This window comes from Thalassococcus sp. BH17M4-6, from assembly GCF_049323015.1.
Taxonomy (GTDB): domain Bacteria; phylum Pseudomonadota; class Alphaproteobacteria; order Rhodobacterales; family Rhodobacteraceae; genus Puniceibacterium.
In genome coordinates, this window is sequence record NZ_JBMPGU010000010.1 from 1 (window position 1) to 54,719 (window position 54,719).

At 65.2% G+C, this 54,719-nt stretch carries 54 protein-coding genes and 1 tRNA gene (1 of these 55 running past the window's edge); 28 read left to right on the forward strand and 27 right to left on the reverse strand.

What is annotated here, in order from left to right; genetic code table 11:
- Together ACOXXX_RS14515 and ACOXXX_RS14520 are read right to left on the reverse strand one after the other, a co-directional pair.
- Complete coding sequence (locus tag ACOXXX_RS14515) at positions 1 to 1,113, reverse strand: S-(hydroxymethyl)glutathione dehydrogenase/class III alcohol dehydrogenase (protein WP_422826889.1); 1,113 nt, start codon at positions 1,111 to 1,113, stop codon at positions 1 to 3.
- Between the two features lie 123 nt (positions 1,114 to 1,236).
- Positions 1,237 to 1,674: a c-type cytochrome gene (locus ACOXXX_RS14520; protein ID WP_422827320.1), complete on the reverse strand. Its 438-nt coding sequence runs from the start codon at positions 1,672 to 1,674 to the stop codon at positions 1,237 to 1,239.
- Positions 1,675 to 1,774: 100 nt separating this feature from the next.
- Here ACOXXX_RS14520 and ACOXXX_RS14525 point away from each other — a divergent pair, with 100 nt between their 5' ends.
- Positions 1,775 to 2,116, forward strand: a complete 342-nt coding sequence (locus ACOXXX_RS14525; protein WP_422827321.1) for a DUF2794 domain-containing protein — start codon at positions 1,775 to 1,777, stop codon at positions 2,114 to 2,116.
- On the opposite strand, the gene ACOXXX_RS14530 is transcribed toward ACOXXX_RS14525, so the two are convergent.
- From ACOXXX_RS14530 to ACOXXX_RS14540, 3 genes are all read right to left on the reverse strand, one after another.
- Entirely contained in the window at positions 2,117 to 3,007 is an 891-nt protein-coding gene (locus ACOXXX_RS14530) for an NlpC/P60 family protein (RefSeq protein WP_422827322.1), read from the reverse strand. It abuts the gene before it with no gap.
- The gene (locus ACOXXX_RS14535) at positions 3,004 to 4,389 is read right to left on the reverse strand and encodes a leucyl aminopeptidase family protein (protein ID WP_422827323.1); all 1,386 of its coding nucleotides are present in this window, start codon (positions 4,387 to 4,389) and stop codon (positions 3,004 to 3,006) included. The genes ACOXXX_RS14530 and ACOXXX_RS14535 overlap by 4 nt, the downstream gene beginning before the upstream one ends.
- A gap of 65 nt (positions 4,390 to 4,454) precedes the next feature.
- Complete coding sequence (locus ACOXXX_RS14540; protein ID WP_422827324.1) at positions 4,455 to 4,820, reverse strand: hypothetical protein; 366 nt, start codon at positions 4,818 to 4,820, stop codon at positions 4,455 to 4,457.
- 163 nt (positions 4,821 to 4,983) lie between these two features.
- Here ACOXXX_RS14540 and ACOXXX_RS14545 point away from each other — a divergent pair, with 163 nt between their 5' ends.
- On the forward strand, positions 4,984 to 5,634 hold the full coding sequence (locus ACOXXX_RS14545) for a carbonic anhydrase (protein WP_422827325.1): 651 nt from the start codon (positions 4,984 to 4,986) through the stop codon (positions 5,632 to 5,634).
- 24 nt (positions 5,635 to 5,658) lie between these two features.
- Here ACOXXX_RS14545 and ACOXXX_RS14550 read toward each other — a convergent pair whose 3' ends face one another.
- On the reverse strand, positions 5,659 to 5,988 hold the full coding sequence (locus ACOXXX_RS14550; protein ID WP_422827326.1) for a hypothetical protein: 330 nt from the start codon (positions 5,986 to 5,988) through the stop codon (positions 5,659 to 5,661).
- Between the two features lie 193 nt (positions 5,989 to 6,181).
- On the opposite strand from ACOXXX_RS14550, the gene ACOXXX_RS14555 reads away from it, so the two are divergent.
- A complete protein-coding gene (locus tag ACOXXX_RS14555; RefSeq protein ID WP_422827327.1) occupies positions 6,182 to 6,694 on the forward strand; it encodes a hypothetical protein in 513 nt (170 codons plus the stop codon).
- Here ACOXXX_RS14555 and ACOXXX_RS14560 read toward each other — a convergent pair.
- Entirely contained in the window at positions 6,670 to 7,692 is a 1,023-nt protein-coding gene (locus tag ACOXXX_RS14560) for an aspartate-semialdehyde dehydrogenase (protein ID WP_422827329.1), read from the reverse strand. The genes ACOXXX_RS14555 and ACOXXX_RS14560 overlap by 25 nt on opposite strands.
- Positions 7,693 to 8,109: 417 nt before the next feature.
- Between ACOXXX_RS14560 and ACOXXX_RS14565 the strand changes: the two genes are divergently transcribed.
- Entirely contained in the window at positions 8,110 to 9,984 is a 1,875-nt protein-coding gene (locus ACOXXX_RS14565) for a polysaccharide biosynthesis protein (protein ID WP_422827330.1), read from the forward strand.
- A 19-nt stretch (positions 9,985 to 10,003) separates the two neighbouring features.
- Here ACOXXX_RS14565 and ACOXXX_RS14570 read toward each other — a convergent pair whose 3' ends face one another.
- Positions 10,004 to 10,846, reverse strand: coding sequence for a TIGR00730 family Rossman fold protein (locus ACOXXX_RS14570; RefSeq protein ID WP_422827331.1), 843 nt, complete (start codon positions 10,844 to 10,846; stop codon positions 10,004 to 10,006).
- A 71-nt stretch (positions 10,847 to 10,917) separates the two neighbouring features.
- Between ACOXXX_RS14570 and ACOXXX_RS14575 the strand changes: the two genes are divergently transcribed.
- Positions 10,918 to 11,838 carry a threonine/serine dehydratase gene (locus tag ACOXXX_RS14575; RefSeq protein WP_422827332.1) on the forward strand — a complete coding sequence of 307 codons (921 nt, stop codon included), beginning with the start codon at positions 10,918 to 10,920 and terminating at the stop codon, positions 11,836 to 11,838.
- Between the two features lie 79 nt (positions 11,839 to 11,917).
- On the forward strand, positions 11,918 to 12,745 hold the full coding sequence (gene dapD / locus ACOXXX_RS14580) for a 2,3,4,5-tetrahydropyridine-2,6-dicarboxylate N-succinyltransferase (RefSeq protein ID WP_422827333.1): 828 nt from the start codon (positions 11,918 to 11,920) through the stop codon (positions 12,743 to 12,745).
- A 121-nt stretch (positions 12,746 to 12,866) separates the two neighbouring features.
- On the opposite strand, the gene ACOXXX_RS14585 is transcribed toward dapD, so the two are convergent.
- The gene (locus ACOXXX_RS14585) at positions 12,867 to 13,088 is read right to left on the reverse strand and encodes an N-(5'-phosphoribosyl)anthranilate isomerase (RefSeq protein WP_422827334.1); all 222 of its coding nucleotides are present in this window, start codon (positions 13,086 to 13,088) and stop codon (positions 12,867 to 12,869) included.
- A 78-nt stretch (positions 13,089 to 13,166) separates the two neighbouring features.
- On the opposite strand from ACOXXX_RS14585, the gene ACOXXX_RS14590 reads away from it, so the two are divergent.
- Positions 13,167 to 14,195, forward strand: coding sequence for a sodium:calcium antiporter (locus ACOXXX_RS14590; protein ID WP_422827335.1), 1,029 nt, complete (start codon positions 13,167 to 13,169; stop codon positions 14,193 to 14,195).
- A gap of 44 nt (positions 14,196 to 14,239) precedes the next feature.
- Positions 14,240 to 14,572, forward strand: a complete 333-nt coding sequence (locus ACOXXX_RS14595) for a hypothetical protein (protein WP_422827336.1) — start codon at positions 14,240 to 14,242, stop codon at positions 14,570 to 14,572.
- A 21-nt stretch (positions 14,573 to 14,593) separates the two neighbouring features.
- On the opposite strand, the gene ACOXXX_RS14600 is transcribed toward ACOXXX_RS14595, so the two are convergent.
- Together ACOXXX_RS14600 and ACOXXX_RS14605 are read right to left on the reverse strand one after the other, a co-directional pair.
- Entirely contained in the window at positions 14,594 to 15,667 is a 1,074-nt protein-coding gene (locus ACOXXX_RS14600; protein WP_422827337.1) for a Hint domain-containing protein, read from the reverse strand.
- Positions 15,664 to 17,235, reverse strand: coding sequence for a Hint domain-containing protein (locus ACOXXX_RS14605; RefSeq protein ID WP_422827338.1), 1,572 nt, complete (start codon positions 17,233 to 17,235; stop codon positions 15,664 to 15,666). Before ACOXXX_RS14605 ends, ACOXXX_RS14600 begins: the two co-directional genes overlap by 4 nt.
- Before the next feature lie 276 nt (positions 17,236 to 17,511).
- Between ACOXXX_RS14605 and dapE the strand changes: the two genes are divergently transcribed.
- From dapE to ACOXXX_RS14625, 4 genes are all read left to right on the forward strand, one after another.
- Complete coding sequence (gene dapE, locus ACOXXX_RS14610; RefSeq protein ID WP_422827339.1) at positions 17,512 to 18,657, forward strand: succinyl-diaminopimelate desuccinylase; 1,146 nt, start codon at positions 17,512 to 17,514, stop codon at positions 18,655 to 18,657.
- A 1-nt stretch (position 18,658) separates the two neighbouring features.
- Entirely contained in the window at positions 18,659 to 19,252 is a 594-nt protein-coding gene (locus ACOXXX_RS14615) for a TIGR04282 family arsenosugar biosynthesis glycosyltransferase (RefSeq protein ID WP_422827340.1), read from the forward strand.
- A gap of 75 nt (positions 19,253 to 19,327) precedes the next feature.
- Positions 19,328 to 21,616 carry a ribonuclease R gene (gene rnr / locus ACOXXX_RS14620; RefSeq protein ID WP_422827341.1) on the forward strand — a complete coding sequence of 763 codons (2,289 nt, stop codon included), beginning with the start codon at positions 19,328 to 19,330 and terminating at the stop codon, positions 21,614 to 21,616.
- Positions 21,617 to 21,726: 110 nt separating this feature from the next.
- Positions 21,727 to 23,067, forward strand: coding sequence for a lytic murein transglycosylase (locus ACOXXX_RS14625; RefSeq protein WP_422827342.1), 1,341 nt, complete (start codon positions 21,727 to 21,729; stop codon positions 23,065 to 23,067).
- 2 nt (positions 23,068 to 23,069) lie between these two features.
- On the opposite strand, the gene ACOXXX_RS14630 is transcribed toward ACOXXX_RS14625, so the two are convergent.
- The 8 genes from ACOXXX_RS14630 to carB form a co-directional block, all read right to left on the reverse strand.
- Positions 23,070 to 23,552 carry a hypothetical protein gene (locus ACOXXX_RS14630; protein WP_422827343.1) on the reverse strand — a complete coding sequence of 161 codons (483 nt, stop codon included), beginning with the start codon at positions 23,550 to 23,552 and terminating at the stop codon, positions 23,070 to 23,072.
- Positions 23,549 to 24,031, reverse strand: a complete 483-nt coding sequence (locus tag ACOXXX_RS14635) for an RNA pyrophosphohydrolase (RefSeq protein ID WP_422827344.1) — start codon at positions 24,029 to 24,031, stop codon at positions 23,549 to 23,551. The genes ACOXXX_RS14630 and ACOXXX_RS14635 overlap by 4 nt, the downstream gene beginning before the upstream one ends.
- A 104-nt stretch (positions 24,032 to 24,135) precedes the next feature.
- Positions 24,136 to 25,473 carry a S41 family peptidase gene (locus ACOXXX_RS14640; protein WP_422827345.1) on the reverse strand — a complete coding sequence of 446 codons (1,338 nt, stop codon included), beginning with the start codon at positions 25,471 to 25,473 and terminating at the stop codon, positions 24,136 to 24,138.
- 7 nt (positions 25,474 to 25,480) lie between these two features.
- The gene (locus tag ACOXXX_RS14645) at positions 25,481 to 26,602 is read right to left on the reverse strand and encodes a murein hydrolase activator EnvC family protein (RefSeq protein ID WP_422827346.1); all 1,122 of its coding nucleotides are present in this window, start codon (positions 26,600 to 26,602) and stop codon (positions 25,481 to 25,483) included.
- Positions 26,602 to 28,131, reverse strand: coding sequence for a 2,3-bisphosphoglycerate-independent phosphoglycerate mutase (gpmI, locus tag ACOXXX_RS14650; protein ID WP_422827347.1), 1,530 nt, complete (start codon positions 28,129 to 28,131; stop codon positions 26,602 to 26,604). Before gpmI ends, ACOXXX_RS14645 begins: the two co-directional genes overlap by 1 nt.
- 67 nt (positions 28,132 to 28,198) lie before the next feature.
- Positions 28,199 to 28,597 carry a hypothetical protein gene (locus tag ACOXXX_RS14655; protein ID WP_422827348.1) on the reverse strand — a complete coding sequence of 133 codons (399 nt, stop codon included), beginning with the start codon at positions 28,595 to 28,597 and terminating at the stop codon, positions 28,199 to 28,201.
- Positions 28,590 to 29,270, reverse strand: coding sequence for a hypothetical protein (locus ACOXXX_RS14660; protein WP_422827349.1), 681 nt, complete (start codon positions 29,268 to 29,270; stop codon positions 28,590 to 28,592). Before ACOXXX_RS14660 ends, ACOXXX_RS14655 begins: the two co-directional genes overlap by 8 nt.
- 171 nt (positions 29,271 to 29,441) lie before the next feature.
- Positions 29,442 to 32,786 (reverse strand): carbamoyl-phosphate synthase large subunit, encoded by a 3,345-nt coding sequence (gene carB, locus ACOXXX_RS14665; protein ID WP_422827350.1) that lies wholly within the window; start codon positions 32,784 to 32,786, stop codon positions 29,442 to 29,444.
- 233 nt (positions 32,787 to 33,019) lie between these two features.
- On the opposite strand from carB, the gene aspS reads away from it, so the two are divergent.
- Positions 33,020 to 34,798: an aspartate--tRNA ligase gene (gene aspS, locus ACOXXX_RS14670; protein ID WP_422827351.1), complete on the forward strand. Its 1,779-nt coding sequence runs from the start codon at positions 33,020 to 33,022 to the stop codon at positions 34,796 to 34,798.
- An 87-nt stretch (positions 34,799 to 34,885) separates the two neighbouring features.
- On the opposite strand, the gene ACOXXX_RS14675 is transcribed toward aspS, so the two are convergent.
- Entirely contained in the window at positions 34,886 to 35,362 is a 477-nt protein-coding gene (locus ACOXXX_RS14675) for a hemerythrin domain-containing protein (RefSeq protein WP_422827352.1), read from the reverse strand.
- Between the two features lie 197 nt (positions 35,363 to 35,559).
- On the opposite strand from ACOXXX_RS14675, the gene ACOXXX_RS14680 reads away from it, so the two are divergent.
- Both ACOXXX_RS14680 and ACOXXX_RS14685 read left to right on the forward strand, forming a co-directional pair.
- Positions 35,560 to 36,945 (forward strand): DUF1800 domain-containing protein, encoded by a 1,386-nt coding sequence (locus tag ACOXXX_RS14680; RefSeq protein WP_422827353.1) that lies wholly within the window; start codon positions 35,560 to 35,562, stop codon positions 36,943 to 36,945.
- Between the two features lies 1 nt (position 36,946).
- Positions 36,947 to 38,182, forward strand: coding sequence for a DUF1501 domain-containing protein (locus ACOXXX_RS14685; protein WP_422827354.1), 1,236 nt, complete (start codon positions 36,947 to 36,949; stop codon positions 38,180 to 38,182).
- Between the two features lie 13 nt (positions 38,183 to 38,195).
- On the opposite strand, the gene ACOXXX_RS14690 is transcribed toward ACOXXX_RS14685, so the two are convergent.
- Positions 38,196 to 38,915 (reverse strand): response regulator, encoded by a 720-nt coding sequence (locus ACOXXX_RS14690; RefSeq protein WP_422827355.1) that lies wholly within the window; start codon positions 38,913 to 38,915, stop codon positions 38,196 to 38,198.
- 152 nt (positions 38,916 to 39,067) lie between these two features.
- Between ACOXXX_RS14690 and mce the strand changes: the two genes are divergently transcribed.
- Together mce and ACOXXX_RS14700 are read left to right on the forward strand one after the other, a co-directional pair.
- Positions 39,068 to 39,472 (forward strand): methylmalonyl-CoA epimerase, encoded by a 405-nt coding sequence (gene mce / locus ACOXXX_RS14695; RefSeq protein WP_422827356.1) that lies wholly within the window; start codon positions 39,068 to 39,070, stop codon positions 39,470 to 39,472.
- Between the two features lie 46 nt (positions 39,473 to 39,518).
- Positions 39,519 to 39,815: a DUF1467 family protein gene (locus ACOXXX_RS14700; protein WP_422827357.1), complete on the forward strand. Its 297-nt coding sequence runs from the start codon at positions 39,519 to 39,521 to the stop codon at positions 39,813 to 39,815.
- On the opposite strand, the gene ACOXXX_RS14705 is transcribed toward ACOXXX_RS14700, so the two are convergent.
- The 4 genes from ACOXXX_RS14705 to ACOXXX_RS14720 all read right to left on the reverse strand — a co-directional run bounded on the left by ACOXXX_RS14705 (position 39,769) and on the right by ACOXXX_RS14720 (position 41,768).
- Entirely contained in the window at positions 39,769 to 40,470 is a 702-nt protein-coding gene (locus tag ACOXXX_RS14705; protein ID WP_422827358.1) for an EI24 domain-containing protein, read from the reverse strand. The two genes, ACOXXX_RS14700 and ACOXXX_RS14705, sit on opposite strands and share 47 nt — an antisense overlap.
- Complete coding sequence (locus ACOXXX_RS14710) at positions 40,467 to 41,045, reverse strand: nitroreductase family protein (RefSeq protein ID WP_422827359.1); 579 nt, start codon at positions 41,043 to 41,045, stop codon at positions 40,467 to 40,469. Before ACOXXX_RS14710 ends, ACOXXX_RS14705 begins: the two co-directional genes overlap by 4 nt.
- Before the next feature lie 78 nt (positions 41,046 to 41,123).
- Positions 41,124 to 41,360 carry a hypothetical protein gene (locus ACOXXX_RS14715; protein WP_422827360.1) on the reverse strand — a complete coding sequence of 79 codons (237 nt, stop codon included), beginning with the start codon at positions 41,358 to 41,360 and terminating at the stop codon, positions 41,124 to 41,126.
- Between the two features lie 9 nt (positions 41,361 to 41,369).
- Positions 41,370 to 41,768 (reverse strand): thiol-disulfide oxidoreductase DCC family protein, encoded by a 399-nt coding sequence (locus ACOXXX_RS14720; RefSeq protein ID WP_422827361.1) that lies wholly within the window; start codon positions 41,766 to 41,768, stop codon positions 41,370 to 41,372.
- Positions 41,769 to 41,868: 100 nt separating this feature from the next.
- On the opposite strand from ACOXXX_RS14720, the gene ACOXXX_RS14725 reads away from it, so the two are divergent.
- The 3 genes from ACOXXX_RS14725 to ACOXXX_RS14735 all read left to right on the forward strand — a co-directional run bounded on the left by ACOXXX_RS14725 (position 41,869) and on the right by ACOXXX_RS14735 (position 43,628).
- Positions 41,869 to 42,600 carry a M48 family metallopeptidase gene (locus ACOXXX_RS14725; RefSeq protein WP_422827362.1) on the forward strand — a complete coding sequence of 244 codons (732 nt, stop codon included), beginning with the start codon at positions 41,869 to 41,871 and terminating at the stop codon, positions 42,598 to 42,600.
- A 70-nt stretch (positions 42,601 to 42,670) separates the two neighbouring features.
- Entirely contained in the window at positions 42,671 to 42,925 is a 255-nt protein-coding gene (locus tag ACOXXX_RS14730; protein WP_422827363.1) for a DUF6455 family protein, read from the forward strand.
- A 58-nt stretch (positions 42,926 to 42,983) separates the two neighbouring features.
- Positions 42,984 to 43,628 (forward strand): phosphotransferase, encoded by a 645-nt coding sequence (locus tag ACOXXX_RS14735; protein WP_422827364.1) that lies wholly within the window; start codon positions 42,984 to 42,986, stop codon positions 43,626 to 43,628.
- Positions 43,629 to 43,686: 58 nt separating this feature from the next.
- On the opposite strand, the gene ACOXXX_RS14740 is transcribed toward ACOXXX_RS14735, so the two are convergent.
- Complete coding sequence (locus ACOXXX_RS14740) at positions 43,687 to 44,670, reverse strand: complex I NDUFA9 subunit family protein (protein WP_422827365.1); 984 nt, start codon at positions 44,668 to 44,670, stop codon at positions 43,687 to 43,689.
- Positions 44,671 to 44,831: 161 nt separating this feature from the next.
- On the opposite strand from ACOXXX_RS14740, the gene ACOXXX_RS14745 reads away from it, so the two are divergent.
- The 3 genes from ACOXXX_RS14745 to ACOXXX_RS14755 all read left to right on the forward strand — a co-directional run bounded on the left by ACOXXX_RS14745 (position 44,832) and on the right by ACOXXX_RS14755 (position 49,770).
- A tRNA-Leu gene (locus ACOXXX_RS14745) sits at positions 44,832 to 44,917 on the forward strand.
- 567 nt (positions 44,918 to 45,484) lie between these two features.
- Entirely contained in the window at positions 45,485 to 46,633 is a 1,149-nt protein-coding gene (locus ACOXXX_RS14750) for an efflux RND transporter periplasmic adaptor subunit (protein ID WP_422827366.1), read from the forward strand.
- Positions 46,634 to 46,644: 11 nt separating this feature from the next.
- On the forward strand, positions 46,645 to 49,770 hold the full coding sequence (locus ACOXXX_RS14755; RefSeq protein ID WP_422827367.1) for an efflux RND transporter permease subunit: 3,126 nt from the start codon (positions 46,645 to 46,647) through the stop codon (positions 49,768 to 49,770).
- 42 nt (positions 49,771 to 49,812) lie between these two features.
- Here the strand turns inward: ACOXXX_RS14755 and ACOXXX_RS14760 are convergent, their stop codons facing one another.
- Positions 49,813 to 51,174 carry a PLP-dependent aminotransferase family protein gene (locus tag ACOXXX_RS14760; RefSeq protein WP_422827368.1) on the reverse strand — a complete coding sequence of 454 codons (1,362 nt, stop codon included), beginning with the start codon at positions 51,172 to 51,174 and terminating at the stop codon, positions 49,813 to 49,815.
- 254 nt (positions 51,175 to 51,428) lie between these two features.
- Between ACOXXX_RS14760 and ACOXXX_RS14765 the strand changes: the two genes are divergently transcribed.
- The 5 genes in view from ACOXXX_RS14765 to ACOXXX_RS14785 are tightly spaced (at most 52 nt apart) and all read left to right on the forward strand, a layout consistent with a single transcriptional unit that may run on beyond the window.
- Complete coding sequence (locus ACOXXX_RS14765; RefSeq protein ID WP_422827369.1) at positions 51,429 to 51,911, forward strand: MSMEG_0572/Sll0783 family nitrogen starvation response protein; 483 nt, start codon at positions 51,429 to 51,431, stop codon at positions 51,909 to 51,911.
- Between the two features lie 52 nt (positions 51,912 to 51,963).
- On the forward strand, positions 51,964 to 52,929 hold the full coding sequence (locus tag ACOXXX_RS14770) for a Nit6803 family nitrilase (protein ID WP_422827370.1): 966 nt from the start codon (positions 51,964 to 51,966) through the stop codon (positions 52,927 to 52,929).
- A gap of 4 nt (positions 52,930 to 52,933) precedes the next feature.
- Positions 52,934 to 54,052 (forward strand): MSMEG_0568 family radical SAM protein, encoded by a 1,119-nt coding sequence (locus tag ACOXXX_RS14775; RefSeq protein WP_422827371.1) that lies wholly within the window; start codon positions 52,934 to 52,936, stop codon positions 54,050 to 54,052.
- Positions 54,049 to 54,594 carry an MSMEG_0567/Sll0786 family nitrogen starvation N-acetyltransferase gene (locus ACOXXX_RS14780; RefSeq protein ID WP_422827372.1) on the forward strand — a complete coding sequence of 182 codons (546 nt, stop codon included), beginning with the start codon at positions 54,049 to 54,051 and terminating at the stop codon, positions 54,592 to 54,594. The genes ACOXXX_RS14775 and ACOXXX_RS14780 overlap by 4 nt, the downstream gene beginning before the upstream one ends.
- Positions 54,591 to 54,719, forward strand: the beginning of a protein-coding gene (locus ACOXXX_RS14785) for a sll0787 family AIR synthase-like protein (RefSeq protein ID WP_422827373.1). The gene runs 849 nt beyond the window's last position; only the first 129 of its 978 coding nucleotides appear in the window; the start codon lies at positions 54,591 to 54,593; its stop codon lies off the right edge, out of view. Before ACOXXX_RS14780 ends, ACOXXX_RS14785 begins: the two co-directional genes overlap by 4 nt.

The following is a 54,719-nucleotide window of genomic DNA, read 5'->3' on the forward strand; positions in this document are numbered from 1 at the left end:
TCAGAACTCCACCACGGCGCGGATGGATTTGCCTTCGTGCATGAGGTCGAAGCCGTGGTTGATCTCGTCGAGGCTCAGCTTGTGGGTGATCATCGGGTCGATCTCGATCTTGCCGTCCATGTACCAGTCGACGATCTTCGGCACATCCGTCCGGCCCTTAGCGCCGCCAAAGGCCGTGCCGCGCCAGTTGCGGCCGGTCACCAGCTGGAACGGCCGGGTCGAGATCTCGGCCCCCGCAGGCGCCACGCCGATGATCACGGAGGTGCCCCAGCCCTTGTGCGCGCATTCCAGCGCCGTGCGCATCACGCCGACGTTGCCCGTCGCGTCAAAGGTGTAATCCGCCCCGCCCTTGGTCAGTTCGACCAGGTGCGCGACCATGTCGCCCTCGACGTTCTTGGGGTTCACGAAATCGGTCATGCCGAAGCGGCGCGCCATCTCTTCCTTGTCGTCGTTGAGGTCGACCCCGACGATCTGGTCGGCGCCCGCCAGCCGCAGCCCCTGGATCACGTTGAGCCCGATGCCGCCCAGCCCGAAGACCACGCCGCGGCAGCCGATCTCGGCCTTGGCGGTGTTGATCACCGCGCCGATGCCGGTGGTCACACCACAGCCGATGTAGCAGATCTTGTCGAAGGGCGCGTCCTCGCGCACCTTGGCCAGCGCGATCTCCGGCACCACGGTGTGGTTGGCGAAGGTCGAGCAGCCCATGTAATGGTGGATCGGCGTGCCATCCAGCATCGAGAACCGCGTGGTGCCGTCGGGCAGCAGGCCCTCGCCTTGCGTGCTGCGGATCGCCTGGCAGAGGTTGGTCTTGCCGCTGAGGCAGTATTCGCATTCGCGGCATTCGGGGGTGTAGAGCGGAATGACGTGATCGCCGGGCTTCAGCGAGGTCACGCCCTCGCCCACCTCCATCACCACGCCCGCGCCCTCGTGGCCCAGGATGGCGGGAAAGATACCCTCGGGGTCGTCGCCCGACCGGGTGAATTCATCGGTGTGGCACAGGCCCGTCGCCTTGATCTCCACCAGAACCTCGCCCGCCTTCGGACCCTCGAGGTTCACCTCCATCACTTCCAACGGTTTCCCGGCCTCTAAGGCCACGGCAGCTCTCGTGCGCATGATTGTCCCTCGTGCTTTTGTTTCGCGGACAAACTGCGCGATCAGACCGCGCGCCGCAAGGGCCGAGACCGCTGCGCGCGCACAGTCAATGGTCTTAACTGGCCGGACCGAAGCGGCGCGCGGTCAGTTTTCGAGGCGGTAATCCTCGTGGCAGGTGGCACAGGCCTTGGCCACCGCGCGCATGCCAAAGCGCAACTCGTCCAGCGTGCCGGTCTGCATCGCGCTGGCCGCGTCTTCCAGCATTGCGGCGTCGGCAACGAAGTCCGGCCAATCGGTCCAGATCTCGGGCTTCGCTTCGGATCTTGGGTCCTGCGCGGGCGTCTCGAACGCGGCGGGGATCGCGGCGGCATGGCGGGCCATGTCGCGGGCCAGCGCCTCTGCCTGATCCGGGTCGAAGGGCACCAGCGTCCTGGTCATCTTGCCAAGTTGCGCGGCGGTGTCCTTGATATCCTTCATCAGTTGCATGCGCTGCATCACGGTGGGATCGGTCACACCGGAATGCGCGAACGCGGCCCCGGCAAGACAGGCAAGAACGACAGCGGTTCGGATCGGACGGGGCATGGCGGTTCCTTTGTCAGCGTGGTGCAGCCACGGCGCGGGCACGGCGAAAGTTTCCCGCCCCCCACTTGATCTTGGGGGCATTTGCGGCAAGTCTCATGGCATGAATTCCCTGACGCCCTTTCCGGCCCGGCAGAACGGCCCCGAGGCGGTGGCTTTTCACCGCACAGAGCTGAACGTCATCCTGTCGCTTTACGGGCGCATGGTCGCCGCGGGGGAATGGCGCGACTACGGCATCTCGTCACTGCCGGATGTGGCGATCTTCTCGATCTTTCGCCGCACCGCCGAGAATCCGCTGTATCGGGTGGAAAAGCGCCCCAAGCTGCGCGGCAGGCAGGGCCAGTACGCGGTGGTCGGGATGGATGGCCAGGTGCTCAAGCGCGGGCAGGATCTGCAGACGGTGCTGCGGGTGCTGGAACGCAAGCTGATCCGCCCGGTCGACTGATCAAAGCCGCGCCTGCCGGGTGACCGGCCCGTCGCCCTGTGCGGCGATCCGGGCGATGGCCTGGGCCATCGGCTCGTAGCAGACGGCCATGGCGTGCGCGTTGGCGTGCAGCAGCGTCGCGGGGTCCGACACCCAGGCCACGTGGCCCTTCCAGAACAGCAGATCGCCGCGCCGGGGCGGGGTGCCTTCGGGCATCGTCGTGCCAAGCGCGGCCTCCTGCAAATCGCTGTCACCGGGACAGTCCACACCGCAAAGTGAAAGAGCCAGCTGGATCAAGCCCGAGCAGTCGATCCCCACGCTTGAATTGCCGCCCCAGAGGTAGGGCGCCCCCAGCAGACGCTCGGCCACTGTGACTGGGTCGGTTTCATGGGCCGCGACCGGGCGGAGATGCGGGGAGGGGATGAAGTAGTCCTCGCTCGGTGCAACCGCCGAGGCATGATCATCCGCGGGTTTCGGCAGGGACACCGTCGCGAACCGCCCGTCGTCCGCGACGACATGCATCCGCGCGCCCAGGGTCACCGGAATGACCCTGCGCGAGGTTTTCATGTCGTTCCAGCGATAAAGATGACTGGCCCGCGCCTGCACCACATGGGTCATCTCCTGCCGCGCGACCTCGTTTACCTCGTGGTGCCGCGCCCAGCCGCAATAGCCGTCCTTTTCGCTCTGCAGAAAGACCAGCCCCCGCACTTGATCCAGTATTGTAACCCGGTCCCCCATACGCAACTGCCGCACCATCCCGCGCGCTTTAAGATCGGGCTCGGACAAGAGGTCCATGGTGTCCCGGACCACGCGTGCCGCATCGCCGCTGGTGAAGCTCTCTGCCTCCACACGCCCACGCAGCGACTCATGCGCAACGCGACCGCTGAACGGGGTCAGCCGCCGGTCGGTCACAGGTTCAAAAGCCCCGGCAGCGCGTCGAAAATCGCGCGCGGCCCCTGCCCCAGCCCGCCCTTGCTGCGCCCCGGCGCGGCGGAGGGTTGCCAGCCGTAGATGTCGAAATGCGCGTAGCGCTGGCTTTGCGTGACGAACCTGCGCAGGAACAGCGCCGCGGTGATCGCCCCGGCGAACCCACCCGAGGGCGAATTGTCCAGATCGGCGATGCCCGGTTCGATCATCGTCTCGTACGGTTCCCAGAACGGCAGGCGCCAGACCGGGTCGGCCATGCGGCGCCCGCCCTGTTCGAGCGCCGCCGACAGATCGTCGTCATCGGTGAAGTAGGGCGCAAGGTCCGGCCCCACCGCAACCCGCGCCGCGCCCGTGAGTGTCGCCATCGAGATCAGCAGATCGGGCGGATCCTCATCCGCGAGCGCCAGCGCGTCGGCCAGCACCAGCCGCCCTTCGGCATCGGTGTTGTTGATCTCGACCGTCAGCCCCTTGCGCGAGGTCAGGATGTCCTGCGGGCGAAAGCTGCTGGCGGAAATGCTGTTCTCGACCGCCGGGATCAGCACCCGCAGGCGCAAGGGCAGGTCCAGCGCCATGATCATCCGGGCGAGGCCCAGAACGTTGGCCGACCCGCCCATGTCCTTTTTCATCAGCCCCATCGACGCGCCGGGCTTGATGTTGAGCCCGCCGGTGTCAAAGCACACGCCCTTGCCCACCAGCGTCAGCGTCGGGCCGTCGCCGCCCCAGCGCATGTCGATCAGCCGCGGCGCATCCACGCTGGCGCGGCCGACGGCATGGATCATCGGGAAGTTGTCGCGCAGCAGGTCATCGCCCGCAGTCACGGCGATTTCTGCGCCGAAGGTCTGCGCCAGGTCGCGCGCCGCCGCCTCAAGCGCGGCGGGGCCCATGTCGGAGGCAGGCGTGTTGATCAGATCGCGGGTCAGCGCCTCGGCCTGCGCCAGCGCCTCGATCCTTTCGGCATCGATACCGTCGGGCGCGACGAGCGACGGCACCTTTGGCGTCTGGTCGCGGTACCGCGAAAATCCGTAGCCCGAGAGCAGCCAGCCCAGGGCTTCGGTCGGTATCCGATCGGCGGGAAGATCCCCGGCCAGCCGGTAAGTGCCGGGCGCAAGGTGAGGCACGGCACCGGCCAGCGGAAACCGCTGGCGCGCCCGCTGCGCCGCCGTGCCATAGCCCGCCAGCGCCATCTGCGGAATACCGTCCAGCCCCGGTATCATCAGCGCGCTGCCCAAGGCCCCCGAAAAGCGGCTGGCCCCGACCCAGGCGCGCACCGCGTCGGTCTGCCCTTCGGTCCAGGTCGGCAGGTCGCGCGGCCCCAACAGGTAAAGCGGAAGAGCCTCGGCATCGGCGGCGGCGAAGGCGAACGACATGACGGGTCCCTTTCGGATCAGCGTGACCGCAGCCTAGCCGCGTGGCCAGCACCCGCAAGGGGGGATCAGATGGAAAGATCCTGCAGATCCCAGATCGCCATCAGCGACCCCTCGCCAGAGCGCGCCAGCCGCGCCAGCGTGGCCGCAAGGGCGGTCGCATCCCCGTCGTCGATGCAGCCGACCACGTCGCGCGCCACCCGGGCCAGACCGGTCATGCCGATCTGTTCGGCGATGCCGATCAGCCCGCGCGTGGTCTTGCGCATCTCTGCGAGGTCGTTGCGGCAATACATGCGGTCGATATGCGCCAGCCGGAACGCCAGTTCCTCCATGGCGCGGCAGACCACGTTTTCGGCGCCTTGCGGCCCCAGCTGGCTGTAAAGCGAATCGAGCCTGTCCGCGTCCAGCCGCGCCCCCTCACTGGGTTGAAGCACCCGTATCTGTTCCAAATGTCCACTCCCGGCAATGCCCCCACGGCCTGTGCACCCTGCCTCGACGCCGGTTCCCAAAAGGTTGAGGCGCAAAAGCCTTTTCGCTCGAATTCCTATAGAATTCGGCCTATAGCTCCGCCTGCGCTCAACAGTTGATGAGGATGTCATGCAGGCTGCCAAACCGCTTCCCGCTTATCTGGTCAAGCGGTATCACGGCTGGAAAGCGACCACCTACGCGGAAAATTCCGCCTGGTATCGCAGGCTGGCCAGCGAAGGCCAGCGGCCGCGCGCAATGGTGATTTCCTGCTGCGACAGCCGCGTGCACGTCACCTCGATCTTCGGCGCGGATCAGGGCGAATTCTTCATCCATCGCAACATCGCCAACCTGGTGCCGCCCTATGAGCCCGACGGCGCGCAGCACGGCACCTCGGCGACGGTGGAATATGCGGTGACGGCGCTCAAGGTGGCGCATCTGATCGTGCTGGGCCATTCCAACTGCGGCGGGGTGCAGGGCTGCATGGCCATGTGTTCCGGCGATGCGCCCGAGCTCGAGGAAACCTCGAGCTTCGTGGGCCGCTGGATGGATATCCTCCGCCCCGGTTACGAGCGGGTCAAGGACGAACCCGATCCTGCGGCGCGGCTCGACCAGCTGGAAAAGCAGGCGGTGCTGGTGTCGCTCGACAACCTAATGACCTTTCCCTTTGTCCGCGAGGCGGTCGAGTCGGGCGCCCTGACGCTGCACGGCCTCTGGACCGAAATCGGCGCGGGCGGGCTGGAATGGTACAACCCGGCCAACGGCAGTTTCGCGCCGGTCTGACGGCGCGGCGTTGGCCCGGGCGTCCTAGCCCAGATCGCCAGAATGTCCGCCCTGATGGACCTTGACGCAAGGCCTGCCCAGCCGTTGCGACAGATGCCGCAGCGGCACACCCATATCGGCGCCGGTGCTGACCGGGTCGTGGCTTTCCGCATTCACGATGACAAGATGGCCTTCGGCAAAAGCCACGCCGTAGCCCTTGGCGGCGAGCCGTTCGGACAGGTCCTCCCAGCTGGTGGCGTTTTCGAGGATCGGGGTCAGAAACCCGCGCAAGAGCGCGGCAGTTTCGCAATCCATCCGTGGGGGCAATTGGCTGGCCTCTGGCCATCCGGCGGAGGTTTCTGTCTGGTAACGCATGGAACTGGTGCCTTTACTGTCTGCCCGTTCATCCTGACGGGTCTTTGAGGCGGAAAAAGGGCCGATGCGGACCCTTTGATTTTTCGAGCGGCCATGTGGCCGGAAAGACACCCTTTTTCTCGTGCGACGCTGAAAAAAGCGACCGGCGGTAACCGGGAGTTAACCCTCCGCGGCGTCGGATGAACGGATGAAGATGCAAGCGATCACCCTTTCCCTGCCCGAACCGACGCTGCAGGCGGCCAAGGCGCTGGCCGATGCGCGGGACATCACCTTGGGGCAGCTGCTGCGCCAGGCCCTGTCGGACGAATTAGGCAAGGCCCAAAGAACCGCGAAGACGCCCAACCGGGCGGATGAGCAGCTCATCGGTCCCTTGCGGGCCCTCCTCGCCGCGGATTTCGGCCAGGCGCGCAGCTGGGACGAGCTGCAGTCACGCCTGCACGGCAAGGGCTTTGCCCTGCGCGAGGCGGGCGGCGGGCTGGCCTTGCATTCGCATCCCGAAGGCCTCCGGCTCTGCAAGGCCTCCGAACTCGGCCACGCCTACGCCAGCCTCATGCGGCGATTCGGCACCCCGTTTCCCGGTCACGCCCACCGGCATCTTGCGGATCGCCTGCTGGGGCGTCCCCAGCAAAAGGGGCCGCCCCAAGGCGACCCCAATGACGATTTCGACGTGATCGAACGCGATCAGCCCTTCTTGAGCACCCGCTGACCCAGCACCTCAGCAATCTGCACCGCGTTCAGCGCCGCGCCCTTGCGCAGGTTGTCGGACACGCACCACAGGTTCAGGCCATTGTCGATGGTCGAATCCTGCCGGATGCGACTGATGAAGGTCGCGAAATCCCCCACGCATTCGACCGGCGTGACGTAGCCGCCGTCCTCGCGCTTGTCGATCACCATGATCCCCGGCGCCTCGCGCAGGATATCGCGCGCCTCGTCCTCGTCCAGATGATCCTCGAATTCGAGGTTGATCGCCTCGGCATGGCCGACAAAGACCGGCACCCGCACGCAGGTCGCGGTGACCTTGATCGACGGATCGACGATCTTCTTGGTTTCGGCGACCATCTTCCATTCTTCCTTGGTCGATCCGTCTTCCATGAACACGTCGATATGCGGGATCACGTTGAACGCGATCTGCTTGGTGAACTTCTTGGCGGGCTTGTCGTCGGTCGGGTTGTAGACCGCCTTGGTCTGGTCCCAAAGCTCGTCCATGCCGTCCTTGCCCGCGCCCGATACCGACTGGTAGGTCGACACCACGACCCGCTTGATCCGCGCGCGGTCGTGCAGCGGCTTGAGCGCCACGACCATCTGCGCGGTCGAACAGTTGGGGTTGGCGATGATGTTCTTCTTGGCATAGCCCATGACCGCGTCGGGGTTCACTTCGGGCACCACCAGCGGCACGTCGGGGTCGTAGCGGTAGAGCGACGAGTTGTCGATCACCACGCAGCCCGCCTTGGCCGCGACCGGCGCGTATTTCTTGGTGGCGTCCGAGCCAATGGCGAACAGCGCGATGTCCCATCCGGTAAAGTCGAAGGCATCCAGATCCTGCGTCTTGAGCGTGCGATCGCCAAAGCTCACCTCGGTGCCCAGCGACCGCCGCGATGCGAGCACCGCGATCTCATCGACCGGGAAGGCCCGCTCTGCCAGAATGTTCAGCATTTCCCGGCCCACATTCCCCGTGGCACCGGCGACGACGACTTTATAGCCCATCGGATCGCTCCTCTTGATCTGCAAGGCCGGTCCGGCCTCAGTTGGCGCGCTGCATATCCCAGCCTTCGGACGGACGAAAGGCCCCGTGTGGACAGCCCTGCGCGTCCCGGACGCGCGCCGCGGCGCGCGACCGCGCGATTCGCACAGGGTCTCGGCAATCCAGGCCCGGGTGGCGCGCATAGATCACACGACTTTCCTTATAGACTGACCGCATAGGTGGATTTCTGCCATTTTCTGCAGTTGCAGCATATGCGCTCTTGTCTAATGTTTGAGCGGATGCCTAAAAGGTGACGTTCGTGACGGGAAGCAAACGGTTTTACAGAGAATGCCACCGGACGCGCTAGCCAAGCGTCAGCGAAGTGGTCAACAAATTGAATACGATATGGCGAGTTGTTCGCCTTCGGGGGACGCCTTTTGATGTTTTACAGGATCGCGACGACTCTGACGCGCGCTCAAAAGCAGTATTTTTTCATGGCCATAGATGCCGCGATGGTGATCGTGGCAATGGCGGCGGCGCTTCTGCTCAACTCTCGTATCGACCTCGATGTCGCGACGCTGGTGGGCCTTGGCCCCCTGCTGGGTCTGATGATGGGGTCGGGGCTCATCTTTTCGGTCTACCTCGGCCTGCCCCGGATCAAGCTCAACGCCTATGAAATGCGAGGCATCCTGCGGACGGCGCTGTTTGCCAGCGCTGTCGCGCTCACCGGTGCGGCCTTCAGCGGGCTGATTGCCCCGCCGGTCCCGTTCGCGGTCTTCGTGATCTTCGCGATGATCTACCTGGTGGCGTGTGCCACTTGGCGGATCGTGCTTCGACAGTTTTTGCTGCAGGTCTATCGCCGTGGGCAGTCGCGGATGCGGGTGCTGATCTACGGTGCCGGGCAGACCGGTCAGCAGCTTGTCGCCGCGCTGCGCACCGATGATGCGGTGGTGCCGGTCGCCTTCATCGACGACAACCCCACGCTGCAAAGCCTGATGGTCGCCGGACTGCCGGTGCACGCACCATCGCAGATTCAGGACCTGATCCATAACAAGGCGATCAACCGGGTGGTGCTGGCGATGCCGTCGATCAGCCAGTCCAAACAGGCCCGCATCGCGCACCGCCTGCGCGGTATCGGCTGCGAGGTGCATGCCCTGCCGTCCTTTGCCGAACTGGTGGGCGAAGGGGAATTGCGCAAACGCGTGTCCCCGGTGTCGCTGGATGATCTTCTGGGCCGGAACCGGCTGGAATCCGAGCTGCCCGGCGTCAGCCATGCCTACAGCGGGCGGCGCATCCTGATCACCGGCGCGGGCGGCTCCATCGGGTCGGAACTCTGCCGCCAGCTGATCGCCTGCAAGCCCGAATGCCTGGTCCTGCTGGATCACTCTGAACTGGCGCTTTACAACATCGACAAGGATCTGCGCGAACTGGCGAGCGAGCTCAAGATCGTGCCGGTACTTGGGTCGGTTCTCGACGAGGCGCTGATGCGCGACCTGCTGGCCAGCCACGGGATCGACGTGGTCCTGCATGCCGCGGCCTACAAGCACCTGCCACTGGTCGAATGCAACACCATCGCCGGCATGCGCAACAACGTGCTGGGCACCAAGGTGATCGCCGATGCCGCCCGTGACGCAGGCGTCGAACGCTTCATCCTCGTGTCGACCGACAAGGCCGTGCGCCCCACCAACGTCATGGGCGCGTCCAAGCGGCTGGCCGAAATGGTGGTGCAGGACCTGGCCACGCGCTCCTCGGGCACACGCTTTTCGATGGTGCGGTTCGGGAATGTCCTGGGCTCGAGCGGGTCGGTCATTCCGCTCTTCGAGGAACAGATTTCCCGCGGCGGTCCGGTCACCCTGACCCATGGCCGCGTGACCCGCTATTTCATGACCATTTCCGAAGCCGCGCGTCTGGTCCTGCTGGCCGGGTCTTTCGCCCGCGGCGGCGATGTCTTCGTGCTCGACATGGGTGACCCGGTGCCGATCGCGAAGCTGGCCCGCCAGATGATCGAAGGCGCGGGCTATTCGGTCAAGGACGATGACAATGTCGACGGTGATATCGAGATCCAGATCACCGGTCTGCGCCCGGGCGAAAAGCTGCATGAAGAGCTGCTGATTTCCCCCGACATGCTGACCACGCCGCACACCAAGATCCTGCGCGCGCAGGAAACCTATCTGTCCGAGCTCGAGATGGCCAACGCGCTCAAGGATCTGCGCCGGGCCATCGGCATGATGGATGAAGAGGCCGCACTGGCCGTGATCCACCGCTGGGTCGAACGCTACGAGGATGACAAGCTGGGCGAAGAGGCGGCGATCTAGTCACCGCCCCGACCAGCCCCTAGCGACCCGGAATATCGCTGCGCGGCGGTTCCGGCTGCCAGTTCTCGATGTGGGCCGCCGCCTCTTCCGCGGTTTCAACAAAGCGGAACAGGTTCAGGTCCTCGGCCGAGATCGTACCCGCCTCTGACAGCGCGTCCCAGTTGATGATCCTTTCCCAGAAGGCCCGCCCGAACAACAGGACCGGCACGCGCTGCATGCGCCCCGTCTGGATCAGGGTCAGCGCCTCGAAAGTCTCATCGAGCGTGCCGAAGCCACCGGGAAAGACACAGATCGCCCGCGCACGCATCAGGAAATGCATCTTCCGGATGGCGAAGTAGTGGAAGTTGAAACACAGCTCCGGCGTCACGTAGGGGTTCGGCGCCTGTTCATGCGGCAGCACGATGTTGAGCCCGATGGACCGCCCGCCTTCGTCTTCTGCGCCGCGATTGCCAGCCTCCATCACCCCCGGACCGCCGCCCGTCACGATCACGAATTCCCGGCCCTCGGTCTCTAGCGACTTGCGGGTCATCAGCCGGGCAAAGCTGCGCGCCTCTTCGTAGAACTGTGAAAGATCCGCCAGGGTCTTGGTGCGCGCGCCGTCCTTGTCGGCAGGTGCGGGAATACGCGCCCCGCCAAAAAGCACGACGGTCGATTCGATGCCCGCCTCGTCCAGCGCCAGTTCGGGCTTGAGAAGCTCGAGCTGCAGCCGGACCGGGCGCAATTCGTCGCGGCAGAGGAAATCCTCGTCCGCGAAGGCGAGTCGGTAGGTGGGCGCGCGGGTCTGCGGCGTGTCGGGTACGTGATCCGCGGTGTCGCGGTCCAGATGGGCATCGCGAAACGGGCTGCGGCGGTCGTCTTTCATGGCGGGGCCTTTCGTGGTTTATCCAATGCGTAGCGCCATTTCACAGGCAGCGCCAGCAACCGGAGCATCGCATGGACTGGACCACAAAAATTGCCGACGCCCGCCAGCGCATCGCGGGCCATGCGCAGATCACCCCGGTGATGACCTCGAACGTGCTGGCCCCGGTTTCGGTGGCGCTGAAGCTTGAGCATCTGCAACACACCGGCAGTTTCAAGGCACGCGGGGCGTTCAATACGCTGCTGTTGCAAGAGGTGCCGCCGGGCGGGGTCGTGGCGGCCTCTGGCGGCAACCACGGTGCCGCCGTGGCCCATGCGGCCCGCGCGCTCGGGCACCGGGCGGCGATCTTCGTACCGGAAATGGCCGGACCCGCAAAAATCGCGCTGATCAAGCGCACCGGCGCCGCCCTGACGGTGGTGCCGGGCGAATATGCCAACGCGCTCGACGCGGCGCGTGCGCACGAGGACGCGACCGGCGCGATGGCCATCCACGCCTATGACGCCGAAGCGACCGTTGCCGGGCAGGGCACCTGCTTTGCGGAATGGGATGCGCAGGGCCTCGATGCCGACACGGTGCTGATCGCCGTCGGCGGCGGCGGGCTGCTGGCGGGCGCGCTGGCCCATTGGCAAGGCCGGCGGCGGGTGGTGGCGGTCGAACCCGCGACCTCCTGCGCGCTTCACGCAGCCCGGGCCAAGGGCGGGCCGGTGGATGTGGAGGTGTCGGGCATCGCCGCCAACGCGCTTGGCGCTCGGCGCATCGGCGGCATCGCCTTCGACCTGGCGCGGGCCCATCTGGACGACGCGCTGCGGGTCGAGGATGCAGCCATCGCCGAGGCGCAGCGCGCGCTTTGGCAGGCGCACCGCATCCTTGTCGAACCGGCCGGGGCCTGCGCGCTGGCGGCGCTGCGGGCGGGGGCCTACGTGCCCGCCCCGGGCGAACGCGTGGCGGTGCTGGTCTGCGGCGGCAACATCGCACCCGACCCGCTGGCGGGCTGACACCGACACTTCTGTGCATTGTCTGATCCCGCCGCGCCCGGTATAGGGCGGCAAACCCCTTGCCGAGGAGACCGTTCAGATGTCCAATGCCCACCTGGAAACCGCCATCGAGGCCGCGTGGGATGCGCGCGACGAGATCACCCCAAGCACCGGCGGTGAAACCCGCGAAGCCATCGAAGAGACGCTGAACGCGCTCGACAGCGGCAAGCTGCGGGTGGCCGAACGGCAGGACAGCGGCGACTGGACGGTGAACCAGTGGGCCAAGAAGGCCGTTCTTCTGGGCTTTCGGATCAAGGACATGGAAATGCAGCCCGGCGGCCCGCAGGGTGCGGGCTGGTGGGACAAGGTCGACAGCAAGTTCCAGGGCTGGGGCGACAACCAGTGGCGCGCCGCCGGTTTTCGCGCGGTGCCGAACTGTATCGTGCGCAAATCGGCCTATATCGCGCCGGGCGTGGTGCTGATGCCGTCCTTTGTGAACCTGGGCGCCTATGTGGACGAAGGCACGATGGTCGATACCTGGGCCACGGTCGGATCCTGCGCGCAGATCGGCAAGAACGTGCATCTCTCGGGCGGTGTCGGCATCGGCGGCGTGCTGGAACCGATGCAGGCGGGCCCCACGATCATCGAGGACAACTGCTTTATCGGGGCACGCTCCGAAGTGGTCGAAGGCTGCATCGTGCGCGAAGGGTCGGTGCTGGGCATGGGCGTGTTTATCGGTCAGTCGACCAAGATCGTCGACCGCGAAACCGGTGAGGTCTTCATGGGCGAGGTGCCGCCCTATTCGGTGGTCGTCGCAGGCTCCATGCCGTCCAAGAACAACGTCAACCTTTACTGTGCGGTGATCGTGAAGCGGGTGGACGAGCGCACCCGGTCCAAGACCGGCATCAACGAGTTGCTGCGGGACTGAGCGCCGTCGGAGTTCTCAAGAACTCCGATCCGCTTTTCTTGAGAAAAGCGCGCCACCCTGCGCATCGGCCGGCCCGGAATTCTCAAGAATTCCGGGCCGTTTTTCTTGAGAAAAACGCCGCTCAGCTCAGCCGCCGCAGCGTTTCGCAATTGCAGAAGATCACAAACTGCCCGGCATTCTCGACCACGGAAAACCCACGGCGGCGCATCTCCTCCAGAAATGGGCCGACGCCATAATATCGCTCGATATCGCGGCGCTTGCGCCGGATCACGCCACCTTGTCGTGCCGACTTTGAGGCGAAGATGTCGATCAGGAAACGGTCGGGAGTCAGATAGTCGGGCATCGTCATACCGTATTGATGGCCGATCACGATTAATCATTGGTTACGGAAACCGCATCCGATCTGGGGCGTTAGCTCCTCATGATCGCCAGCCTGCCTCTTGTCCCGCTGCTGTGTGTCTTCGCGTGCGCGGCGCTATTCGTCGTGCTCGCGTCGATCAAGGCGACACAGCTTGCGGATGTCATCGCCGACCGCACCCGCATGGGCGAGGCCTTGGCTGGCGGCCTGATCCTCGGCGGTGCGACGTCGCTCGCCGGGGTGGTGGTCTCGGTCAATGCGGCCTTGTCGGGTGATGCCAGCTTTGCCTTTTCCAACGCCGTCGGCGGCATCGCGGCGCAGACGCTGTTCCTGGCGATGGCTGATCTGCTGCACAAGCGTGCAAACCTCGAACATGCCGCGGCCGAGCCTGCGAACCTGTTCCAGGCTGTCATGTTGATCATCCTGCTCAGCCTGCCGATCTGCGCGATGGCAGGGCCTGATCTGGCCTATTTCGGCATTCACCCGGTGTCCGTCGTGCTGTTCCTTGCATACCTTGCCGGGGTGCATCTGTCGTCAGTGGTCAGCGAATCGCCGATGTGGCAGCCGGTGCAGACCTCGGAGACGCGCAAGGACGATCCTGACGACGCCGACGATGCCCACAAATCTGCGCGCGGTCCGATCCTTCGGTTCGCCGGTCTGGTGGCGATCATGGCCGTGGGCGGCTGGGTCATCAGCCAGGTGGGCGCCACCTTCATCGACCGGTTTTCCCTGTCTTCGAGCCTTGTAGGCGCGCTCATCACCGCCGTAGTCACGTCTCTGCCGGAGCTTGTCACCACGTTAGTCGCGGTGCGGCGCGGCGCGCTGCAACTGGCCGTGGGCGGGATCATCGGCGGCAACACCTTTGACACGCTGTTCCTCGTCGCATCGGATGTCGCCTACCGCGACGGATCGCTCTATCACGCTGTCGACATCACCGACCTTTACTGGCTGGGCACCGGACTGATGATGACCGCCGTGCTGCTGGCCGGGCTGATCCTGCGGCAACGGCAAGGGCCGGGGCGGATCGGGATCGAAAGCGTGCTGATCATGGCGATCTACAGCACTGCCCTGGTGGTGGAGTTGACGAAGTAGGCCGCGCGCTTGACATTTCCCGCGCCGCCACGGCATCTGCGCCCATGTCGGAAAAACGCCCCAGCAAGCAACAGGTCTACACCCTTCTGGTCGAGGTCGGCCGCAAGGCGGGCGACGGGCTGCCGAAAGACGCGACCGGTGCCGCGCTCATGTGCTATGCCAGCGGTGTGGACGAGGCCGAGGCGGTGCGCGAAACCGTGGCGATCCTCAAGCAGGCCGATCTGGCGCCGCTTGATGTCACCGGCTATGGCACCGCCGACGAACGACGCGCCGAAGGGCACGAGATCGACGAAGACGAGGCCGAGCTGATGGCGCGGGCGCTTGCGGAAAATTCGGTGATCGTGGCGCAGATGACGCCGTTCTTCGACAAGGACTGACCGCGACGCCGCGATCCGCTGTCAGGCGGCGCGCGCCTCTGCCAGGGTGATCGCCTCGAACGGGCGCAGCACCTGGTAACCGGCGCGGTGGTGTTCGGGCAAAAGCGTGTGCGGGCAGGCATTCAGAAGGCTCGACCGCAGCCGGTCGCGGTTGCGGCGCAGCCGACCGACATACAGGCTTTCCATCGCGGCATCGGCGCAGATCAGCGCCTCGTGTCCCGGCAACAGCAGATGGCGATAGCTGACCAGCCGGTGACCGTCTTCGTAGACCGCCGCGAAGCCGTTCACCAGATTGATGGCCGGGATCAGCACCGCCTCACGGCCAAAGATATACTCGACCTCGGACCCGCCGATCACCAGCCGCTGATGCGGGGCGACGACGATATCCCGCCGCAAGCCGAAATAGGGCGCGCGCAGGCGCACCGGCTGGAAAGAGCCGAAGGCCGGAACGGTGCGTTCGACCACGTGCAGCACCGGTACCGCCCCGTTGTCCCGCGACAGAACCGTATCGCCGCAGTTCAGCTCCTTGAGCGGCTTGTACCCCATCGGCGTCGCCACCGGCACGGTGCCGGTCAGCGACGGCATGGGGCCGATGGGTTCGATCCGGTCGGACACCGCAAAGAACACCACGTCGGCGTCCATCTCGCACAGCTGCGGTCGCAGGGTCATGGTGTAGATGTCTTCGAGCATCAGCGGCGGCGGCGCGGGGGTCTTCACCACCTCGATCGTATCGGCCTCGGGCCGTTCGACCGCCAGCCGCCCCCAGCGGCGCGGGCTGTCCCAGCTGAAGGTCAGGCGCAGCACGTCGGTGCGCGCGTCGCGCCCGTGGCTGAGAACCGTGTGAAACACATCCTGCCCCTGGCTCATCACCAGCACGATGCTGCCGCCGGGGATGGCTTGCAGCGACAGCCCGCCTTCCCAGGGATGCCGCCGCTGGTAGGACAGCAGCGTCTGCGGCCGCCCGTCCGGCGACAGCCGCGTCTCGATCACCAGCGACCCGCGTGCCAGCAGCGTGTTGCGTCCGGTCTCGGATTCGTCAAAGGTCTTGGGGCAGACCCAGCCCATATCCTCGCCTGAAATGGCAATCCAGCTCATGCGGCAAGGCCCTGCAGCAGCCGCGCCTCGTAGCCTTTCAGCACCCGGCGCGCGGCGGGGCTGTAGCCCGCACCCGTCACCGGGTCGAGTTCGGGGAAAAGCGCGCAGATCTCTTCCAGCACCTCTTCCTCGAAAAGGTTGCGCACCTCGGCCCCGGGCAGGAAGCTTTCGGATTCCATGCCATTGGCAAAGACGATCTCGTGCTGATCGAAAAGCAGGTGGACATAGTCGACCTCGCCCCCCTCGACCGCGCGGATCGTGGTGCCGTTGACCAGATGCTTGGCGGCGACCAGAACCTCGGGGGCGCCGAACATCACATCGGCCAGCACGTCGCGCACGACCACCCGGTGCAACGGTGACAGCATCAGCGTGTCATGCGCGCCCAGCGCGCGCGCGGCGATACGGATGGGGGCGAACTTGCCCAGGGCGGCAACCCGCCGCTGGCCGCGCCAGCGCAGCGGCTGCAGGCCGTTGTCCTTGGTCACCACCAGATCGCCCGCGCGTAGCGTTTCCACCGCGCGCGGCCCGTCGGCGGTGTCGATCAGGCAGCCCGCCACGAAGCAGGGCACCGAATCCAGCGTCACAAAGCCCACGTCGTTGGTGCCGGTGCTGCTTTCGACCGTGTAGGTGAAATTCACTGTCTCGACGTCGCCGTCGCCGGTCACGTCCAGCGTGCCATCCGCAAGCAGCGTCACCGTCTGCCCGGTGGTCAGCGTCACCGTATCGCCCGCGGTGACGGCGATGCCGTTAATATGGGTGATGGTCAGCGTGCCGCCGGTCGCGTTCACATCATTGGCCAGAACGTCGACATTGGCGGTGCCGTTGGGATAGATTTCGGCAGTATCCTCGATCGCGACCAGCGTGGTCTGTACCGAATTGCCCGCGATCAGCAGGGTCGAGTCGTAGTTGTTGTCGACCACGTCGGCGATGCCGATCCGGATCGAGTTGACCACACCGGGCGTGACCGGAATGGTCAGCGTCATGGTGACGGTAAAGCCGTCCATCTCGGTGTTGTAATCCGACCCGGTGTTGTCGACGAACAGGTTCTGGTTGGAGATCGAGTTAAGGTTGTTGGGGTCTATATCGCCGTCGCCGATGGCCATATCGACCTGCACGCCATTGACCCAGACGCCGACGAAATCCTGATAAAGCGAGGTCTGATATTCCGGGTATTCCTCGGACGAAAAGACAAACTGCATCGTCATCACAGAGCCGGTGGGAATGAAATCCACATCCAGGAACGCCGCGTCATAGGTCCGCGCGCCCGCCGCCGCGTTGAAATCCGACACCCCGTTCGGACCGCTGGAATTGGTGGACTGGTTGTTGTCCTGGTTGGCCGACCCGAAGGTGTTGGTAAAGCCGCGCAGGTCACCGGTCGACAGCATGACACCGGTGTCGCCGGGGGTCACACCCGGGCTGACGCTGTCGCCGTTGCTGTAGATGCCCGAGGAATCGCGATCCCCGGTATAGCTGGCACTGACGACCGTGACGCCGTCGCCAAAGATTTCCTGCGCCATCTCAAAGGCGCTGGCCCCCCGATCAATCGGGATTTCCGATGCTGCGACCATACCTGCCTCGTGCCCTGCCCGAGGTCAGAAACAGCCGAAACCTGTGCCTATCTGGGGGGAGAGGCCCCCAAAATTGCAACATGATGTGTTCAGAACTGCGCGCCCTGCCTCTGGGCTTATTGTTATGTTATTGATAACACGCAGATTCATGACCTGTTAAGCAACTCCTGCGGGTAACGCTACGTAATCGCCGCAATGCTGCGCTATTTTGGCCACATTTGCCGGGCGTCGAAATGCGCGTTACCTGCCCCAAGGATCAGACCGAAAGGCCCCGTCATGTCGCAGACCAATCCCGAAACCCTGACCGCCGATCTGGTGCGTTGCGCCTCGATCACCCCTGAAGAGGGCGGCGCGCTGGTGCTGCTGGAGGACCTGCTTGCGGGGGCCGGGTTCACCTGCACCCGGGTCGATCGCGGCGGCGTCAGCAACCTGTTCGCGCGCTGGGGTGACAAGGGGCACAGCCGCACCTTCGGGTTCAACGGGCACACAGATGTGGTGCCATTGGGCGATCCCGACGACTGGACCATGCCGCCCTTCGGCGCCGAGGTGAAGGACGGGTTCCTCTATGGGCGCGGGGCCACCGACATGAAATCCGGCGTCGCCGCCTTTGCCGCCGCGGCGGTGGATTTCGTGACGCAGACCCCGCCCGACGGCGCGGTGATCCTGGCCATCACCGGGGACGAGGAAGGCGACGCGGTGGATGGCACCGTGGCGCTTCTGAATTGGATGGAAAGCGCCCAGGAGCGGATGCAGGTCTGCCTGGTTGGGGAACCCACAAGCCCCGACCACATGGGCCAGATGCTCAAGATCGGGCGGCGCGGATCGCTCAATGCGCATTTCACCGTGGTGGGGCAGCAAGGCCATGCCGCCTATCCGCACCGCGCGCTGAACCCGATGCCCGCGATGGCGCGGCTGATGGACCGGCTGGCCTCGCACGAGCTGGACAAGGGCACCGATCACTTCGATGCCTCGACATTGGCGGTCGTCACCATAGACACCGGCAACCCAGCGACCAACGTCATTCCGGCGCAGAGCCGCGCGGCGGTCAACATCCGCTTCAACGATCTGCACAGCGGCGCGTCGCTGTCCGAGTGGCTGCAGGAAGAAGCCACGCGCATCGACGCCGAATTCGGGACGAAGACGGATGTGAAGATCAAGATTTCTGGCGAAAGCTTTCTGACCCCGCCGGGCGATCTGTCGGCGCTGGTGTCCCGCGCGGTTGAGGCCGAAACCGGCGTGACACCCGAGCTGTCGACCAGCGGCGGCACGTCGGACGCGCGCTTTGTCAAGGATCACTGCCCGGTCGTGGAATTCGGGCTGGTGGGCAAGACCATGCACCAGGTCGATGAACGGGTCGAAGTGGCACAGATCCATCAGCTCAAGGCGATCTACACCCGCATCCTGCGCGACTATTTTGCCTGAGATGCGCCGACGGCTGATCGTCATGCTGAAAGAGCCGCGCCCGGGCCGGGTGAAGACGCGGCTGGGGCGCGACATCGGCATGACCGCGGCAGCCTGGTGGTTCCGGCATCAGACCTCGGCGCTCTTGCGGCGGCTGGACGATCCGCGCTGGTACCTGGCACTGGCGGTGGCGCCGGATTCAGAGGGTCTGCAAAGCCGGGTCTGGCCCGCGCATCTGCCGCGCTTGCCGCAGGGACCGGGCACTCTGGGCGACCGGATGGCGCGGCTGCTGCGTAACCAGCCGCCCGGCCCGGTCTGCATCATCGGCGGCGATATCCCCGGCATCACACCCGCGCATGTCTGGCGGGCGTTCCGCGCGCTGGGGGATCACGAAGCGGTCTTTGGGCCCGCCCCCGATGGCGGGTACTGGCTGGTCGGGCTGAAGCGCAGCAACCGGGTGCCGCCCGGGCTGCTGCGCGGGGTGGCGTGGTCCACCGATCAGGCGCTGGCACAGTCCGTGGACAGCCTTGGCGGCATGCGTGTCGCCCGGGTCGATACCCTGCAGGACATCGACACCCTGGCCGACCTCCCGCGAGGAAAGTCCGCGAGGACTTGAAGAGCCGCCGCTCCTCCGCCCGGGCCGGGCGTCTTCGCAGGTGACGCCCTGCGCGCCGCGTGATAGGCGAACGTCATGAGCAAGCTGCCGACAAAGGCCGACATCCTCGACTGGATCGCCGCCAACCCGACCCTCACCGCGAAACGCGACATCGCCAAGGCCTTCGGGATCAAGGGTGCCGCGCGCATCGACCTCAAGCGTCTGCTCAAGGAGCTGGAGGCCGACGGCCATCTGGAAAAGCGCAAGAAGACCTATCGCGACCCCGACCGTCTGCCCCCGGTCAGCGTGCTGCAGGTCAAGGCCCCCGATCCGGACGGCGATCTGTATGCCCAACCGCTGGAGTGGCACGGCGAAGGCACTGAGCCGGTCGTGCTGATCGTCCCGCGCGCCAGCGATCCGGCCCTGGGCGAAGGCGACCGCATCCTGGCGCGCCTGCAGGTCGTGCAGGACGAAGACCACAATTACGAGGCGCGGCTGATCCGCCGCATCGGCGCCAACCCCAGAAAGATCGTCGGCATCTTTCGCAAGGGCGCCGAAGGGGGGCGTATCCTGCCGATCGACAAGGGGTCTGACAGCGAATGGGCGGTGATGCCCGACGCCACCGGCGGCGCCCGCGAAGGAGAGCTGGTCGAGGCCGAACAAGCCGGGCCCAAGGGCCGCATGGGCCTGCCCCGCGCCCGCATCACCCAGCGCCTGGGCGACCCGTCCGAACCGCGCGCGGTGTCGCTGATCGCGATCCATCAGCACGGCATTCCCGACGATTTCCCCGACGACGTGCTGGCCGAAGCTGACGCGATGAAGCCCGCGGGCCTCAAGGGCCGCACCGATCTGCGCGATCTGCCGCTCATTACCATCGACCCCTCGGATGCGCGCGATCATGACGACGCGTGTTACGCCCATGCCGACGACGATCCCAAGAACCCCGGCGGGCATGTGATCTGGGTCGCCATCGCGGATGTCGCGCATTACGTCCGCCCCGGCACCGCGCTCGACCGCGAGGCGCGCAAGCGCGGCAATTCCAGCTATTTCCCCGACCGCGTGGTGCCAATGCTGCCCGACCGGCTGTCGGGAGATCTGTGCAGCCTGCACGAGGGCGTGCCGCGCGCCTGTCTCGCGGTGCGCATGGTCATCGACGCCGACGGCAACAAACGCGGCCAGCGCTTTGTCCGGGGCCTGATGCGCTCGCCCGCCTCGCTCAATTACCAAGAGGTGCAGGCGGCCATGGACGGCGAGGTGTCCGACCGGCTGGCGCCACTGATGGACGACGTCATCCGCCCGCTTTATGCCGCCTATGCCGCCTTGCACGCCGCCCGTGGGCGACGCCAGCCGCTGGACCTTGATCTGCCCGAACGCAAGATCCAGCTGTCCGAGGATGGCACTGTCACCTCGGTCAACTTTGCCGACCGGCTGGATGCGCACAAGCTGATCGAAGAATTCATGGTGCTGGCCAATGTCGCCGCCGCTGAAACGCTGGCCGCGAAAAAGACCCCGCTGCTTTACCGCGTGCACGAGGAACCGCCGCCCGAGAAGCTCGATTCGCTGCGTGACACGGCGGACGCCGCCGGGTTGCAGCTGGCCAAGGGGCAAGTGCTCAAGACCGCCCATCTCAACAAGCTGCTGCACGACGCTGCGGGCCGGGACGAGGCGGACCTGATCAACATGGCAACCCTGCGTGCGATGACGCAGGCCTATTACGGCCCTGCGAATTTCGGGCATTTCGGGCTGGCGCTGCAGGCCTATGCGCACTTTACCTCGCCCATCCGGCGCTATGCCGACCTGGTCGTGCACCGCGCGCTGATCACCGCCCACGGCTGGGGCGACGACGGGCTGAGCCCCGAGGATATCGAACGCCTGGACAGCACCGCGACGCATATCAGCGACACTGAACGCCGGTCGATGACGGCCGAACGCGACACCACCGACCGCTACCTCGCGGCCTATCTGTCGGACCGGATCGGCGCGGAATTCAGCGGTAAGATCAGCGGCATCGCGCGCTTCGGCGTTTTCGTCAGGCTGGACGAGACCGGGGCCGACGGGCTGATCCCGATGCGCAATCTGGGCAACGAATATTTCCATTTCGACCGCGACTCCGCCACGCTGATGGGCGCCGACACCGGCACGGTGATCACCCTGGGGCAGAAGGTCACGGTCAGGCTGACCGATGCGGCGCCGGTCACCGGCGGCATCGGGCTCGAGCTTTTGACGCTCGAGGATGCCGATCTGCCCCGCGGCCCGGGGCGTGGCGGCCCGCGCAAGGGGCGCGGTAGCAGCAAGGGCGGCCCACGTCGCAAGCTTGCCAAGGCCGGAAAGAAGGACGCAAAGACCCGCACCAAGGTCAAGCGGCGGCGATCCGCAAAGCGCTAGCCCCGCCCGGCAACCCCCCGCCCGCGCCGCACGGCCCGATTCACAAAGCTCGCGATCTGCGCTATCCTTGGATCAAAACAAGACGAGGCTGCAAAGCAGCAGGTGAGCATATGAAGACGCGCAAGATATTCGGGGCTCTGGCCATCGGCCTCGTGCCCGTGACCAGCGGGGCGGCAGCGGTGGATACGTCGCTGCGCCCCCTGCTGCGGCCCACGACCGAGGCCGCGAGCATCGAAATCGCCGCCGCGGCGCCCGCCACGGTCCCCGACCAAGGCACACGGCCGATGTCCCGCCCCGAGACACCGCAAATCGCCCCTGTCGATGCGGCCACCCAGGCCGGGTTCGAGCGCTGGATTCGCGATTTCCGCACCCGGGCCGCACGCCAGGGCATTCGCGAAAGCGTCCTTGACAGCGCCTTTCGCCATGCCCGCTATGACCCCGAGGTGATCGCCAGGGACCGCAACCAGTCAGAATTCACCAAGACGATCTGGGACTATCTCGACTCTGCCGCCTCGGACAAGCGGATCGAGAATGGCCGCACGAAACTGGCCGAGCATCGCGATATACTGAACCGGATCGAGGCGCGCTATGGCGTCGACAAGGAGGTCGTACTGGCGATCTGGGGCATGGAAAGCGCCTATGGGGCCTATCGCGGCAGCAAGCCCCTGATCGGATCTCTGGCCACGCTGGCCCATGACGGGCGGCGCGGTGCGTTTTTTGAAAAACAGCTGATCGCGGCGCTGGAAATCCTGCAGAACGGCGACACCACCCCCGCCCGCATGACCGGTAGCTGGGCCGGCGCGATGGGGCACACGCAGTTCATCCCGACCTCTTACCTTGATCTCGCGGTGGATTTCACCAGCGACGGGCGGCGCGACATCTGGTCGGACGATCCGACCGACGCGCTGGCGTCGACCGCCGCCTATCTGGCGCGGTTCGGCTGGGTCAAGGGCATGCCCTGGGGGGTCGAGGTGCGGCTGCCCGACGGGTTCGATTATGCCAGCGCCAACCGCCAGACCACGCGGATGCCCAGCGAATGGGCGCGACTGGGCGTGGTGGACATGAATGGCGGTGCGGTGCGGGATTACGGCGCGGCCTCGGTCCTGCTGCCTGCGGGGGCCGAAGGGGCGGCGTTTCTGATCTTCAAGAATTTTCGGGTGATCGAACGCTACAACGCCGCCGATGCCTATGTGATCGGCGTCGGGCATCTGAGCGACCGGATCAAGGGCGGTGCGCCGATCCAGGCCGACTGGCCCCGCGGCGACCGCGCCCTGACCCGTGCGGAACGCAAGGAACTGCAGCGACTGCTGACGGCGCGCGGCTTTGGCACCGGGGGCATCGACGGGCGCATCGGGCCAAACAGCATCAAGGCGCTGCGCAACTATCAGCGCACGGCAGGGCTGGCCCCGGATGGCTATCCGTCTCTGGCGGTGCTGAAAAAACTGCGCTGAGCCTAGCGGTGCGGGGCGGCGGGGGTGCAATCGCCCTTGGCGCAGGCCCGCACGGCCTTGAGCTGTTGGACCGTCGGCTTGACGTAAAGCATGCCGCCGCAGGGGTTCGCCTCGGCGATCAGCCGGTCGCCATCCTGGCGCAGAAAGGCAAGGTAGCGGGTTCCCGACTCTGCCCCGGCGCACCAAGGCCCCAGGCACAGCACACGCAACGTGACGTCGCGCGACACATCCCTGGTAAAGCCGTCCGTGGTCAGACTGCGCCCGGTCAGGCGCGCGGGGATGTCGGTCGCGTTTGCGGCGCCCCTTCCCTGCCCGTCACGGACCGGCAGCAGGGCGGGATCGAACTGCAGTGTGCCCAGCATGACGAAATAGGGCTCGGGCGCGGCATCGGCGGTCAGGTAATCCCGCGCAACATCCGGGGCCATGCAGGACAGCGCCTGCGCGCCCCCCGCCAGCAGCGACAGCACAGCCGCCAGCCGGATCACAGCCGGTCGCCGAAGCAGTCGAGCACGCGGGTGTAAACCTCGCGTTTGAACGGCACGATATGTTCCACCAGTTCGGATGCGGGCAGCCAGCGCCATTCCGAAAACTCGGGGTGGTCGGTGGCGATGTTGACCTGGGTATCGCCGCCGTGAAAGCGCATCAGGAACCACTTCTGCTCCTGCCCGCGATACCGGCCCTTCCAGATGCGCGGGACAAGATCGTGCGGCAGGTCGTAGGGAATCCAGTCAGGCGTTTCAGCCTCGATCGTGACCAGATCGCGGGACACGCCGGTTTCTTCCCAAAGCTCGCGCAGCGCGGCCTCTTGCGGGTCTTCTCCGGTGTCCACACCGCCCTGCGGCATCTGCCAGGCTGGGCTTTGAGTGTCGATGCGCTGACCGACGAAGACGTCGCCGTCGGCATTCGTCAGCATCACGCCGACGCAAGGGCGATAGGGCAGTTTGGCGATGTCTTCGGGTGTCATGCCGGGCCTCTCATCGGGAGTGCCGGAAAATTCGAATTTTCCGGTCCGTTTTCCTAGAGGAAAACGGCTGCCGGGGCGGCGACCCACCCCGGCAGCGACGTTGCTCAGTCGTTGGGTCCCAAGGCGGACAGGCCCTTGAGGATGTCGATGGCATAGGCCAGCTGATAATCCTCTTCGCGCAGGGCCGCGGCGGCCTCGGCCTTTTCGCGGTCCTCTTCGATCTGGCGGATCTCGTCCTCGGTCAGGCTGTCGTTGTTCAGACGTCCGCGCAGGTCGGCCTCGGACCTTGTGGCGCGGGTCGTGCCTTCTTCGTCCTCTTCCTCGTTGGGTGTCACGCGGGGCTGTTCGACGACGATGTCGGGCGACACGCCCAGCGCCTGGATCGACCGGCCCGACGGCGTATAATACCGCGCCGTTGTCAGGCGCATGGCGCCATCCCCGCGCAGCGGCATGACGGTCTGCACCGACCCCTTGCCGAAGGATTTCGTGCCCACCACGATGGCGCGGCGGTGATCCTGCAGCGCGCCCGCGACGATTTCCGAGGCCGAGGCTGACCCGCCGTTGATCAGCACAACGATGGGCTTGCCTTCGGCAAGATCGCCCTCGGTGGCGTTGTAGCGGTCGCCGTCCACCGGATTGCGGCCCCGGGTCGAGACGATTTCGCCCTTTTCGAGGAAGGCGTCCGACACCCGGATCGCCTGGGTCAGCAGACCGCCGGGGTTGTTGCGCAGATCCAGCACGAAGCCGTTGACCTTGTCGATGCCACCCGCTGCTTCGACCTGTTCGGCAAGCCCTTCCTCAAGGTTGGGGAAGGTCTGGTCGTTGAAGGTGGTGACGCGCAGCACGACGGTGTCGCCTTCGGTGCGGGTCCGCACGGCGGTGAGCTTGATCGTGTCGCGGATGATCGACACGTCAAAGGGTTCGGGCATGTCTTCGCGCACGACGGTGATGATGATCTCGGACCCGACGGGACCGCGCATCAGGTCGACCGCTTCGTCGAGGTTGAGGCCCAGAACCGATTCGCCGTCCACATGGGTGATGAAATCGCCCGCTTCTATGCCGGCCTCGTCCGCCGGGGTGCCGTCGATGGGCGACACGACCTTGACGAACCCCTCTTCCTGCGTAACCTCGATTCCCAGCCCGCCGAATTCGCCGCGGGTCTGGACGCGCATGTTCTGCGCGTCGTCCGGCGACAGGTAGCTGGAATGCGGATCGAGAGAGGTCAGCATGCCGTTGATCGCGGCCTCGACCAGTTCGGCCTCGTCCACCTCTTCGACATATTGCGCGCGGATGCGTTCGAAGATGTCGCCGAACAGATCAAGCTGTTCATAGACGCTGGTCGAGCGGGCGGATTCCTGCGCCAGCAGAGGTCCGACGAATTGGGTTGTCGCCACCACACCGGCCAGCGTGCCGCCCAGCGCGGCCATTACGAATTTCTTCATCTCGGTCTCATCCCTTGTCGGTTGCGAACCACGTCAGCGGATCGACGGGCGCATCGCCCTGCCTCACTTCTATATAGAGCGTTTCGGGGCGGCGACTTCCACCCCTTTCACGGACAGGTGACACGATGTCACCGGTCTCCGGCTCCTCCCCGCCCATCAGCCCGACGGGCGATCCGGCGGGCAGCACCTGCCCGATCTCGCCGTAAGCGGTATCAAGCCCGGCTAGAACGAACAAGAGATCGGCCTGCGGCTCGAGGATGACCACGACGCCGTAGTCGAGCAGCGGACCGCGGTAGCGAATCGTCGCCGCCGTGGGCGTGGTCACCAGAGCCTTGGCCGGGGTGGCCATCACGATGCCCGGCCGCGCCACACCGGCGGCGTCGGCCTGACCCGCGGTGCGCAGCACCTGCCCCGCGACCGGCAGCGGCACCTGCCCCTTGAGATCGTCAATCTCGGGCAGCGGATCGGCGATCTCGTCGGTGGTGATCTCGCTCAGCCCGCTGGCAAAGCCCTGCAGCGTTTCGGTGGCGGCGATCAGGATCGCGGTGCGCACCGGATCCTCGGTAAAGCGGCGGGGCAGATCGGTGCGGTCGGCCAGCGCCTGGCTGAGGCCGGTGCGCGCCTCCTGCACGCCGCGCAGACCATCCTGCAGCGTCTGCACCGCGTCCTGCTGAAGCTGCCGCAGGGTCGTCACCTCCTCGAGATCGGCGCGCAGGATTGCGGCGCGGTCGGCCAGCCCAGGCGTGACCGCGGCGACCAGCATACCGGTGCGCGCGGTGCCCACGGGCCCCGAGGGATGCAGCAGCGTTTCGGGCGAGGCGGAGCGTCCGATGCCCTGCAACACGCCCAGAAGCTGCGCGACCTCGGTGTCGCGGGCAGCGAGCTGGGTGCTGAGCTCGGTTTCCCGGATCGCCGCATCGCGCAGGCCGTCGCGCATCGCGCTCAACCCCGCCTCGTAAGCGCGCACGGTGCTGGTCAGCGCGGCGACGCGGTCGCGGGCGCTTTGCGCGGCATCGAGGCTCAGCGCCGCCTCTTCGATCTGGCGCGCGGCCAGCCGCGCGGCATCCGCCGCGTCCTGCGCGGATGCAGGCAGCGCCATGAGCGCCAGGCAAAGGGAAAGGCCGCGCATCACTGGATCAGGCTTCTCCCGGTCATCTCCTCCGGCTGCGGCAGGCCCATCAGGGCAAGCAGCGTCGGCGCAAGATCGGCCAGCCGTCCGTCGCGCAGCGCCGCGCCCTCGGGCCCGCCAAACAGCACCACCGGCACCGGGTTGGTGGTATGCGCAGTATGCGGCCCCCCGGTTTCGGGATCGACCATGGTTTCGCAATTGCCGTGATCGGCTGTCACGATCATCGCGCCGCCGGATTTCTTAAGCGCGGCAACCACCTGTCCCAGGCCCTGATCCACCGCCTCGCAGGCCTTGATCGCCGCATCCAGGTCGCCGGTGTGACCGACCATGTCGGGGTTGGCAAAGTTGGTCACGATCAGATCATAGCCATGCTCGATCGCCGCGACGAATTTCTGCGTCACCTCGGCTGCCGACATTTCGGGCTGCATGTCATAGGTCGCGACCTTGGGGGATTTCGGCATGAAGCGGTCTTCATCCGGTTCGGGGGTTTCCTTGCCGCCGTTGAGGAAAAACGTGACATGCGGATATTTCTCGGTCTCGGCCAGGCGGAACTGCGTCTTGCCCTGCGCAGCGACCCAGGCGCCCAGCGTGTTGACGATCTTCTTCTTCGGGTAGGCGGTGGACAGATAGGCGTTGTGCGCCTCGGAATATTCGACCATCCCCAGCATCGCGGCAAGGTCGGGCTTGTCCCTTGCGAACCCGTCGAACGCCGGATCGCCGATGGCCGACAGGATTTCGCGCGCCCGGTCGGCGCGGAAGTTGAGGCAGAAAAACCCGTCTCCCTCGGCCACGCCCGCGTAGTCGCCGATCACCGTCGCGGGGATGAATTCATCTTTCTTGCCCGCGTCATAGCTTTGCCGAACCGCCTCGACCGCGCTGCCGGCCGTCTTGCCCTGACCCTGGATCATCGCGTCATAAGCGGTCTCGACCCGTTCCCAACGGGTGTCGCGGTCCATGGCGTAGTAGCGCCCGATCACGGTCGCGATCCGCACGGGGGCGGCATCCTCCAGCGTTTCGGTCCAGTCGGTCAGGTCCTTAACAAAACCCTTGGCGCTGTCGGGGGCCACGTCGCGCCCGTCGGTGATGGCATGCAGGACCACCGGCACACCGGCTTTGGCGATCATCTGCACGGCGGCTTTGATATGGCTGATGTGCCCGTGCACACCGCCGTCCGAAACAAGGCCCATGACATGCGCCGCACCGCCGCTGTCTTTCAGGGTGTCGATGAATTTCAGGATCTCGGCGTTCTCGAAAAACGATCCATCCTCGATGGCCAGGTCGATCTGGCCCAGGTCCATCGCCACGATCCGCCCGGCGCCGATATTGGTGTGCCCGACCTCGGAATTGCCCATCTGCCCGGTCGGCAGGCCGACATCCGGGCCGTGGGTGATCAGCGTCGCATGGGGACAGGTGGCCATCAGCCGGTCCATCGTCGGCGTGTCGGCCAGCGCCGGGGCATTGGCGGATTTGTCGGGATTGAGCCCCCATCCGTCGAGAATGGTCAGAACGACTGGCTTGGGGATGGTCATGACATGCTCCGCCCGTTGGGGTCATTTGTGGGCGGTGTAGCAGAGGTACGCGGGGATGTGGAGAGGGCTAGATGCTTGTAAACTGAGTGCCTTTGTTCACTGGCAGTAGAAAAAGCCCGTTCTTGTTGTTGAGCCTCTGAACAACAATCTTGTCCCATTGCCAGAGGATCGTTGCCGCCTGCTCATTAATTTTTTGTTTCTGAACAGTTTTTGCGAGATAAAAGGCGATAACACCGGAGTTCAGTATGACTTTTCTTTCTGGTCGGCGCTTGGCGTTGGCCAAGTCTTTTGATATCACTACCCACCCGCCTTCCTTTCCTAGTTCCGAAAAATATTCGATGTCCGGAATTCCAATGCTAAACTTGTCTCTTAGCGCCACCGCCTCATGACCATCCTCTGAAACAAGGACGTTCAAACTTCGCGCAATAATTGGCGGCATGTTGTGGTCAAAAAGAACCTTAACCATATGCACCGGTTTTATCGAGATTTTGCTCGTACCGGACCGCATCCAAGATCACAGAATTTGGAATCTCATAAATTCTAGACAGATATGCCATGTCCTTGAACTCTTCAAATTCGTCGAAAAGAACTGCTGTTGATATTCCAAATTCATCGACCATTGGTGAGCCGAACTGTCGACCCGGATCTATGACCACATGTTTCGCCTGTGCAGGCCGCCATCTTGCGGCGTTACCATCCTCGTATTCAAGGCCGCTCAGAGATTGCTTAATGATCTCTGTAAACACTTTTTGACCAGGACGTTTTTTGGATAAACTGACCATCTGACCGTCCAACTCCAGCGCTTCGTGTAAAATTTCACGGCCATCTGTTTTGAAACGAAGGGTCGAGAGCGGACGCTCGACACCATATTGCCTCTGAGCAAAAGAGATTGCGTATCGAATCGCCTGAAGAGATATACCAGCGTCACGGAAAGACTTGACGACCCGCAGTTCTACAACATCAGAGAAACTCAACTCGGTCGCGTCCTCCAAAGCTTGATAGTAAGCATTCCAGAGGGGCTCAGATGAGCCGGAACCTCGAGTCCATCTCAACACGTCTTGAGGTTTGCCTCCAATCAGTCGCGCTGCTTGTCTGGGCGAGTAAATTCCTTGACCTAAGATATTGAAATCCAGTGGCATTACTTCCCTTCTGCACCATCAGCACGCAATATCATACTAAAGGTAGACGCTCTAGCAGATTACTCAATGGTAAATCTAAGGCCAAAACTACACAACTCTACGCCAGCTTAGTCGGAAGGGCAGCCGCTGAAACAATGAGCTGTCCGGTTACATACATGTCGAAATTGCGGATCAACCCTGCAGCGACTTCACCACCAGCTCGCCCTCTTCGCGCGCCTTCATCGCCAGCGCGGCGGCGTGGGAGCCTGCGGCGGTGGTGAAGTACGGGATCTTGTCATAGAGCGCGACGGAGCGGATTTCGCGGCTGTCCTCGATGGCCGCCGCCCCTTCGGTGGTGTTCATCACCAGCTGGATGCCGCCATCCTTCATCAGGTCGACCACGTTCGGGCGGCCCTCGTAGACCTTCTTGACGCGGGTGCAGGGGATGCCGTGTTCCTCAAGGAAATCAGCAGTGCCTGCGGTCGCGACGATGGAAAAGCCCAGATCGCGCAGGATCGTCCCGGTCTCGACCAGCTGCGGGGTCTTGTCCTCGTCCTTGATCGAAAAGAACACCGCGCCGCTGTGCGGCAGCACCGTGCCCGCGCCCATCTGCGCCTTGAGGAAGGCGCGCGGGAAGGACCTGTCCCAGCCCATGACCTCACCGGTAGACCGCATTTCCGGGCCCAGGATCGTGTCAACGCCGGGGAAGCGGGCGAACGGCAGCACCGCCTCCTTGACCGAGAACCACGGCATGTTCGGATCGGCCAGCGTCATCGGATCGGCCAGCGGCAGGGTGGTGTCGTAATCGGCATTCTCTGGGTAGGCGGCGCGCATCGGGAAGTTCGACAGCGGCTCTCCGGCCATGATCCGCGCGGCGATGGAGGCGATGGCGCTGTCGGTCGCCTTGGCCACGAAGGGCACGGTGCGCGAGGCGCGGGGGTTGACCTCGATCAGGTAAACCTCGTCGTCCTTGATGGCGAATTGCACGTTCATCAGCCCGACGACGTTCAGCCCCAGAGCCAGCGCGCGGGTCTGGGCCTTGATCTCGTCCAGAATCTCGGGCGACAGCGAATAGGGCGGCAGCGAACAGGCACTGTCGCCGGAATGCACGCCGGCCTCTTCGATGTGCTGCATGATGCCCGCGACGTGTACGTCCGTCCCGTCACACAGCGCGTCGACATCCAGTTCGACCGCGCCGGACAGATAGCTGTCAAGCAGGACCGGGCTTTTGCCCGACACCACCACCGCATCGCGGATGTAGCGTTTGAGATGCGCCATATCCCGCACGATCTCCATCGCGCGGCCCCCCAGAACATAGGAGGGGCGGATCACCAGCGGGAACCCGATGCTTTCGGCGATGTCGAGCGCGGCCTGATCGGTCGCGGCAATGCCATTCTTGGGCTGCTTGAGGCCCAGCTTGTTGACCAGCGCCTGGAACCGCTCGCGGTCCTCGGCCAGGTCGATGGCATCGGGGCTGGTGCCCAGGATCGGGATGCCCTCGTCATGCAGCTCCTGCGCGATCTTGAGCGGCGTCTGCCCGCCGAACTGCACGATCACGCCATGCAGGGTGCCGTTGTCCCGCTCGACCCGCAGGATTTCCATCACATGCTCAAAGGTCAGCGGCTCAAAGTACAGCCGATCGGACGTGTCGTAATCGGTGCTGACCGTCTCGGGGTTGCAGTTGACCATGATCGTCTCGTACCCAGCGTCCGTCAGCGCGAAGCAGGCGTGACAGCAGCAGTAGTCGAATTCGATCCCCTGCCCGATGCGGTTGGGGCCACCGCCCAGGATCACCACCTTCTTGCGGTCGCTGGGCCGTGCCTCGCATTCGACCTCGCCCATCATCGGATGTTCGTAGGTCGAATACATGTAGGGCGTCTGCGCCTCGAACTCGGCGGCGCAGGTGTCGATGCGCTTGAAGCTGGCGACAACTCCGGCGGCGCGGCGCATGCGGCGCACATCCTGTTCCGAGAGGCCCGTCAGCGTCGCAAGGCGCGCATCGGTAAAGCCCATCATCTTGAGCGCGCGCAGACCCGCCTCATCGCTGGGAAGCCCTTCGGTCTTCACGCGCTCTTCGGCCTCGATGATCTCGCGGATGCGGGCAAGGAACCAGGGATCGAACATGGTCACGGCCTGGATTTCGTCATCGGTCAGGCCATGCCGCATTGCCTGCGCGATCACGCGCAGCCGGTCGGGGGTCTGCTGGGACAGCGCCTTGACCACGGCGGCATGATCGGCGTCGCCGTCATCAAGCCCCGGAATGGCGATCTCGTCGAACCCGGTCAGGCCGGTTTCCATCGACGCCAGCGCCTTTTGCAGCGACTCGTGGATGGTACGGCCGATGGCCATCGCCTCGCCCACGGATTTCATCGCGGTGGTAAGGTGCGGCTCTGACCCGGGGAACTTCTCGAACGCGAAGCGCGGAATCTTGGTCACGACGTAGTCGATGGTCGGCTCGAAACTGGCCGGGGTCACCTTGGTGATGTCGTTGTCCAGCTCATCGAGCGTGTAACCCACGGCGAGCTTCGCCGCGATCTTGGCAATCGGGAAACCCGTCGCCTTGGACGCCAGAGCGGACGAGCGCGACACCCGCGGGTTCATCTCGATCACCACCATGCGGCCGTCTTCGGGGTTGACCGCCCACTGCACGTTGGACCCGCCGGTTTCCACACCGATTTCGCGCAGCACGGCGATCGAGCCGTTGCGCATGATCTGGTATTCCTTGTCGGTCAGCGTCAGCGCGGGCGCGACGGTGATGGAATCGCCGGTGTGCACGCCCATGGGATCGACGTTTTCGATGGCACAGACGATGATGGCGTTGTCGGCCTTGTCGCGCACCACCTCCATCTCGAATTCCTTCCAGCCCAGCAGCGACTCGTCGATCAGGATCTGGTTGACCGGCGATGCATCCATGCCCGAGCGGCAGTAGAATTCGTAATCCTCGCGATTGTAGGCCACGCCGCCGCCGGTGCCGCCCAGGGTATAGGCCGGGCGGATAATCGCGGGCAGGCCCACATATTCCAGCGCCTCGATGGCCAGCCGCACCCCTTCCTTGAGATCGGCGCTGCCGTTTTCCTTTTTCGGGGCGGTGATGATCGTGGCCTTGGGGTTTTCCAGCCCGATCCTGTCCATCGCCTCGCGAAACAGCTTGCGGTCCTCTGCCATCTCGATGGCCTCGCGCCGGGCCCCGATCATCTGCACGCCGAATTTCTCGAGCACGCCCATCTCTTCCAGCGCCAATGAGGTGTTGAGCCCGGTCTGCCCGCCCATCGTCGGCAGCAGCGCGTCGGGGCGCTCTTTCTCGATGATCTTGGCGACGACTTCGGGGGTGATCGGTTCGATATAGGTGGCGTCGGCCAGCTCCGGATCGGTCATGATCGTGGCGGGGTTGGAGTTCACGAGGATGACCCGATACCCCTCTTCCCGCAGCGCCTTGCAGGCCTGGGCGCCGGAATAGTCGAATTCGCAGGCCTGGCCGATCACGATCGGCCCCGCGCCGATGATCATGATGGAGTTGATATCCGTGCGTTTGGGCATGGCAGACCTCTTCATTTGTCCGGCGGCGGACGGCAGGCAGACGGCGGTTTGGCAAATTGTTGCGGGTTATAGGCATGCTGCACTTGCGCGCAAGGGCCGAATGGCGATTCCGGCCCGTCGCGACATGGCGTTTCACCAGCGCCACGCAGCGGCGGCACGCGGCGTGGCGGGTTGACTTCGCCGCTGCGACGGGGTGTACCGGGCCGACCGTTTGACCGCCAGAGGATCCAACCATGCACGCCTATCGCAGCCATACCTGCGCCGACCTCACTTCCGCCAATGTCGGCGACAAGGTGCGCCTGTCGGGATGGGTCAACCGGATCCGCGATCACGGCGGCATCCTGTTCATCGACCTGCGCGATCACTACGGCATCACCCAGGTGCTCTGCGATCCCGACAGCGCCGCCTTTTCGGACGTGGAAAAGGTCCGCTCCGAATGGTGCATCCGCATCGACGGCGAGGTGAAGGCGCGCGACCCCGAGCTGGTGAACCCCAAACTGCCCACCGGCGAGATCGAGGTCTTCATCCGCGAGATCGAAGTGCTGGGCGCGTCGGATGAGCTGCCGCTCATCGTCTTCGGCGATCAGGAATACCCCGAGGAAACGCGCCTGCGCTACCGCTACCTCGACCTGCGCCGCGAGGCGATGCAGACCAACATGAAGCTGCGCTCGGACGTGGTGGCGTCCTTGCGCAAGCGCATGTGGGACAAGGGCTTTCGCGAATACCAGACGCCGATCATCACCGCATCGTCGCCCGAAGGCGCGCGCGACTTCCTCGTGCCCTCGCGCCTGCATCCGGGCAAGTTCTACGCGCTGCCGCAGGCGCCGCAGCAGTTCAAGCAGCTGATCATGGTGTCGGGCTACGACAAGTATTTCCAGATCGCGCCCTGTTTCCGCGACGAGGATCCGCGCGCCGACCGCTCGCCCACGGATTTCTACCAGCTCGACATGGAAATGTCGTTCGTCACTCAGCAGGACGTGTTCGACACGATCAGCCCGGTGATCGCGGGCGTGTTCGAGGAATTCGGCGGGCGCAAGGTCGACCCGGCCGCCGACTGGCCGCAGATTTCCTACCGCGACGCCGCACTCTGGTACGGCACCGACAAGCCCGACCTGCGCAACCCGATCAAAATGCAGGTGGTGAGCGAGCATTTCGCAGGCTCCGGCTTTGCCATCTTCGCCAAGCTGCTGGAGCAGGACGGCACAGAAATCCGCGCCATCCCCGCGCCGGGCGGTGGCTCGCGCAAGTTCTGCGACCGCATGAACGCCTTTGCCCAGAAAGAGGGTCTGCCGGGCATGGGCTATATTTTTTGGCGGGATCAGGGTCAGGGTATGGAAGCGGCCGGTCCGCTGGCCAAGAACATCGGCCCCGAGCGGACCGAGGCGATCCGCCGGCAGCTGGGCCTCGACGTGGGCGACGCGGCGTTCTTCCTGGGCGGCAAGCCCAAGCAGTTCGAAGGTGTCGCGGGCAAGGCCCGCACCGTCATCGGCGAGGAACTTGGCCTGACCGACAAGAACAGGTTCGCCTTTGCCTGGATCGTGGATTTCCCGATCTACGAAAAGGACGCGGACACCGGCGCCATCGATTTCGAACACAACCCCTTTTCCATGCCGCAGGGCGGGATGGAGGCGCTGGAGGGCGATCCGCTCGACGTCAAGGGTTTCCAGTACGATCTGGCCTGCAACGGCTATGAGCTGGTCAGCGGCGCGATCCGGAACCACCGGCCCGAAATCATGTTCAAGGCGTTCGAAATCGCCGGCTACGGCGCCGACGAGGTCAAGAAACGCTTTGGCGGCATGGTCAACGCCTTCCGCTTTGGTGCGCCGCCCCACGGCGGCTGCGCTGCGGGCATCGACCGGATCGTGATGCTGCTGGCGGACGAGGCCAACATCCGCGAGGTCATCATGTTCCCGATGAACCAGCGCGCCGAAGACCTGATGATGGGCGCACCGAGCGAACCGACAAGCGACCAGCTGATGGAACTGCGTCTGCGGGTGATGCCCGAGGAATGACGGGATCACGCCCTTCTGAGCGCCGAAAAGAACCAAAGGCCAGACTGAGCAGTCTGGCCTTTTTCGTTTGTCAGGGGATCGACCCTATCAGTCCTCGAGGCTGTCCTCGACCTTTTCATCCACCAGCTTGCGCTCTTCGGCCTTGCGCGCCTCGAACCGTTCGCCGTAGCCGGCGATTTCGCTTTCGGGGATGACCTCGCGGGCGCGGGCAAAGACCTCGTCTTCCTCTTCCTCGATGTGGTGCTCGTAATCGTGGCGCAGCTTCTTGAACTTTTCCAGCCAGCCGCCCGACGCCATGTCAAGCTCGTTGAGCTCTTCCATCAGGTCGTCCAGTTGCTGGTGCTCGTGCACCGAATGGCGCGCGGCGTCCTGGCCCCAGGTTTTCGAGATGAGCTTGGAATAAAACGTCTCTTCCTCGGCGGCGGCGTGGCTTTTGACGTGGTAATAGAATTCATCCCAGGCCTTTTTCCGATCCTCCGATGCGCCCGACGTGTCGGAAATCGTGTCGAGAAGGGTCCGGTGATGGTCGTGGTCGGCCTTGATGGCGGCATAGATGTCGGGCATGAGCGCAGTCCTTTTGCAATTCCGGGCCAAACGTGCGGGGTGTCGGCTTTGTTCCGCGCCTTGTTTTCGATCCGTCGGTCCGGCTACGCGCCATTTCGCCCATCCCTGCCCGAGGCCGCGCGAATGTGATGCGGCGGTGCTGTTTCGGCGCGGCGAGATCGGGTAGTATCGACTGAGAAAAGCAAAAGAGCAGAGCGATGTCTTTCGATCCCCAAACGGCCGACATCCGGTTCGGCTGCGGCCTGTCGCCGGTCGTGCCCCCGCCCGCCTCGGCCGAGGCGATGCTGGCCACGCTTAAGGCGCCCGACAGTGTTGCCGCCAAATTCCCGGTCGAAACCTTTGAGACCTTCCTGAACCGCATGAAATACCGGCTGTCGCTGACCCGCATCCGGCGCAAGAACCGCGGAACGCCCGAAGCGGCAGAGGCGCGCAAGGGCATCAAGGTGCTGAACCAGAAGGCCCGCAAGGCGCAGTTCGTCTGGCTGGGCCGCCACCTGTCGCGCCGGATCTGGACCGACGCGCCGCTGCGCGAACGGCTGACGTTTTTCTGGGCGGATCATTTCACCGCGACCGGCAAGGCCGGGGTCATCCGCCGCGGCACCTCGCCCTATGTCGAAAGCGCCATCCGCCCGATGATCACCGCGAGGTTCGAAGATCTGCTAATCTCGACGGTGCTGCATCCGCTGATGGTGCATTACCTCGACCAGCAAAGCTCTGTCGGCCCGAATTCGCCGCGCGCGCAAAAGGGCGGGCGGTTGAAGGGGCTGAACGAAAACCTGGCGCGGGAACTGCTGGAACTGCACACGCTGGGGGTCGGGGGGCCCTACACGCAGACCGACGTGCGCGAACTGGCCGAGCTTTTGACAGGGGTCACGCTGGCGCCCGAGACCGGGTTCAAGTTCCGCAAGGACTGGGCCGAACCCGGCGCCGAAACGGTCCTGGGAAAAAGCTATGGCGGCGGACAGGCGCATGTGCGCGACGTGAAGGCGGCGCTGCGCGATCTGGCACGCCATCCCGCGACGGCCCGGCACATCGCGCGCAAGCTGGCGGTGCATTTCACCTCGGACACACCGGACGAGGGCCTTGTCGCGGCGCTGGAGGCGCGGTTTCTAGAAACCGGCGGGCAGCTGACCGAGGTCTACCGCGTCCTGCTGACCCATCCCGCCGCGTGGGAGGTGGCCGCCCCCAACATCAAGCCGCCCTTCGAATTCGTGAGCTCGGCCCTGCGGGCGCTGGCGGTGCGGCCCGACGCGCTCGACACGCTTGACGAACGGGACATGCGGCTGCACGTCGCGCGGCCGCTGGCGCTGATGGGGCATATCTGGGAACGGCCCGACGGGCCGGATGGTCTGCCCGAGGAAGACACCGCCTGGCTGACACCGCAGGGGCTGGCGGCGCGGTTGCAATGGGCCGTGGCAGTGCCGCAGACCCTGCGCCCCGAACTGCCCGATCCGCGCGAATTCGTGCGCACCGCCCTGGGCGCGCGGGCCACGCCGAACGTGCACTTTGTCGCCGGGGCCGCCGAAACCCGCTGGGACGGGATCGGGCTTGTCCTGGCCTCGCCCGCGTTTCAGAGGATGTGACATGACCGAGATGCTCAACCGCCGCGCCTTTCTGGGCCGTTCCGCGCTGATCGGCTGTTCGCTGGCCGCCAGCCCGCTGGTCACGCCGCTCAGCTTTGCCGCCGTGCCCGGCGACAACCGGCTGGTGGTGATCGTGCTGCGCGGCGGCATGGACGGGCTGGACGTGGTCCAGCCCTACGGCGATCCGGCCTTTGCCGGGTTGCGCGGCGCGCCTGCCCTGGGCGATCCGGAGGGGCCGGTGGACCTTGACGGCTATTTCGCGCTGCACCCGGCGCTGCGGCCGCTTCTGCCGCTCTGGAAGGACGGGCAGCTGGGGTTTGTGCACGCGGTGTCGACCCCCTACCGCGACAAGCGCAGCCATTTCGACGGGCAGGACCTGCTCGAGGCCGGGCTGACCGATCTGGGCCAAGGCCGGTCGGGTGGCGGCTGGCTCAACCGCGTGGTGGGCCTGCAAAGCGGGGCGACGGCCGAAACCGCCTATGCCATCGGGCGCGACGGCATGGCCATTCTGGACGGGGCGGCGCCGGTGGCCCGCTGGGCCCCGGAAAGCGATCTGGCGCTCAGCCCGCAGGCGCTGAGGCTGGCGCAGCTGGTGATGCAGGACGACCCGGTGTTCAGCGCCACGATGGAACAAGCGCTCGAGATTGCCGACAGCGATGGCGATGCCGTGGCGGTGGAGGGTGGCCGCCGCAAGATGCTGTCGATGGTCAAATCGGACATGCAGAGCGTCGGGCGTGGCGGCGCCGAAACGCGGATTGCCGAGTTTGCCGCCAAGCGCCTGCGCGCCGACACGCGAATCGCGTCCTTTTCGATCAGCGGCTGGGACACGCACCGGTCACAGGACCGGGTGCTGGCGCGCGGGCTGAGCCGGCTGTCAGAGGCGATCCTTGGCCTGCAGAAGGGTCTGGGCGGCCAGGTCTGGAAGCGGACGACAGTGGTTGCGGTGACGGAATTCGGGCGCACCGCCCGGCGCAACGGGTCGGATGGCACCGATCACGGCACCGGCGGGCTGATGCTGCTGGCCGGGGGCGCGCTGCGTGGCGGCCGGGTGCTGGGCGACTGGCCCGGGCTGGACGAGGCGAGCCTGTACCAGCGCCGCGACCTGATGCCGACCCGCGACCTGCGCGCGCACCTGGGGTGGCTGCTGCACAGTCTTTACGGCCTGCCGCTCAGCACCATATCGCAAACCGTTTTCCCGGGCGTGGACATGGGCGATGACCCCAAGCTGATCCTGTAACGCCCGCCCGTCCTCAGATCACCGCACGCGAGGTCAGCCTGTCCTGCACCAGCCCCGCCAACTGCGCGATCCGGGCCTGCACCGGTTCGCCCTGGCTGCGCGCACTGGTCAACGCCTCGGCCGCCGAGACCAGCGTGCCGTCATCGGCGATTCGCCCGACACCGATCAGGAACTGCGCCACGTAATCGACCTTGTGGCCATCGGTGGCATCCCCCAGCGCCTCTGCCGCGTGGGCCATATCCTCGCGATAGGTGATCCGATCGGGGGTGACGGGCGCGGTGTCGGCGGCGCGCAGACCGACGGGCTGCCGATCCGGCGACAGGTGCGACAGGATCGCGTGCTGGAAGGCGGCAACGCCCGCAAACGGCTTTTCCAGGAACCCGTCGGCACCTGCCTCAAGCGCCTCGGATCCGGCGGCGCTGTCGCCACTCAGCCCAAGGATCACGCCGATCCGCGGCGAGGCAGACGCCAGTTCGGCGATCAGGTCGGCGCCCGATCCGTCGGGCAGGAACATGTCGACAATGGCCACAGACGGGCGGTAGACCTGCAGATGCCGCCGCGCCGATTGCAGGCAATCCGCCCGGCGGATGCGCGCGCCGCTGCGCAGGCACAAAAGCCGCAGCGCGTCGCAGGCGAATTTGCTGTCTTCCACCACCAGGATGGTCAGCCCCAGAAGGGGCCTTTGCCGGGTCGGCCGTTGGGCCCAATCCGGGGAATGTTCAGTGTCGTTCATGGCAGCCTCCGTACCCGCGTTACGCGACTCACCATGCGACAGCATAGCTAATCGTTCCTTAAGGCTGCTGGAAAAATCCGGTCGTTGTGTCGCCTTGCCCTGCCCGTCCGCGGCGGTCATAACCGGCAAAGTCGCAGCAAGGGAGTTTTGCCATGATCGGTCGTCTGAACCATGTCGCCATCGCCGTGCCGGATCTGGAGGCGGCGTCAGAGCAGTACCGCAGCGCGCTTGGCGCAAAGGTCGGCGCTCCGCAGGACGAACCCGATCACGGCGTCACGGTGGTGTTCATCGAACTGCCCAACACCAAGATCGAACTGCTGTATCCGCTGGGCGACGACAGCCCGATCAACGGCTTTCTGGAAAAGAACCCGGCGGGCGGCATTCATCATGTCTGCTACGAGGTCGACGATATTCTGGCCGCACGCGATCACCTGAAATCGACCGGCGCGCGGGTGCTGGGCAGCGGCGAGCCGAAGATCGGCGCGCATGGCAAACCTGTGCTGTTCCTGCATCCCAAGGATTTCAACGGCTGCCTGGTGGAACTGGAACAGGTCTGACCAGGCCTTACATCCCACCCCAGCCGCAACCGAAGGACCCCGCCCCATGGGAATCACATCCGCCCTCGTCCTCTATGCCGTTCTCTGGTTCCTGACCTTCCTGGTCGCCATCCCGATCCGCCTGCAGACCCAGGGCGATGTCGGCGAGGTGGTCGAAGGCACGCATGCCGGATCGCCCGAGGTGCACAACCTCAAGAAAAAGGCGTGGATCACCACCGGCGTGGCGGCGATCCTCTGGGCGATCCTGGCCACGATCATCCTGTCGGGGGTGATCACGGTCCGCGACATCGACTTTTTCAACCGGATGGCGCCCGCTGCGCAATCCGATGGAACAGGTGGGTAAAGGTCGCGGCCCCGAGAATCGGGATCAGCAGGTTCACCAGCGGCACCGACAGAGGCATGGCCATCAGGATCCCGGCGATCCAGATGGTGCCCAGGTTATCGCGGCGCATGGCCTTCGCGCCGTCGCGCCCGACCCGCCGCATGGCGGCGAGGGTGAAGTATTCCCGGCCCAGCAGGAAACCGTTCAGACCCCAGAAAATGAGCGGTGAGAACGGGGGAAAGAACGCATAGGCAATCAGCGCCAGCAGGTTCGCGCCGATCAGCACACCCAGAAAATTCAGCGTGTCGCGCACCGCATCACCGAACGGCACCTTTTGCGCAGGTGGCAGGTGCGGATAGTGCCTGTCCTCGACCGCCTGCGCCACCTCTTCCAGGAACATAGACGTGATGGCCGACGCGACCGGGACCATCAGGAAAATCGACAGCAGCATCATGACCCCGAAAGACCCCCAGGTCAGCAGATCATTGAGCCACGTCACCTCGCCCACCAGCGGCACCGTCACCTCATCGCCGAAAAGCGAGGACAGCAGCCACAGGAAGCCCGCGTAGAACAGCACGAGCAGCGCAAACGTGAGGCCGATGCCGAGCAGCAGAACCTTGCGAAAACGCGGATCGCCGATCTGCCCCAACGCGCTGAAGAACGAGCCGAAGATCACGCGGACACCCAGGTCGTGATGGTGTCCAGGTCTGGGCGCGGGCGATCGGGCGGCACACTGCTTTCGGTGCCGAGGTGCAGGTAGCCCGCCACGCGTTCGTTGGCGCCCAGGCCCAGATGCGCCTCGACAAAGGCGCGGTCATGCGCGACCCAGCCGGACAGCCAGTTGGCGCCCCAGCCCGACGCAAGTGCCGCGTTGAGCAGGGCCAGGCACACCGCCCCGGCGGAATAGGTCTGCTCGATCTCGGGGATCTTGGGCGAGGCGCGCTGCACCTCGATCACCGCGACGCAAAGCGGGCTGTCGGCGAATTGCTTGCGACCCTTCTCGGCCACCTCAGGCTCCAGCCCCAGCTTTGCCGCATGGTCGGTTGCCGCACCGGCCAGCCGGTCAAGCGCCGCGCGTTCCAGCACGATCATCCGCCAGGGTTCCAGCTTGCCATGATCCGGCGTGCGTGCAGCCGCCTGCAGGATCGGCATCAGCGCCTCGCGCGCCGGCGCAGGGGCGTTGAGCGTCTTGGCGGGGCGGGACCGGCGGGTCAGCAGAAAGTCCAGCGCGGCGGGGTTGGGATCGGGCATCGGCATCTCCTTCAACTGCGGCATATGTCTGCACAGCAGCCGGAAGATTCAACCGTTTTGCGCGTAGCGCGATGCCGGCTAGCGGTCGCCGGACCGGGAATAAACCCCTTCGGGCAGCGAAATCGCCGCCGCCAGGTCGCGCATCTGAGAGATCGAAAAGGTGATCTTGTGCACCCTGTCGGTGCGCGGATCGTATTGTTCGACGGTGATGCATTCTTCGAAGGAATGGACAACGACATCCTCCTGCAGGGGGCTTTCGCCTTCATCCACAAGGGTCACCACGGTCGCGTCGAATTCGTGCTCTATGCTGAACATGCCCGCAGCCTATCCGCGATGCCAGGCCTTGCCCAGCCTTTCGCGGCGCCGGTGCAGGGCAAAAAGCAACGGCGCTGCCACATGATCGTAAAGCGCTGCCGACAATGGCGCGATCACGGGCAGCCGCACCAGCCGCGCCAGCCAGCGAAGGCCCGGGATCCGGTCCCAGAGCACGGCAAAGGCGGGCATGCCGCTGATCAATTCGCCGTCGCGGATCACGTGGAATCGCCGGGCGGCATCGGCGCGATCCAGCCCCGCTTCGACCATTTCGGCCTCGTCCAGCCCAAGATAAGTCACGTCCAGCCCCTGCGCGCGGGTCCGGCGCTTGTATCCCGCCACCTCGCGCGCGCAGATCGGGCAGGTGTCGTTGTAGACGACCGTAAGGTCGGGATCGGATTCCGTGCTCATGGGGTTCAGATAGGCGTCGGCAGCGCGCCGCCAAGTGATCAAAAAGTGACTGGCCCCGGATGCCCCGGCATTCTAGATCAAAGGGCGAAACGGAGGTGTCATGCGCTGGTTGCTTATCCTGATGATCTCGGCACTTGCCGCCTGCGAGCCCTTGCCGCCGCAGGCGCCGCAACCCTCGCCGTCGCAAGACACACGAGCGACCGACGCCCCGCCGCGGTCCAATGCGGATCTGCGACAGCGCGCCGAAATCGCCGCGCGCAACTTTGTTCAGGTCGTGGAAACCGTCGAACCGGTGGCCGAGAGCGAATGCCGCCGGGTCGCGCCGCGGATGAATTGCGATTTCCTGATCGTGGTCGATGACCGGCCCGGGCAGGCCCCGAATGCGTTTCAGACCCTGGCGCGCGATGGCCGTCCCATCGTCGCCTTCAACCTCGCGCTCATCGCCTCGGTCGACAATGCGGACGAACTGGCCTTCGTCATGGGGCACGAGGCGGCGCATCACATCCTGGGCCACCTGACCCGCATGCAGCAGAACGCCGCCGTGGGGGCGGTGATCTTTTCCGGTCTCGCGTCGATGAGCGGGGCCAATGCCGCCAGTGTCCGCACGGCCGAGGAACTGGGCGCCGCCGTCGGCGCGCGTACCTATTCCAAGGACTTCGAGCTTGAGGCCGACCGCCTGGGCACGATCATCACCAAGCGCGCGGGCTACGATCCGATACGCGGCGCGGCGTTCTTTACCCGGCTTCCCGATCCCGGCAACAAGTTCCTGGGCACCCATCCGCCCAATTCCGCCCGAATCGACATCGTGCGCCGCACCGCCGGGGCCATTTGACCTCAATCAAGGTCGCGCGGGCCGCCCTGCCCTACCCTGCCTGTCAAGACACACCGACAGCGAGGGTACCATGCAAAGCCAAAGCACACTGAAACGCCACGCCATTCTGGTCGACCGGATGGCGTCGCACATGGACATCGACCTGGAAGAGGCGGCGCTGCGCGGGCGCATCACGATCTCCGAAATCGACGATGCGGTGCTGCGCTGCACCGCCTGCACCCGCCCCTGCGCCTGTGCGGCCTTGCTGGACAGTGACGCGCTGCCCGCAGGTACGGTGCCGCAGTTCTGCCGCAACGGCGATCTTTTCAAAGAGCTGAGCAAGTAGGCACGTCCGAAACGGCGCGCGCTTGCCGCCCGACACACCGCGTGTCAACTTCGGCGCCATGTCCGCCGACCGACCCGACCTTTCCCGTTGGGGCGTTTCCGCGCCGCTGCGCCCGCTGCCCGGTGGCGCGCGTAACCGGGTGTTCCGCACCGTGGGCCTGGACCGCGATCTGGTCTTCAAATCGACCCGCCGCAGCCCTGAGGCGCTGAAGTGGCTGGATCCTGTGCAAGAGGCCGCCAGAGTTGCCGGTTTTCATGTGCCCGGCCTGATTCCCAGCCTGCGCGGACATCTGGCCGAGTCCGGCTGGACCGCCGAGCCTCTGATTCCCGGCCTTCCTGCCACCCGGAGCGACCTTGCCGGATTAAGCCCCCGAATCACGGCCTTTCATCTTCTGACGTCCGCCCTGCCGCAGCGACCCGGCTTTGCCAGCGCCGCCGATCTTCTGTCGCAGGATCGCGGTGGGGATATCGATCTGTCGATCATGCCGACCGGGCTGGTCACCGCCTTGCGCGCCGCATGGCGACCCATCCTCGACCACCCGACCTGCGCGATTCACAGCGACCTCAACCCGGGGAACGTGATCCTGACGGAGGACGGACCGGTATTGCTGGATTGGGATGAAGCCCGGCGGGATGCGCCACTCTTTGATCTGGCCTGCCTGGGCCCATCCAACCCCGTCGCGGACCGCGCGGCCGTGGCCTGAGAAATCGCTTGCTGCTGGCAGACAGGGCCCGCGCGCGCACGGGCTTTGGCGCAGGACTTCAGCGCGCCCGCAGGTTCCGGGCCGATTCCTTGATCGCCGCGTATTGCCCGGACGGCCGGAACCGCCACAAGTAATCCGGCAGCACCGCCTCGAGCGACAGGGGCGTGATGCCGAGATCGGCAAAGGTCTTGACCCCGTCGCCGACGACGTTGTCGTTGCGAAGGTTGGCCACCTGATCCCTGGTGATCTGCGCCTTGACCAGCCCCAGCGACAGGGTCTGGCCCAGTTCCATCCCCCGCGCCATCAGACCCGCGATGGGAAAGGGCAGGTTCAGCACCAGCTTGCGCCGACGGATCACCGACAGCATCTGGCCCATCAGCTCGCGGAAGGTGTTCATGTCCGGCCCGCCCAGCTCATAGATCCCCGGCGCGGCCTTGCCGGTGGCGCCCAGCACCGCGGCCTTCGCCACGTCGTCCACATAGACTGGCTGAAACCGCGTGTCCGCGCCGACGACGGGCAGGATCGGCCCCAGGCGCGACAGCGCCGCGAAGCGGTTGAAGAACTGGTCTTCGGGACCGAAGACGATCGACGGGCGCAGGATCACCGCGTTCGGGAAATGCTCCAGCACACCGGCCTCACCTTCCGCCTTGGTGCGGGCATATTCGCTGGCGCTGTCGGGATCGGCGCCGATGGCCGAGATTTGCACCAGATGTGCGACACCTTCGGCCGCGGCCAAGCGGGCCACGCGTTCGGCCCCTTCGGCCTGCACGGTGTCGAAATGATTCTTGCCGCTTTCGGCCAAGATGCCCACGCAGTTCACCACGGCATCGGCGCCGTTCATCACTGCCCGTACGGACTCTTCGTTGCGGATGTTGCACAGCACCGGCTCGACCTGACCGACGACGCCGTAGGGCCGAACGAAGATCGCATCGTTTGGCCGCCGCACTGCAACCCGCACGCGCCAGCCTTCCTTGGCCATGCGTCGCGCGATGTACCGCCCGACAAAGCCGGAGCCGCCATAGATCGTGACGAGTTTGGACATCGGACGTCTCCCTGCCGGTTACGTGTGCTGCATACCTACCCAGCCCGTGCCGCTGACACAAGATGCCGCATCGCCGCGTCGGGCGGGCAGCAGGCTTCACCGGCATCAAAAACCCCGTTGACACCACTCCGACCCGGCAGTAAATGCCCCGCACGACACCTGCCCAGGTGGCGGAATGGTAGACGCGCTGGCTTCAGGTGCCAGTGGCCGCAAGGCCGTGGAGGTTCGAGTCCTCTCCTGGGCACCATTACTCCAGAAAACACGCTCGTTTCGCTCCAGCTTTGAGCCTTTGCTCGGAGCCGTAGACCTTGTCGGACACCATTTTCGCTGTAGATTTCGTCGACGCGTCATGATGCCCGCGTCAGGCTCTTTTGCGGATGTGTCGATGGCGCGAGCGTGGGGTTTTTCTGCTGATCAACCGGTTCAATTTTACGGGTTCGCTAAGGGCAAACACGCTCCGCCAATGGTTCCTCGAGACTGCGATACGAGACGGCCTGAGGGACATTAAGAATACGGCATTGGTGAGAGGGCGCACCAGGCCCCCGCAGCCTCGAGATGTCTCGTCGGCGCGCCCTCGTCGACAAAAGAGGCAATCTGAGTTTCGGTTCGCTAACGAGCGGCAGCCCCCAGCAGATTCAATTGGATTCCCGGGCTTTCTGCCTTTCAATGGTGATCACGAACCTGTGTGAAAGGGTCAATAGACGACTGGCGCGCTATCTAGCCTGCAAGGATCGCACGTGCAGCGTGGCGGCTGCCCCAGATCCGGCTCTTTTTCGAACGCGAGAGGCGCTCAATGAACTTCATTCGGCAAGCTTTGATATCTCTGATTGCCCTTGGCGCGGCAGTGTTCATCTGGATCACCTATGTTCCGTCATCGATCCCCTGGCTGGAGAAGGCCGGGCTTGCCGATCTTCTCGGAATCGAGGCCGCGGAGGGCGAGGAAAGCGCGGGCCGGGGCGGGTTTGGCCGGGGCGGACCCACGCGCGTCGTGGTGGCCGAGGTCACCGAGGGACGCATCGGCGACCGGATCGAGGCCATCGGGGACGGCCAGGCCGTGCGGTCAGTGACGCTGAGATCCGAGGTCGCGGGCCAGGTCGTTGACGTCATTCGGGCGGAAAACGGCGCGGTGGAGGCCGACGACGTCATTCTTCAGCTGGATGGGGAGGCCGAGAGAATTGCGCTTGAACGCGCGCGCATCCTGCTTGCGAATGCCGAATACGATGCGACGCGCATCGAACGGCTGGACGGGACGGGTGCCGTGACCGAAGTCCGGCTCAGGGAAGCGCGGCTGGCCCTGCGCACGGCCGAACTGGCGGCCGAGCAGGCGGAATACGATCTTGCGCAGCGCACCATCACGGCGCCGATTTCGGGTTGGCTGGGGGTCATCGACTTGGCCGTGGGGGACCGGGTGTCGCCGCAGGACGTGATCGCGACGATCACCGACCGTTCCGAGCTTCTGATCGACTTCCGCATTCCCGAGCGCGCCATCGGCATGGTGACCCAAGGCACCCCCATCGAGGTACGCGCCTTGGGCATTCCGGACTTCGAAATCGAAGGCGAGATCACGGCCGTCGACAACGTAGTGGATCGCACCAGCAGGACCTTGCGCGTTCAGGGTCGGATCGACAACAGCGATGATCGGCTGCGGGCCGGAATGGCATTTTCCGTCACGATGACCTTTCCCGGCGAAACGCTTCTGTCTGTCGATCCGCTGTCCGTCCAATGGTCCAGCGAGGGGTCGTTCGTCTGGACGGTGCGGGACGACAAGGCCGTGAAGGCGGCGGTCATTATCCGTCAGCGCAACAGCGACAGCGTTGTGGTCGAGACCGAAGAGCTTGAGGTGGGCGACAGCGTGGTGATCGAAGGGGTGCAGAACCTGCGCCCCGGCGCCGAGGTGTCTGTCGCCACCGACCGGAACATGGGTGCGGCCGAAACTGCGCAGACCGAACGCGCACGGCTCTGAGGAGGTCCCGCATGTCCAGGAATGAGAATGCCGCGACAATCCTTGGATCAGGTGTTGCGCTTTTTGTCCGGCGGCCGATCCTCGCCTTCGTGCTCAGCGCGCTGATCGTCCTGTCCGGCATCGCCGCGCTTTTCGGTGTCGAAATCCGCGAACTGCCCAATGTCGACAGGCCGGTCATCACGATCACGACGGACTTTTCAGGCGCCTCCCCCGAAAGCGTCGATCAGGATGTGACCAGCCGGATCGAGGGCGCCGTGGGCCGGGTCGCCGGGGTCAAGAACATCTCCTCGAACTCGCGGTTCGGCCGCAGCCGCGTAACGCTCGACTTCAACGAAGGCGCCGATCTGGATGTGGCGGCGACCGATACGCGCGATGCGGTGGCGCGGATTGAAAACCAGTTGCCCGAAGGGGCGGAAACGCCGCGCATCGTGAAGGCCGACGCCAATGCCCAGCCGGTGATCCGGATCGCCGTCACCTCGCCCGGACGGTCCCCGCAAGAGCTGACGCGCATCGTGCAGGAACGCGTCGAAGACCGGCTGATATCGGTAGAGGGGGTGGCCGATCTTCAGGTCTATGGCGACCGCGAGCCCATTTTTCGGGTCGACATCGACATGGCAGAGCTGGCCAGCCGAGGGCTGACGTTGGCCGATCTGCGGCGAACCCTTGCGGATGTCGCCTATGACGCCCCTGCCGGTGATCTGTCCGGGACAAGCCAGTCGATCAGCGTCCGGACCACGGCCACGGTCGCGGCCCCGGAGGAATTCGAGGAGTTGGTGATCTCGGACGACGTGCGCGTCGGTGACGTCGCGTCCGTGTCGCTTGGACCGGCAGGGGATGAAACCATTCTGCGCGCCAACGGGCAAACCGGGCTGGGCATCGGCGTGATCCGGCAGGCGACGTCCAACACGCTCGAAATCTCTGCCGCCGTTCGCGCGGTCGTCGCGGAGCTCGATCGCACCCTGCCCGACGATATCCGGATCTTCGTCACCTCGGATGACGCCGTCTTTATCAACGGCGCGATAAGCGAGGTTATGAAGACGCTGGGCCTCGCCGTGGGCATCGTCGTCGTGGTGATCTTTCTCTTTCTGCGCAATGTCCGCGCGACGGCGATCCCGGCGCTGACGATGCCGGTCGCGCTCATCGGAACGCTTGCCACGATCTACCTCGTCGGGTTTTCGGTCAACATCCTGACGCTGCTTGCGCTGGTTCTGGCCACCGGCATGGTGGTCGACGACGCCATCGTCGTGCTCGAGAACATTGTGCGACGACGAAGCGAGGGCATGGGACCGCGGGCCGCGGCGGCGATGGGCACGCGCCAGGTGTTCTTTGCCGTCGTCACGACGACCGCCACGCTTGCGGCGGTGTTCATTCCGCTCTCCTTTCTTCCGGGGCAGGCGGGCGGGCTTTTCCGCGAATTCGGCTTTACGCTCGCGATGGCGGTCATGCTGTCCTCGGTCGTGGCGCTGACGCTTTGCCCGACGCTGGCCAGCCGGCTTCTGACGAAAGAGCCAGACCCCGATCCGCGCGGGCCGTTCGTCTGGCTGGGCAACCGGCTGGCGGGGCTCTATTCAAAAACGCTGAACGTGGCGCTGTCGCTGCCGTTCGTGGTGGTCCTGGTCGCAGGCCTTTTCGCGCTGACGGCAGTCATGGTGTTCGGATCGATCCGGCAAGAGCTGACGCCCCGCGAAGATCGCGCCGTGGCGCTGTTGTCGGTGACGGCACAGCAGGGCGTGTCACTCGACTACACCACACGAAAAATGCGCGAGATCGAAGACGCGGTAGCGCCGCTGCGCGAGTCCGGCGAAATCGCCAACATCTTTTCGATCACCGGTTTCGGCGCCGACAATCGCGGCTTCATGGTGTTCACGCTTGCGCCCTGGGAAGCGCGTGAACGCAGCCAGGACGAGATTGTCGGCGATATCAATGGCATGCTGCGCGGCATCATCGGGGTGCGCGCCTTCGCGATCCAGCCCAATTCCCTCGGAATCCGGGGCGCCGGGCGCGGGCTGACCTTTGCGGTGACGGGCAACAGCTACGACCAACTGGCAGATGTGGCGGAGAACCTTGTCGCACGGATGCAGGAAAACCCGGGCCTCGGTCAGGTGAGGCTGGAATACGAGACGACGCAGCCGCAGCTTTTCATCGAGATCGACCGGACCCGCGCCTCCGACCTCGGGATCGAGATCACGGGTCTGGGCGAGGCGCTGCGCGCCGTGCTGGACGGACGCACCGTCGGGTCGGTCTTCCTCGACGACCTCAGCTACGACATCCAGATGCTTTCGACCTCTGACCCGGTCGATGATCCCGGCGATCTTCAGAACGTTTTCGTGCAGTCCGGCGACGGCCAGATGGTGCCGATGTCGAGTTTCGTGACGCTTGAGGAGCGCGCCATCGCGCCGGAACTGGAACGCGAGGGGCAGAACAGATCGGTCGAAATTTCCGCCGGGCTGACGCCCGAGCTGTCGCTGGGAGACGCATTGGCAGAGGTCAACCGGCTGGCCGATGAGGTGCTTGCCGAAGAAAACCGCATTGTGCCGCTGGCCGAGGCGGCGACCCTTGACGAAACGACCTCCGGCCTGCTGCTGACCTTCGGTTTCGCGATCGTCGTGGTGCTTTTGGTGCTGGCGGCGCAGTTCGAGAGTTTCGTGTCGGCCATCGTGGTGATGGCGACGGTGCCGCTGGGCCTGGCCTGTGCGATCTTCGCGCTGCTCTTTACCGGGCTGAGCCTGAACGTCTACAGCCAGATCGGGCTTGTCATGCTCATCGGGATCATGGCCAAGAACGGTATTCTGATTGTCGAATTCGCCAATCAGTTGCGGGACGATGGCCACGATGTGCGCCGCGCGATCCACGACGCCTCGACCATTCGATTGCGCCCCGTGATGATGACCATGACATCGACCGTGCTGGGCGGCATCCCCCTGATCCTGTCGACGGGCGCGGGCGCTGAGGCGCGCGAGGCGCTGGGGTGGGTGATCGTTGGGGGGCTTGGTCTTGCCACGCTTTCGACGCTCTACCTGACCCCGGTCGCCTATCTGCTTTTGGCCGGCTTATCGAAACCGCGGGCCGAACAGGAACGTCAGCTTTCCAAAGAGATCGAACATGCGATCGGCGGGGCTGCGGCACAGCAAACCTAGGTCGGCCCCCACGCCGCGCACGAGATCAAATACGCACAACGCTCAAACCTGGCGGGACGTGATATAGGACAGCAGGCCCAGGGCATCGTGCAGCGCGGTGCGTGATATCTGCCCGCCAAGGCAGACCCTGAGGCTTTCCGACGGCGTTCCCGAGACCGTGAAGGCATCGGCGGGCATGATCCCGACACCGGTGCCCGCCATGCGTCCGATCACCTCGGCGCGGCTCTGGCCTTCGGGCAGCTGCATCCAGACGTTGAACGCGTGGGGTTCGGACTGATACGCGGCCCCGGCAAGCACTTGCTCCGCGATGGCCTGCCGGGCCAGTGTTTCCTCGCGGATGAAACGACGGATGCGGTCGGCGGTGCCATCGGTGATCCAGCGCGTGGCCAGCGCCATCATCAGCGGCGAGGGCATGACAGAAATGGTCTTAAGCTGGTGCGCGAGGTCGCGGGCAGCGTGGCTGCTGGGGGCGACGGTGTAGGCGAGGCGGAGACCGGCGCCGATGCATTTCGCCAGACCGCCGATATGCCAGACCAGATCGGGGGCAAAGGTCGCCAGCGGCGCGGGCGGGTGCGGCGGGATGAAGCCATAGGCGTCATCCTCGATCAGCGGAAGGCGATGGGAGAGGATGATCTCGGCGATCCGTTCGCGCCGCGCGGGCGAAATCGTGCGGGTCGTCGGGTTGTGCAGCGTCGGGTTCAGGTACAGCGCCTTTGGCGCGTGGCGGCGGATGGCGTCGTCCAGGGCGTCGGGGTCGATCCCCTCGGCATCGCCGGGAAGCCCGATCACCCGCAGCCCCAGCCGTGCCGCGATGGCGCGAAAGCCGGGATAGGTCACATCCTCGCACAGCAGGCAATCGCCGGTCGTGGCAAGCCCCATGAGAATCGCCAGCATCGTGGGATGGGCGCCCGGCGTCACCGCGATCCGGTCGAGCGATGGAACCAGCCCCCGAAGCGACAGCCAGGTCGATGCGGCCTCCTTGTCGATCTGGCCGCCCGTCACCGACTGGTAGCGCAGCAGGTCGATCATGTTCGCCGACACCGCCTGCAGACCATCCTGCATCCGGGCCAGAAGTTCCGCATCCTCGGGCTCGGGCGGCAGGTTCATGGTCAGGTCGATATCGGCCTGACGCCGCGCATCGCGCGGGCTGTCGCTCGCGCGGTCGCGCGCGACAAAGGTTCCGCGGCCGACATGGCTTCTGACCAGCCCGCGGCGCTGCGCCTCGGCATAGCCGCGCGAAACGGTGGTGAAGTCGATGCCAAGCCGATCGGCAAGCCGCCGCTGCGGCGGCAGGCGATCCCCAAGGCTCAGCACGCCGTCGTCGATGCTCTGGGCGATGGCATCGGCCAGTTGCAGGTAACGGGCGGCACCGTCACGGCGCAGGGTCGGGGTCCAGCTTTGCATGAAGATACGATACAGGCGATTCCCCGGAATTGAAGCACTTTGTATGGATTTTTGGCCTAAGCGCTCATCCGTCGCGCATTTCCCGCATCGTATCGCGGCTTTTTCAGAAAAAACCGACGGAAAAGCAGGCGAAGCGACAATAGCCGCCGTTAAATTGTATGGAGAATTGATTATAATATTGATTGCAGTCTTTCGCGCCCTCACGCTCGGGTCACAACACAGACAAACCGTCGCCCAACACCCGGAGGAAGCGCATGCCCGCAGTCACCATGGAAAAGCACAAGGACGGAGATTTCTTCGTCGATTACGAAGACAAGGTCTTTGAGGACGTCAAGGCGGAAGAGGGCCAGAAGGCCCTCGTGACCTTCCACACCGTCGCCTTCGAAGGGTCGATCGGCCTTGTGAACATCCTCAACGCCATCCGGCTGAACCGCAAGGGATTCGAGACATCGATCCTGCTTTACGGACCCGGCGTGACGCTGGGCATCCAGCGCGGCTTTCCAACGCTCGGCGATGCGGCCTTCCCGGGCCACCAGAATTTCGCCGACAACCTCAAGAAGTTCATGGCCGAAGGCGGCAAGGTCTATGCCTGCCGCTTCGCGCTACAGGCGCTTTACGGCCATGGCGAGCCGTCGCTGCTGGACGGCATCATTCCCATTGCGCCGCAGGACGTGCTGGATCTCAAGCTGATCCACGTCCGCGACAATGCCGTGATCGTCGACACCTGGACCGTCTGACCGCAACTTGCCGGGGCCGTCGCAGGCCCCGGCCCCACCCACCGGAGGTGTCATGTCGCGCATCGTCAAAGCCGCCGCCGTGCAGATCGCGCCCGATCTGACCAGCCGCGAGAAGACCCTGGCCCGGGTACTGGACGCCATCGACGAGGCCGCGGGGAGCGGCGCGCAATTCGTCGTCTTCCCCGAAACCTTCGTGCCCTATTACCCCTATTTTTCGTTCGTCCTGCCGCCGGTGCAGCAGGGCAAGCCGCATCTGGCGCTTTACGAACAGGCGGTTGCCGTGCCTTCGGACGAAACCCGGCGGGTGGCCGAACGCTGCGCCCATCACGGCGTCGTCGTGGTTCTGGGCGTCAACGAACGCGATCACGGCTCGCTTTACAACGCGCAGCTGATCTTTGACGCTGACGGCACGCTGCGTTTGAAACGGCGCAAGATCACGCCAACCTATCACGAACGCATGGTCTGGGGTCAGGGCGACGGCGCCGGTTTGCAGGTGGTCGAAACCCGCGTGGGCCGCATCGGCGCGCTGGCCTGTTGGGAGCATTACAACCCCCTCGCCCGCTATGCGCTGATGACCCAGCACGAGGAAATCCACGCGGCGCAGTTTCCCGGCAGCCTGGTCGGGCCGATCTTTGCCGAGCAGATCGAGGTCACCATGCGCCATCACGCGCTGGAATCGGGCTGTTTCGTGGTCAATGCCACAGGCTGGCTGACCGAGAAGCAGATCGCCAGCGTGACGCCGGACGAGACCCTGCAAAAGGGCCTGCGCGGCGGCTGCATGACCTGCATCATCACGCCCGAAGGCCGCCACGCCGTGCCGCCGCTGACCGAAGGTGAAGGCATCCTTTACGCCGATCTCGACATGGCCCTCGTTACCAAGCGCAAGCGCATGATGGACAGTGTCGGCCACTATGCCCGGCCCGAGCTTCTGTCCTTGCGCCACGACCCCACACCGGCCGTCACCCGCCAAGTGAGCGCGCCCGAACTACCGTTCCAACCCATCCCGCTGGAGGATTGATCCCGTGTCAGACACAGGCAGCATCATCACCGACCTGCAAACCCGCGGCATGCGCATGATCGACCCGCGAGCCGGGGCTGACAGCCGCCGCGGCGGGGCCGGACCGACCGACCACAAGGCGGTGACAATCGACGAAATGACCGTGATGATCCCGGTCCACACCCACGCCGCCTTTGACAGCCCCTACGTCGTGGATGCGCCGGATGCCCAAGGGCGCGCCCGGGTCACGAAAGACGGCGCGTTCTTTGCCGAGGTGAGCTTTCCCAAGCGCGCCAGTTTCCTCGATCTCGCCACCGCCGACGGGGTGCCCTACGGCCATATCGCGCAGCTGCATGCCAAAGATGTGCTGGCGACGACCGTACTCCAGACGTGCATCCGGTATGAGAGCCGCAAGAAGTCCTGCAAGTTCTGCGCCATCGGCCAAAGCCTCGCCGCCGGGCGCACCATTGCCCACAAGACGCCGCGGCAACTGGCCGAGGTCGCCGCCGCCGCGGTGCGGCTTGACGGGGTCAAGCACATGGTGATGACCACCGGCACCCCCGCGGGCAAGGATCGTGGCGCCAAGGTTCTGGCCGACAGCGCCGAGGCGATCCGCGCCGCCGTCGACCTGCCGCTGCAAGGCCAGTGCGAACCGCCCGAGGACGACGCCTGGCACCGGCGCATGAATGAGGCGGGGATCGACAGCCTTGGCATGCATCTGGAAGTCGTTACCCCCGAGCTGCGCACCGAGGTCATGCCCGGCAAGGCGCAGGTGCCGCTGGAGAAATACTTCGACAGCTTCGCCGCCGCGGTCGAGGTTTTCGGCTGGGGCCAGGTCTCGACCTATATCCTCGCCGGTCTGGGCGACACTGCCGAGGCGATCCTCGACATCTCGGAACGGCTCACGGCGATGGGCGTCTATCCCTTCGTGGTGCCCTTCGTGCCGGTGTCGGGCACGCCGCTGGAAAGTCATCCCGCGCCGACGCCTGCCTTCATGCATTCCGTCTTGCCGCCGCTGGCACGGATGATCCGCGACAACGGGATGAGTGCGAGCGACATCAAGGCCGGATGCGGGCGCTGCGGGGCCTGTTCGGCCCTGTCGGCTTTCGAGAAATTCGCACCGAAGGAAAGGGTTCTCGCATGATCATCGAAAAGCCCGACGCCTTCGTGACCCCGGAATTCCTGATCCGCCAGGCCACCCTGCCCTGGGAAATCGGCGGTGCTGCCTCGCTGCGCCACCGGACCTTCGTGACTGAACAGGGAATCTTTGACGATCACGACCGCGACGCCGTCGACAAGGTGGCGCTGCCGCTGGTCGCCATCTCGACCATGGCGTCCGAGGCAGACGACGTCGTCGGCACCGTCCGCATCCACGAGGCCGATCCGAATGTCTGGTGGGGCTCGCGGCTGGCCGTGGCGCCGGGTTATCGCCGTGTCGGGCGGCTGGGGGCCGAGCTTATCCGGCTGGCCGTGGGCACCGCCCATGCGCGCGGCGCCAAGCTTTTTCTGGCCTATGTGCAAATGCAGAACGTGCCGCTTTTTGAAAAGCTGAACTGGCAATCGCTGGGCGCACAGGACCTGCACGGGCATCCGCACATGAAGATGCGCGCAGACCTCGCCGCCTATCCGCCGATCGAGGACCCGGCGCGCGGCTGGATGGCGCTGACACGGCGCCGCGCGGCATGACCGACGTCGCCGCCCTTGCCGCGACGCTGGCCGCGCATCCCCATGTGACGGGCAAGCGCGACATCGACACGGTCTGCGCCGCGCTGGCACTGGGGCAGGACAGCCCCGGCCGCCCCGGCGACGAT

What these genes read in the sequence shown, in the direction of transcription:
- ACOXXX_RS14565 (WP_422827330.1), top strand. Translation starts at nt 8,110, where the DNA reads ATGTTTTACAGGATCGCGACGACTCTGACGCGCGCTCAAAAGCAGTAT.
- ACOXXX_RS14655 (WP_422827348.1), bottom strand. Translation starts at nt 28,597, where the DNA reads ATGGTTAAGGTTCTTTTTGACCACAACATGCCGCCAATTATTGCGCGA.
- ACOXXX_RS14710 (WP_422827359.1), bottom strand. Translation starts at nt 41,045, where the DNA reads ATGCCCGATCCCAACCCCGCCGCGCTGGACTTTCTGCTGACCCGCCGG.
- gpmI (WP_422827347.1), bottom strand. Translation starts at nt 28,131, where the DNA reads ATGACCATCCCCAAGCCAGTCGTTCTGACCATTCTCGACGGATGGGGG.
- ACOXXX_RS14730 (WP_422827363.1), top strand. Translation starts at nt 42,671, where the DNA reads ATGCAAAGCCAAAGCACACTGAAACGCCACGCCATTCTGGTCGACCGG.
- ACOXXX_RS14535 (WP_422827323.1), bottom strand. Translation starts at nt 4,389, where the DNA reads ATGTCGTTCGCCTTCGCCGCCGCCGATGCCGAGGCTCTTCCGCTTTAC.
- ACOXXX_RS14660 (WP_422827349.1), bottom strand. Translation starts at nt 29,270, where the DNA reads ATGCCACTGGATTTCAATATCTTAGGTCAAGGAATTTACTCGCCCAGA.
- ACOXXX_RS14690 (WP_422827355.1), bottom strand. Translation starts at nt 38,915, where the DNA reads ATGAACGACACTGAACATTCCCCGGATTGGGCCCAACGGCCGACCCGG.
- ACOXXX_RS14560 (WP_422827329.1), bottom strand. Translation starts at nt 7,692, where the DNA reads ATGGGCTATAAAGTCGTCGTCGCCGGTGCCACGGGGAATGTGGGCCGG.
- ACOXXX_RS14780 (WP_422827372.1), top strand. Translation starts at nt 54,049, where the DNA reads ATGATCATCGAAAAGCCCGACGCCTTCGTGACCCCGGAATTCCTGATC.
- ACOXXX_RS14755 (WP_422827367.1), top strand. Translation starts at nt 46,645, where the DNA reads ATGTCCAGGAATGAGAATGCCGCGACAATCCTTGGATCAGGTGTTGCG.
- ACOXXX_RS14700 (WP_422827357.1), top strand. Translation starts at nt 39,519, where the DNA reads ATGGGAATCACATCCGCCCTCGTCCTCTATGCCGTTCTCTGGTTCCTG.
- ACOXXX_RS14685 (WP_422827354.1), top strand. Translation starts at nt 36,947, where the DNA reads ATGACCGAGATGCTCAACCGCCGCGCCTTTCTGGGCCGTTCCGCGCTG.
- mce (WP_422827356.1), top strand. Translation starts at nt 39,068, where the DNA reads ATGATCGGTCGTCTGAACCATGTCGCCATCGCCGTGCCGGATCTGGAG.
- ACOXXX_RS14615 (WP_422827340.1), top strand. Translation starts at nt 18,659, where the DNA reads ATGCGCCGACGGCTGATCGTCATGCTGAAAGAGCCGCGCCCGGGCCGG.
- ACOXXX_RS14605 (WP_422827338.1), bottom strand. Translation starts at nt 17,235, where the DNA reads ATGGTCGCAGCATCGGAAATCCCGATTGATCGGGGGGCCAGCGCCTTT.
- rnr (WP_422827341.1), top strand. Translation starts at nt 19,328, where the DNA reads ATGAGCAAGCTGCCGACAAAGGCCGACATCCTCGACTGGATCGCCGCC.
- ACOXXX_RS14720 (WP_422827361.1), bottom strand. Translation starts at nt 41,768, where the DNA reads ATGAGCACGGAATCCGATCCCGACCTTACGGTCGTCTACAACGACACC.
- ACOXXX_RS14765 (WP_422827369.1), top strand. Translation starts at nt 51,429, where the DNA reads ATGCCCGCAGTCACCATGGAAAAGCACAAGGACGGAGATTTCTTCGTC.
- ACOXXX_RS14625 (WP_422827342.1), top strand. Translation starts at nt 21,727, where the DNA reads ATGAAGACGCGCAAGATATTCGGGGCTCTGGCCATCGGCCTCGTGCCC.
- ACOXXX_RS14760 (WP_422827368.1), bottom strand. Translation starts at nt 51,174, where the DNA reads ATGCAAAGCTGGACCCCGACCCTGCGCCGTGACGGTGCCGCCCGTTAC.
- ACOXXX_RS14575 (WP_422827332.1), top strand. Translation starts at nt 10,918, where the DNA reads ATGGACTGGACCACAAAAATTGCCGACGCCCGCCAGCGCATCGCGGGC.
- ACOXXX_RS14715 (WP_422827360.1), bottom strand. Translation starts at nt 41,360, where the DNA reads ATGTTCAGCATAGAGCACGAATTCGACGCGACCGTGGTGACCCTTGTG.
- ACOXXX_RS14640 (WP_422827345.1), bottom strand. Translation starts at nt 25,473, where the DNA reads ATGAAGAAATTCGTAATGGCCGCGCTGGGCGGCACGCTGGCCGGTGTG.
- ACOXXX_RS14570 (WP_422827331.1), bottom strand. Translation starts at nt 10,846, where the DNA reads ATGAAAGACGACCGCCGCAGCCCGTTTCGCGATGCCCATCTGGACCGC.
- ACOXXX_RS14635 (WP_422827344.1), bottom strand. Translation starts at nt 24,031, where the DNA reads ATGACACCCGAAGACATCGCCAAACTGCCCTATCGCCCTTGCGTCGGC.
- ACOXXX_RS14725 (WP_422827362.1), top strand. Translation starts at nt 41,869, where the DNA reads ATGCGCTGGTTGCTTATCCTGATGATCTCGGCACTTGCCGCCTGCGAG.
- ACOXXX_RS14520 (WP_422827320.1), bottom strand. Translation starts at nt 1,674, where the DNA reads ATGCCCCGTCCGATCCGAACCGCTGTCGTTCTTGCCTGTCTTGCCGGG.
- ACOXXX_RS14645 (WP_422827346.1), bottom strand. Translation starts at nt 26,602, where the DNA reads ATGCGCGGCCTTTCCCTTTGCCTGGCGCTCATGGCGCTGCCTGCATCC.
- ACOXXX_RS14585 (WP_422827334.1), bottom strand. Translation starts at nt 13,088, where the DNA reads ATGCCCGACTATCTGACTCCCGACCGTTTCCTGATCGACATCTTCGCC.
- ACOXXX_RS14740 (WP_422827365.1), bottom strand. Translation starts at nt 44,670, where the DNA reads ATGTCCAAACTCGTCACGATCTATGGCGGCTCCGGCTTTGTCGGGCGG.
- ACOXXX_RS14525 (WP_422827321.1), top strand. Translation starts at nt 1,775, where the DNA reads ATGAATTCCCTGACGCCCTTTCCGGCCCGGCAGAACGGCCCCGAGGCG.
- ACOXXX_RS14590 (WP_422827335.1), top strand. Translation starts at nt 13,167, where the DNA reads ATGATCGCCAGCCTGCCTCTTGTCCCGCTGCTGTGTGTCTTCGCGTGC.
- ACOXXX_RS14735 (WP_422827364.1), top strand. Translation starts at nt 42,984, where the DNA reads ATGTCCGCCGACCGACCCGACCTTTCCCGTTGGGGCGTTTCCGCGCCG.
- ACOXXX_RS14545 (WP_422827325.1), top strand. Translation starts at nt 4,984, where the DNA reads ATGCAGGCTGCCAAACCGCTTCCCGCTTATCTGGTCAAGCGGTATCAC.
- ACOXXX_RS14680 (WP_422827353.1), top strand. Translation starts at nt 35,560, where the DNA reads ATGTCTTTCGATCCCCAAACGGCCGACATCCGGTTCGGCTGCGGCCTG.
- ACOXXX_RS14515 (WP_422826889.1), bottom strand. Translation starts at nt 1,113, where the DNA reads ATGCGCACGAGAGCTGCCGTGGCCTTAGAGGCCGGGAAACCGTTGGAA.
- ACOXXX_RS14595 (WP_422827336.1), top strand. Translation starts at nt 14,240, where the DNA reads ATGTCGGAAAAACGCCCCAGCAAGCAACAGGTCTACACCCTTCTGGTC.
- ACOXXX_RS14600 (WP_422827337.1), bottom strand. Translation starts at nt 15,667, where the DNA reads ATGAGCTGGATTGCCATTTCAGGCGAGGATATGGGCTGGGTCTGCCCC.
- dapE (WP_422827339.1), top strand. Translation starts at nt 17,512, where the DNA reads ATGTCGCAGACCAATCCCGAAACCCTGACCGCCGATCTGGTGCGTTGC.
- ACOXXX_RS14675 (WP_422827352.1), bottom strand. Translation starts at nt 35,362, where the DNA reads ATGCCCGACATCTATGCCGCCATCAAGGCCGACCACGACCATCACCGG.
- ACOXXX_RS14770 (WP_422827370.1), top strand. Translation starts at nt 51,964, where the DNA reads ATGTCGCGCATCGTCAAAGCCGCCGCCGTGCAGATCGCGCCCGATCTG.
- ACOXXX_RS14555 (WP_422827327.1), top strand. Translation starts at nt 6,182, where the DNA reads ATGCAAGCGATCACCCTTTCCCTGCCCGAACCGACGCTGCAGGCGGCC.
- carB (WP_422827350.1), bottom strand. Translation starts at nt 32,786, where the DNA reads ATGCCCAAACGCACGGATATCAACTCCATCATGATCATCGGCGCGGGG.
- ACOXXX_RS14550 (WP_422827326.1), bottom strand. Translation starts at nt 5,988, where the DNA reads ATGCGTTACCAGACAGAAACCTCCGCCGGATGGCCAGAGGCCAGCCAA.
- aspS (WP_422827351.1), top strand. Translation starts at nt 33,020, where the DNA reads ATGCACGCCTATCGCAGCCATACCTGCGCCGACCTCACTTCCGCCAAT.
- dapD (WP_422827333.1), top strand. Translation starts at nt 11,918, where the DNA reads ATGTCCAATGCCCACCTGGAAACCGCCATCGAGGCCGCGTGGGATGCG.